Origin of the sequence: uncultured Enterovirga sp. (assembly GCF_964242715.1) — a bacterium.
Classification (GTDB): Bacteria; Pseudomonadota; Alphaproteobacteria; order Rhizobiales; family Beijerinckiaceae; genus Enterovirga.
Window position 1 is genome coordinate 1 of sequence record NZ_CAXTAZ010000002.1, and the last position, 55,816, is coordinate 55,816.

Sequence of the window (55,816 nt, forward strand, 5' to 3'; positions counted from 1 at the left end):
ACTCCTATATCGGCCGCTCCGTCCCGCGCCCGAACCTCGCCCGGCTGACGCAGGGGAGGGGGCAATATGTGAGCGACATGGTGCTGCCCCGCATGGGCCATGTCGTCTTCCTGCGCTCGCCCTACGCCCATGCCCGCATCGTCTCGATCGACGGCGCGGCCGCGAAAGCGGCGCCGGGGGTGATTGCTGTCGTCACGGGCCGGGAACTCGCGGCCGTCTGCACGCCCTGGGTCGGCGTTCTCACGCATCTGAAGGGGCTGAAATCCCCGCCGCAGCATGCGATCGCGATCGCGAAGGCGTCCTGGCAGGGCGAGGCCGTCGCGGCCATCGTCGCCCAGACGCGCGCGCAGGCTGAGGACGCGGCCGAACTGGTCGTGGTCGAGTATGACGAATTGCCGGTCGTGGCCGACATGGAGACGGCGCTCGATCCCGCGACGCCCGTCATCCACCCGGAACTCGGCGACAATCTCGCCTGGGAGCGCCTGCATGTCGCGGGCGACGTGGACGGCGCCTTCGCGGCCTCCGACCATGTGGTCGAGGCGACCTTCGGCTTCGGGCGCCACACCGGCGTGACGCTGGAGCCGCGCGCCTGCCTCGCGGATTACAATCCCGGCGACGGACGCCTCACGGTGTACCAGGGCACCCAGGCGCCGCACATGATCCAGAACATCCTGGCGAAACACCTGGACCTGCCGGAAAGCCAGGTTCGCCTCGTCTGCAAGGATGTCGGCGGCTCCTTCGGCATCAAGGTTCACGTCTATTCCGACGAGGTCGCAACCGCCGCCCTGTCGAAGCTGTTGCGCCGGCCGGTGAAATTCGTGGCCGACCGGATCGAGAGCTTCGTCACCGACATCCACGCCCGCGACCATCGCGTGCGGGGCCGGATCGGCGTGATGAATGACGGCTCCATCACGGCCTTCGAGATCGACGACCTGACCGGCATCGGCCCCTATTCGATGTATCCGCGCACGAGCGCGATCGAGGCGAACCAGGTCGTGAATTTCACCGGCGGCCAATACACCTGTCCGAATTACCGGGCCCAGGCCCGGGTCGTATTCCAGAACAAGACGATGACCTGCCAGTACCGGGCGGTCGGGCATCCGATCGCCTGTTCGGTCACGGAGGGGCTGGTCGATCTCGCCGCGCAGCGGATCGGCATAGACCCGGTCGAAATCCGCCGCCGCAACATCATCCGGGACGACGCCTATCCCTGCCAATCCTCGGCCGGCATGCGGTTCGAAAAGCTGTCGCACGAAGCCGCGATGGCCAAGCTTCTCAACATGATGGATTACGACGCGCTCAGAGCCGAGCAGGCGGAATATCGCCGCCGCGGAATTCATCGCGGCATCGGGCTCGCGAGCTTCATCGAGGTGACCAATCCGAGCGCCGCCTTTTACGGTGTCGGCGGAGCCAAGATCTCCTCGCAGGACGGCGTCACCGTGCGGATGGACGCGCAGGGTTCCGTGCACGTGGCGTCCAGCGTTACCGAGCAGGGGCAGGGCGCGGAAGCGGTGACCGCCCAGGTGGTCGCGACTGCCTTCGGCATCTCGATCGAGCGGGTCCGCGTCGTCACCGGTGACACGGACAACACGCCCTATGGCGGCGGCACCTGGGCGTCGCGCGCTGCCGGGATCGGCGGCGAGGCGGCTTGGCAGGCCGGGAAGGCTTTGCGCGAGAACGTCCTCGCGGTCGCGGCCGCGATTCTTCAGGCCCAGCCGGAGACGCTCGACGTGCGGGACGGGCTCGTGGTCGACGCGGAAAACGGGCGCGAGCGCATGCCGCTCGAAGAGGTGGCGCGCATCGCTTATTTCCGGCCCGATACGCTCCCGCCGGGCGTGCAGCCGGAATTCGTGGCGACCCGGCATTACGTTCCGAAGCAATATCCCTTCGCCTTCACGAACGGCATCCAGGGCTCCTATGTCGAGGTCGACACGGACACCGGCTTCATCCGGCTCCTGAAACATTGGTGCGTGGAGGATTGCGGCACGATCCTGAACCCGCAACTCGTCGACGAGCAGGTGCGGGGCGGCATCGTGCAGGGGCTCGGCCCGGCGCTCTACGAGCATTGCCTGTATGACGAGCACGGCCAGATGTTGAACGGCAATATGGCCGATTATCTCGTGCCGATGTCGGTCGAGATGCCGGATATCGAGGTCGGCCATGTCTCGACGCCGACAGCGGAATCGGAACTCGGCGCCAAGGGCGCGGGCGAGGCGGGGACGGCCGGCGCAGCAGCCGCCGTGATGAACGCCGTGAACGATGCGCTCGTCCCGTTCGGGGCCGTCCTCACCTCGATCCCGATGACGCCGGAGCGCGTGCTCAGGGCGCTGGGGCGGGTCTGAGCGACGACGCCGTATCACAAAGCATGATAGCCAAGAGCAGGTCTTATCGTTTCACATCGGCCGGCGGAATTCGTACCCGCTAGCCGATTTCGGGAGGTCCCTCGACGGATCCCCAGCACCACAAGGGGAGGAACGCATGACACAGGATCTCGTCCAGTCCGGCCTCAACCGCCGCCGGGTGCTCGCGACAGGCGCTGCCGGCCTCGCGCTCGCTGCCTCGCCCTTCCGCATCAATATCCTCCAGGCGCAGGAAGGGCCGATCAAGATCGGCTTTCCCTGTCCGCTGACCGGTCCCTACGGCGCCGAGGCGCAGAACCAGGTCATGGCCGCGCAACTCGCGGTCGCGGAGTTCAACGACGCCGGCGGCCTCAACGGCCGCAAGGCGGAGCTCCTCGCCCGCGACGACAAGCTGAACCCCGGCGAGGCCGCGACGCGCACCCTCGAGCTGATCGAGAATGACAAGGTCAATTTCATCGTCGGCAGCCTGTCCGCCTCGGTGCAGCTCGCCATCAACAACATCACCAAAGAGCGGAAGGTCATCTTCAACTCGATCAGTCAGTCCGACACGATCAACGAGATCTCGGATTTCAGCCGCTACACCTTCCACGAGGCCATGAACCCGCACATGACGGCGGGCGCGGTCGGCCGCTACGCCTTCGGCAAGTTCGGTAAGAAGGTCGTCTATCTGACGGCGGACTACGCCTACGGCTACGAGATGGTTCGCGGCTTCCAGCGGGCCGGCAAGGACATAGGCGTCGAGACACTGGCCGACATCCGGCACCCGCTCGGCACGACCGATTTCTCGACCCTGCTGCCCCGTATCCAGGCGCTGAAGCCCGACATCCTCTGCATCATCAATTTCGGCCGCGACCAGCAGATCGCGATCAAGCAGGCGACCGATTTCGGCGTGAAGCGCAACACCAAGATCATCGTGCCGATCCTGCTCTACACCGCGCGCGTCGCGGGCGGCGCGCAGGCCTTCGACGGCGTGATCGGCGGCAGCTCTTATTACTGGGGCATCGAGGACAAGGTCGCCTCCGCGAAGTCGTTCAACGACAAGTTCCGCAAGATGCACAAGGGCGCGGTCCCGACGGATTACGGCGCCATGGGCTATGGCGGCGTCCGCACCGTGCTCGAGGCCGCGAAGGCGGCCGGCACGACGGAGACCGAGAAGGTCGTCGCGGCGATGGAGGCCCTGAAATACGATTATTACAAGGGCCCGGAATATTACCGCGCCTGCGACCACCAGGCGGTGCAGTCGGTCTTCATCCTGCAGTCGAAGTCGAAGGACATGAAGTCCCCGGAGGACGTGTTCGACATCGTCGCGACCGAGGAGCCGAACGAGGCGACGCTACGCAGCTGCGGCGAGCTCGGCCACAAGGCGTGACGCGTTCATTCCGTCATTGCGAGCGAAGCGAAGCAACCCAGAAGGGCTCGCAGGTTCCTCTGGGTTGCTTCGTCGCTGCGCTCCTCGCAATGACGAACCATTGAGAAGACCCGTATGTTTGCGGCCCTAACCCCGGACCTGATCGCGCTCCAGCTCTTCACCGGGCTGGCGCTCGGAGCGGTCTACGTCCTTCTCTCCATCGGCCTGTCGCTCATTTTCGGCATGCTGACGGTGGTGAATTTCGCGCATGGCGCCTTCTACATGCTGGGCGCCTATATCGGGCTCTACGCGCTCTCGCTCGGCGTGAATTTCTGGGTGGCGCTCGCGGTTGTCCCGCTCGCCGTCGCGGCGGTCGGCCTTGCGGTCGAGCGCGTGCTGATCCGGCCGCTTTATGGCCGCGGCATCGATTATCCGCTGCTGCTCACCTTCGGCCTCGGCTACGTGATGATCGAAGTCGTCCGCATCATTTTCGGCCGGACCGGATACCCGTTCGACACCCCCGAAATCCTGCAGGGCGCCGTCGACATCTGGGTGGGTTATTTTCCGCTTTATCGCCTGTTCGTGATCGCCGCGACCGCGGTCGTTCTCCTCGGCCTTTATCTCTTCCTCGAGAAGACGAGTTTCGGCCTCATCATCCGGGCCGGCGCGCGTGATCCGCAGATCGTGCGCATCCTCGGCGTCGACGTCTCGAAAGTTTGGCTGATCGTGTTCGGCATCGGGACCGGCATCGCGGGCCTGGCGGGCCTCCTCGCGGCGCCGCTCCAGGGTGTTGCGCCCGAAATGGGCTCGACGATCCTGGCGGAGGCCTTCGTCGTGACGGTCGTCGGCGGAATGGGTTCCCTCCTGGGCGCGGTGCTGGCCGGGCTCATGGTCGGCGTGGTCGTGAGCATGACCTCGCTCTTCATGCCTGAGATGGCGAAAGTGTCGATCTTCGCGCTGATGGCCGTCGTGCTGCTCGTACGGCCGCAGGGCTTTTTCGGCCGCGCCGGCCTGATGAGCTGACCCGGATGTCAGCCGAACTCGCCCCAGGCTCCGCCGTCGTGTCCGCCTCGGCGGGCGTGCGGATGCTCGATATTGCCGAGCGCCACCGCGTTCTCCTCGCAGGCCTCTTCCTCCTCGTCTTCCCGCTCGTGATGCCGTTCCACGCGCTCGCGGTCGTGATCCTGACCTACGGGCTCTACGCGCTCGGCTTCAATTTGCTCTTCGGCTATCTCGGACTTCTGTCCTTCGGACATGCGGCACTGTTTGGAGGCGGAGCGTATCTCTGCGGGATGGCGCTCGTGCATCTCGGCGCGCCCTGGTGGGTCGGGGTGGCCGTCGGCACGATCGGTGGCGCGCTGATCGCGCTCATCATCGGCGCGCTCGCGATCCGCACGCGCGGCATCTACTTCGCGATGGTGACGCTCGCCCTCGCGCAATGCGTCTATTACGTCTTCTACCAGGCCGTGGACCTGACCGGGGGCGAGAATGGGCTCCGCCTCCCGTCGATGGCGCCGATCGACCTGTTCGGCTTCCGGCTGAGCTTCGTCGACCCGATCACGCGTTATTACGTCGTCGCGGCCTTCGTATTGGCGAGCCTCTTCGTCCTGTCCCGCATCCTCGCATCGCCCTTCGGCGCCGTGATCGAGGGCATCCGCGAGAACGAGGCGCGGGCGCGGGCCTGCGGCTACGACGTGACACGCTCGCGTCTCCTCGCCTTCGTCCTGTCCGGCGCCTTCTGCGGCCTCGCGGGCGCGCTCCAGGCGCTGCATCTCGCCATCGTGCCGATCGAGACCCTGTCGATCGAGACCTCGGGCCTCGCGGTCATGATGTGCCTGCTCGGCGGCATGGGGACCTTCTTCGGTCCCTTCATCGGGGCGGCCGTGTTCCTGATCCTGGAGAATGTCGTCTCCGTCTACACGGTGCATTGGCAGCTTGTGGTCGGAATCGTGTTCGTCGTCTGCGTGCTGTTCTTCCCGCGAGGCATCTGGGGCTCGATCCTGCATTGGTGCGGCCGATGACCGGCTCCGACGTCATTCTCCGGACAGAGAACGTCGGCCGCACCTTCGGCAAGTTCGTGGCGCTGAAGGACGTTTCGGCCGAGTTCCGACGCGGCGCGCTGACCTCGATCATCGGCCCGAACGGGGCCGGCAAGAGCACCTATTTCAACCTCCTCTCCGGTTCGCTGTCGCCAAGTTCGGGCAAGGTCACCTTCGAGGGCCGGGACGTCACCGGCCTTCCGCAGCATCGCTTCGCGCATCTCGGCGTCGCGAAATCCTTCCAGATCACGAACGTGTTTCCGCAGCTCACCGTGCGGGAGAATGTTCGCATCGCCGCGCAGGCGCTGAAGACCCGCTTCGACATCTGGCGCCCGCGCGCCGCCATGGCCGAGTTCATCGAGGCCGCCGACGAGCTCCTGAAGACGGTCGGGCTGTCGCACCGGCGCATGGAGCCGGCCTCGGCCCTGGCGCATGGCGAGCAGCGCGCGCTCGAGATCGGGATGGCGCTCGCCTCCCGGCCGCGCCTGCTCCTCCTCGACGAGCCGACCGCCGGGATGAGCCCGGAAGAGACGCGCAGCATGATGGATCTCATCCTGCGCCTCGCCGCCGAGCGCACCGTCATCCTGGTCGAGCACAAGATGAAGCTCGTGATGGGGATCTGCGACCGGCTGCTCGTGCTCCATCACGGCGAGCTGCTGGCCGAAGGCACGCCGGACGAGATCCGCCGGAACGAGACGGTGAAACGCGTCTATCTCGGCAAGCGGGAGCATTGACGATGCTTCGCGTCGAAGGACTGAACGCCTGGTACGGGCCGAGCCACGTGCTCCAGGGGATCGACCTCGAAATTCGGCGAGGCGAGATCGTCTGCCTCATCGGCCGGAACGGCGCCGGCAAGACGACCACGCTGAAATCGATCATGGGCCTTCTCCCGAAGACCACGGGCCGGATCACCTTCGAGGACAAGGAGATGCGCGGGAGGCCGGCGCATGTGCGGTACGGCGCCGGCCTCGCCTATGTCCCCGAGGAGCGCCGCATCGTGCCCGGCCTGACCGTGCGCGAAAATCTCAGCCTCGGCCTCGTCGCGTCTCCGATGAAGAAGCAGGAGGCGGAGCTGATCGAGCGCACGAAGCGCATCTTTCCGCGCCTGGCCGAGCGGCTGGACCAGGCCGCGATCACCATGTCGGGCGGCGAGCAGCAGATGCTCGCCATCGCCCGTGCCATGATCTCCGAGCCAAAACTCATCATGATGGACGAGCCGTCGGAGGGGATCATGCCGGTCCTGGTCGACGAGATGTTCGAGCTGTTCAAGACCATGAAGGCGGAGGGCCAGACGCTCCTCCTCGTCGAGCAGAATGTCGAACTGGCGCTCGGCATCGCCGATCGGGCCTACGTGCTCGACCAGGGAGCGATCGTGCATCATGCCTCTGGCGAAGCCTTGCGGGCGGACGTGGAGATCCAGGAACGCTACTGCTCGGTCTGAGACCCGTGCCGCCTCTGGCGGCAAGGCGGTCCGGACGGCAGATCGGAGGACGACATGGCTCAGGTGCTGAAGCGCGGCCGCGATGCGGACCAGAAGGCCGAGGACGATGCGAAGACGCGTGCCATCGTCGAAGGCATTCTCAAGGACATCGCCGACCGGGGCGACGCCGCCGTGCGCGAAATGTCGGTCAAGTTCGACGGCTGGGATCGCGAGGATTACCGGCTGACGGATGCCGAGATCCGCGCCTGCCTCGGCGAGCTGTCCGCGCGTGACATCGAGGACATCAGGTTCGCGCAGGCGCAGGTCCGGAACTTCGCCGAGCACCAGCGCGCGTCGATGCGTGACATCGAGGTCGAGACGCTGCCCGGCATCGTCCTCGGTCACAAGAACATCCCGGTGAATTCCGTCGGCTGCTACGTGCCGGGCGGCAAATACCCGCTGCTCGCCTCGGCCCACATGTCGGTCGTGACCGCCAAGGTCGCCGGCGTGCCCTCGATCGTGACCTGCGCGCCGCCCTTCGGCGGCCGCCCGGCCCCGGCCATCGTCGCCGCCCAGCATCTCGCCGGCGCCGACGTCATCTATTGCCTGGGTGGCGTCCAGGCTGTCGGCGCCATGGCGCTCGGCACGGAAACGATCGCGTCCGTCGACATGCTGGTCGGGCCCGGCAACGCCTATGTGGCCGAGGCCAAGCGCCAGCTCTTCGGCCGCGTCGGCATCGACCTCTTCGCCGGTCCGACCGAGACCCTCGTCATCGCCGACGACAGCGTCGATGGGGAGCTCTGCGCGACCGATCTCCTCGGACAGGCCGAGCACGGGCCGAACTCGCCGGCGATCCTCCTCACGACCTCGGCGAAGCTCGCCCGCGACACGATGGCCGAGATCGAGCGCCTGCTCGAGATTCTGCCCACGGGGCAGGTCGCGCGGCAGGCCTGGGAGGATTACGGCGAGGTGATCCTTTGCGCGGACGAAGACGAGATGGTCCTGGAGGCCGACCGGATCGCGTCCGAGCATGTTCAGGTGATGACGCGCGATCCGGACTTCTTCCTGCGCAACATGCGGAATTACGGCGCGCTGTTCCTCGGGCCGCGCACCAACGTCGCCTATGGCGACAAGGTCATCGGCACGAACCACACGCTGCCGACCAAGAAGGCGGCCCGCTACACGGGCGGGCTCTGGGTCGGCAAGTTCCTCAAGACCGTGACCTACCAGAGGGTCCTGACCGACGAGGCCTCCACCATGATCGGCGAATATTGCTCCCGCCTCTGCATGCTGGAGGGTTTCGCGGGCCACGCCGAACAGGCGAATATCAGGGTGCGCCGGTATGGCGGGCGCAACATCCCCTACGCGACGGCCGCGGAGTGAGCGCGGCGGCGACATCGGTGCTGCCGTCCTTCCGGCTGGACGGCCGGCGCGCGCTCGTAACCGGCGCGGGGCGCGGCATCGGGCTCGCCGCCGCGCAGGCGCTGGCGGAGGCGGGTGCCGACGTCACGCTCGCCGCACGCTCGGCCGGCGAGATCGAGGCCGCCGCGGCGAATATTCGTGCTGGGGGAGGGCGCGCCCAGGCGCTCGCGGTCGACGTGACGGACATCGCGGGCTTCGGCGCTGCGGTCGGGGCGGCCGAGCCCTTCGACGTGTTCGTCAACAATGCCGGCACGAACCGCCCGAAGCCTTTCGTCGAGGTGACGGAAGAGGATTTCGACACCGTCATGGACCTGAATGTCCGGGCGGCCTTCTTCGCTGCCCAGGCCGTGGTGCGGCGCCTCCTCGATGCCGGCCGGCCGGGCTCGATCATCAACATGTCGTCGCAAATGGGCCATGTCGGCGGAGCCCGCCGAACGATCTACTGCGCGTCGAAACACGCGCTGGAGGGGCTGACCAAGGCCATGGCGGTCGAGCTCGGGCCGCACGGCATCCGGGTCAACACGCTCTGCCCGACCTTCATCGAGACCCCGATGACGAAGCCCTTCTTTGCAGATCCCGCCTTCCGGGACAGCGTCGTCTCGAAGATCAAGCTCGGCCGCCTCGGACAGGTGCAGGACCTGACCGGCGCGATCGTGTTCCTGGCCTCCGACGCCTCGGCGCTGATGACCGGCTCGGCGCTCCTCGTCGACGGAGGCTGGACGGCGGATTAGCGCGGCGTTGCTCCGTCCTCAGGGGATCAGCAGGATCTTCCCGAAATGCCCGTTCGCCTTCATGTGGTCGAGCGCGCCCGCCACCTCGTCGAGAGAAAAGGAGCGATCCACCGGGATGTGCAGCGTCCCGTTCGTCACCGCGTCCCAGAGTTCGTCCCGCATGCGGCGGTTGATCTCGCGGACCTCGTCCACCGACCGCGTCCGGAAGGTCACGCCGACGTAGCTGATGCGTTTCAGCGCATGCAGGTCGTAATCGAATTCGCCCTTGGTGCCCCCGAGACGGCCGACATTGACGATGCGGCCGAGGACCGAGGCGGCCCGCATGTTGCCGTTGGCGACCGAAGCCGAGACCTGGTCGATGATGACGTTCACGCCCTCGCCGCCGGTCGCCTCCCGCACCTGGTCCGGCCAGGCCGGATCGCCGGCGTCGATCGCATGCGTGGCGCCGAACTCGGCGAGGCGCGCGCGTCGCTCCGGGTTGGTCGATGTGCCGATGACGACGGCCGCTCCCCGGAGGCGCGCGATCTGCAGCGCCATCAGGCCGACGCCGGTGCTGGCGCCCTGGATCATGATGCTCTCGCCCGGCTGCAGCCGACCCTGCGTGACGATCGCGTCATGCATGGTCTGCAGCGCGATCGGCAGGGTCGTCGCGGTCTCGAAGGACATGCCGGCCGGGATCGGATTGGTCCGGCCGTGATCGGCCACGGCGTATTCGGCATAGCCGCCGGAGCCCGAACACATCACGCGGTCGCCGACCGCGAAGCCGCCCGCCTTCGGACCCGCCTCGGCGACCTCGCCCGCCCATTCGAGACCAGGGATGGTGCCTGGACCACCGATGACTCCATGGGCGTGGCCGGCCGCGACGGAGAGATCGGCGCGGTTGAGCGAGGCCGCCCTGACCCGGACCAGGACCTCGTTCGGCTTCGGCTTGGGAGGAGAAACGTCCCGCAGGACGAGACCGGATTCCGTGACAACGGCCGCTTTCAAGCGATCCTCCTTGGCGCATGGCCGGCTAAGACGGGCATCGGGCCCGGTCGACCGCCACCGGCGTCGTTCTAGCCGGATCGAGGCCGCCTGCAATCCGCGCCCTTCAGGCCATCACAAAACACGATCCCCCGACCAAGTTCTTATCATTTCACGGTGCGAGATGGCGCCCTTAATTCCCGGTCATCACGACCTCGACGGGACACTCATGAAGCTCGGCTTCTTCACCATGCCGATCCATCCCCTGGCGAAGGACTGGCGGCAGAGCCTGCGCGAGGACCAGGAGGCCTTCATCCTGGCCGACGAACTCGGTTTCACGGAAGCCTATGTCGGCGAGCACGCGACCGACCAGGCCGAGAACATCACCTCCTGCATGCTGTTTCTCGCCACCCTCATCGACAAGACCCGATCGATGAAGCTCGGCACCGGAACGGTGAACCTGCCCAATTCGCATCCCGTGGCGGTCGCCTCGCATATCGCGATGCTGGACCACCTGCTCGATGGCCGCTTTATCTTCGGGATCAGTCCGGGCGGGCTGATCTCGGATGCCGAGGTGTTCGGCAACCTCGACGCCGACCGGCCGGCGATGTTCCTCGAATGCATCGACACGATCCTGGAGATCTGGCGGCGCGAACCGCCCTACCGGATCGAGGGCAAGTTCTGGACAGTCACGACCGAGCGCACGCTGCTCGCCGATATCGGGCAGGGGGTCCTGCCGAAGCCGCTGCAGCGCCCACATCCCCCGATCGTGGTCACGGCCGTCGCGCCCTTCTCGAAGGGCGTCACCGAGGCCGCCGCGCGCGGCTGGGACCCGATCTCGGCGAACTTCCTCATGCCGGGCTGGGTAAGGAGCCATTGGCCGAAATATGTCGAGGGCTGCGAGCGGGGAGGGCGGCGGGCCGACCCGGCGAATTGGCGCGTCGCCCGCAGCGTGTTCGTGGCGGACGACCTCGCGACGGCGCGGGACTATGCGATGGATCCCGACAGCCCCTACCGCTTCTATTACAGCCAGATGCTGACCAAGATGAAGCGCGCCGGGCGGCTCGAGCTGTTCAAGACGAGCCGCGACATGCCGGACGAGGAGGTCACGCTGGATTTCGTCTGCGACAAGCTCGTCACCTGGGGCACGCCGGACAAGGTGGCGGACGAGCTGCTCGCCTTCCGGGACGAGGTCGGCCCGTTCGGCACCATGCTCTATGCTGGCCATGACTGGGTCGATCGCGACCTCGGCCGACGCTCGATGGTGCTTCTCGCGGAGGAAGTGCTGCCGCAGGTCGATACAGGCCGCAGGGCGGCAGTGGAGGCGGCCGAATGACCATGATCGATATTCCGGGCGGCCGCCTCTTCAGCCGTGTCGACGGCGATGCCGACAAGCCCTGGCTCGTCCTCTCGAACAGCCTCGCCTCCGACCACACGATGTGGGACCCGCAGATGGCGGCGCTGACGGCGCGCTACCGCGTGCTCCGCTACGATACGCGCGGCCATGGCCGGAGCGATGCGCCGCCGTCGCCCTACGGCTTCCCTGACCTCGTCTCCGATGTCGTGACGGTCATGGACGCGCATGGGATCCGACGCGCAGCCCATATGGGCCTGTCGCTCGGCGGCATGACGGGACTGGGGCTCGCGCTGGAACACCCGGATCGCGTCGAACGTCTGGTGTGCTGCGACGCGCGGGCCGATGCGCCCGAAGGTTTCGTGAGAAGCTGGGACGACCGCATCGCAGCCGTGGAGCGCGGCGGCATGGCGGCTCTGGTCGACGGCACGCTCGATCGGTGGCTGACGCCCGCCTTCCGGGCCGCGCATCCCGAGGAGGTGGCGAAGCTCGCTGCCCAGATCCGGGCCACGCAGCCCGAGGGCTACAAGGGCTGCGCGGCAGCGCTGAAGACACTCGACTACCTGAAGGACCTCGGCCGCCTCGCGCTGCCGGTCCTCTACGTGGTCGGAGCCGAGGATAGCGGCGCGCCCGTGCCGGCCATGCAGGCCATGGCCGATGCGACGCCAGGCGCCCGGTTCGAGATCGTGCCCAACGCAGCCCACATCGCCAATGTCGACAACCCGAAGGGTTTCGGACGGGCGCTCGAGGGATTCCTGCTTTAGAGTTGCGGCGAGGCAGGGGCCGGAATCGCGCCCCCTGGCTCGCGCCAAAAAGCCGGGCTGATAGAATGTGGGCAGGTAGGCTGGCCGAGAGGCCAGTCCCAAAAAACTTGCCAGATCGCCGCAAGATCCGATGCCGCGGATTTTACTGCCTCGACACTGTGGCTCCGCGGGTAGGATTCGAACCTACGACCAGCCGGTTAACAGCCGGCTGCTCTACCACTGAGCTACCGCGGATCACGAGGGGGTGAATACAGAAGCGGGCGGGGCTGCGCAAGCCTCGGGTCAGTCGCGATGGCGCGAGGGCTGCGGCTGAGCGATTCTGGCCATGCCGCCGAGGTTGCCCTTTGCCGACGCCGTCGATATGAACCCGGACCGCCGACCCAGCGACTGGCCTCGTGGCGGAGTGGTTACGCAGAGGACTGCAAATCCTTGTACCCCGGTTCAATTCCGGGCGAGGCCTCCACTCCTCCCTTCTGCAGCTCGGCGTCGACACGACAAGGCCGTCGACGGTCTCCCGACGACGGCCCTTGTTCGACCAAACGGGCGTTAGCCCCGCTTCGTCACATTCTCTTCATCATCCGGCGGCGCATCATGCGCTGGCGCATCGGCTTCGCGCGCATCATGCGCGGCCGGCCCATCATGCGGCGCTCGACCACTCCGGGGCGTGCGCCCGGGACGCCGCCGCCGATCTGGCCGGGCGTTCCGACCCGAGCCGGACCGCCGGAGCTCTGGCCGGTCGCGCTCTGCTGCGCGAGGGCGGGGAAGCTCAGAGCAGCAAAAGCTGCTGCGAATACGAGGGCCTTCTTCATTATTCTTATCTCCCAGTCGTCCGTGATAGTGACGGGTGCAGCTTTCCGCCGACGGAGCGCGCCCTGGATCAGGGTTCTGCGGCACGCAAACTCGGGCCTAGCGCCGGAGTTCCGCCGGGGACGTCCCTCTCACGACGCCGTGATGCTCGCCTTGCCTTCGGGGTCCCGATCCCGGACAAGCGCGCCATCCCGAGCCCATCGCACCTCCCGGAGTTGGAGATGATCCCGTTCGCCGCGGCCCGCCGCAACATGGTCGACTGCCAGATCCGCACCTTCGACGTCCATGACAGGGCGATCCTCGCCGCCATGGACGAGGTGCCGCGCGAAGCCTTCGTGCCGGAAGGGCTGGAAGACCTGGCCTATGGCGATGCGGCCCTGAGCTTCGAGGCCGATCAAAGCGGGGCGGACCATCGTGCGATGCTGTCACCGATGGTGCTCGCCCGCCTCCTCCAGGCACTCCGGATCGGCCAGGGCATGCGTGTGCTCGACGTCGCGGGCGCGCGCGGCTATTCGGCCGCGATCCTTTCGCGTCTCGGCGCCAACGTGACGGCGGTCGAGTCTCGCTCCGACCTCGCGCCTCCGACGGCCGGCATGGCCGGCGAGCTTCTCGAGCCCGTGACGTGGCGACAAGGGGATCTCGCGGCAGGCTGCGCGGGTGATGGGCCTTTCCAGGCGATCCTGATCAACGGCGCCGTGCAGGTCGAGCCGACCGCGCTCCTGGACCAGCTCGCCGATGGCGGGCAGCTTGCCTGCCTCAGGGCCAACGGGCAGCCCGGGAGGGCCATGCTCTATGTCCGGTCTGGCACCGGCATCGGGTCGCGCGCGCTGTTCGATGCCGCGGCGCCGGTCCTCGACGCCTTCCGGACCGTTCCCGCCTTCGCCTTTTGATCGCCGCCGCCCAGGTGTGTCGCCTTTATGTGGCACCTGCGAGACAACATGGCCGGCGGGCCCGGACCCCGTTTCGCGGCCGGTGCGGCTGGATTAGAATGCGGGCCGGCACCAGGACGGTGCGGCGGTAGGCGGGCACTCGCCCGAAAGCTGCGTGAACCGGCGGACGGATATCTTCGTGGAGCGATCGCTGAGCTTGACGTCCCGGGGAGCATGGCATCGCGCTCTCCTTGCGTCCGCGATCTGCATGAATCCCATGGTGGCCTCGGCGGAGACGATGAGTTCCGCCCTCGCTCGGGCCTATAGCGGCAACCCGACGCTCGACGCGCAACGGGCCTCCGTCCGGGCGGTCGACGAGAACGTGCCCCGCGCCCTCTCGGGCTTCAGGCCCTCCATCACGGGGCTCGCGAATACCGGCTTCAGCCGCACCGAGGGCGTGCTCCAAGGCCAGAATATCAGCCGCTCCACGAACCCATCGAGCGTCGGTCTCCAGATCAGCCAGAACCTGTTCAACGGGTTCAGGACCGAGAACTCGACGCGGCAGGCCGAGACCCAGGTGTTCGGCGCCCGCGAAGGTCTCCGGAACGTCGAGCAGAACACGCTCTTCTCCGGCGCGCAGGCCTATATGAACGTGCTGCGCGACACGGCCATCCTCAACCTGCAGCGCAACAACGTCGAGGTGCTCGAGGAGCAGTTGTCGCAGACCAGGACCCGGTTCCAGGTCGGCGAAGTGACCCGGACCGACGTGGCCCAGGCCGAATCCCGCCTCGCCGCCGCGCGGTCCCAGGTCAGCACGGCCGAGTCCAACCTGCAGACCTCGATCGCGACCTATCGTCAGATCATCGGCGTCGAGCCGCGCCAGCTTGCCCAGGGCAGCCCGGTGGATCGGCTGGTGCCCCGCACGGTCACGGCGGCGGTGCAGATCGGGCTCGAGGAGCACCCGGCGATCATCTCCGCGCTCCACGCGGTCGATGCCGCTGAATTGCAGGTCAAGATCGTGGAAGGGGAGCTCGCACCGAGCGTCGGCCTCACCGGCAGCCTCGCGCAAGGGTTCAACTCCACCATCCAGAACGACTCGTCTCTGTCCGCCTCCGTGGTCGCCCAGATCACCGTGCCGATCTACCAGGGCGGCGAGGTCTACGCTCGCGTCCGCCAGTCGAAGGAGACCGCGGGTCAGCGCCGCATCGAGGCGGAGGCGACGCGCGATCAGGTCCGCGCGGCCGTGATCTCGGCCTGGGGCAGCCTCGAGGCGTCGAAGGCCACCGTCCGGGCCGCGCAGGCCCAGGTGCAGGCGGCCGAGATCGCGCTGACCGGCGTCCGCGAGGAATCGCGGGTGGGTCAGCGTACGACGCTCGACATCCTGAACCAGCAGCAGGAATTGCTCACGGCCCGGGTGAACCTGATCACGGCGCAGCGCGACCGCGTGGTCGCCTCCTACGCCGTCGTCCAGGCGATCGGGCGGCTCACGGCGAAGTCGCTCGGCCTCGGCGTCGAGATCTACAGCGCCAAGCTCCATTTCGATCAGGTCAAGGATCTGCCCTGGGGCGTGCGCACGCCGGACGGCCGCTAAAGGCGAAAGTCCCTGTGCGCCACCCTCTCTGCTGCTTGATCCTGCGACTCGCCCTGGATTACTCCTGAGTAAGCCTGATTCCCCGGCTGCCGCGCGAGATCCTGTCCCGATGAGTGCCGCGAGCACCAAGACGCAAGATCCGTCGATGGACGAGATCCTGGCCTCCATCCGACGCATCATCGCCGACGATCAGGATGCCCCGAGAGGGCCGGACAACGGCGCCCGACAACATGAGATCGAGCACGACGACGACGTGCTCGATCTGGCCGAGATGCCGGACGCGCGCGTCCGGGCCCCGGCGGATCTCGAGGTCGACGTCCCGGACCTCTCCTTCCAGAGCGTGACGGAGCCGGAACCGCCGGGCCGGGAACCCGCGCCGGAGCCGGCTCCCCGACCTGAGCCGGTTCCCCGGCCTGAGCCCCAGTCCGTGGCCGAGAAGCCGGTCCCGGCCATCGCCCCACCCGAGCCGGCCCCGGCGCCGCGCCAGCCCGAAACCATCGTGTCGAACGAGACGACGGCCTCGGTCAGCCACGCCTTCAACCTCCTGTCGCATACGATCCTGACGCAGAATGCCCGCACCCTCGAAGATCTCGTGGGCGAGATGCTGAAGCCGATGCTGAAGATGTGGCTCGACGATAACCTGCCGCCGCTCGTGGAACGTCTGGTCCGGGCGGAGATCGAACGGGTCGCGCGCGGCAGCCGCTGACGCAGGAGGAGAGGACACGGCGGTTGACGCCGCCGTCTCGCCCCGGTTCAAGAGCGCGGCCCCCTGAATGCCGCGGATTCAAGAAAGCTGATGATCGACAAGCTCTTCGACCATGCCTCCGTCGAGGCGCGCATGGCGGCGCGCTGGGACGAGGCAGGCGCCTTCCGGGCCGGCCGGCCGGACCGCGCGGAAGCCGAGCCTTATTGCATCGTCATCCCGCCGCCGAACGTGACCGGCTCGCTCCATATGGGGCACGCGCTCAACAACACGATCCAGGACATCCTCTGCCGCTTCGAGCGCATGCGGGGGCGTGACGTGCTCTGGCAGCCCGGCATGGACCATGCCGGCATCGCGACCCAGATGGTGGTCGAGCGGCGCCTCGCCGAGCAGGGCATCCAGCGCCGCGACCTCGAGCGCGAGGACTTCGTCCGCCACGTCTGGGCCTGGAAGGAGGAATCGGGCGGCCAGATCACGAGCCAGCTGCAGCGGCTCGGCGCCTCCTGCGACTGGACGCGCGAGCGCTTCACCATGGACGAGGGCCTGTCCCGGGCCGTGCTGAAGGTCTTCGTCGACCTATACCGCGACGGGCTGATCTACCGCGACAAGCGGCTCGTGAACTGGGACCCCAAATTCTCGACCGCGATCTCGGATCTCGAGGTGCAGCAGGTCGAGACCAAGGGGAATCTCTGGTTCATCCGCTATCCGCTCGAGGGCGAGCCGGACCGCTATATCGAGGTCGCGACGACGCGCCCCGAGACGATGCTGGGCGACGTCGCCGTGGCCGTCCATCCCGAGGACGAGCGTTTCAACGGCCTGATCGGCCGGAACGCGATCCTGCCGCTCGTCGGCCGCGCCATCCCGATCGTCGCCGACACCTATTCCGACCCCGAGAAGGGGACGGGCGCGGTGAAGATCACGCCGGCCCACGATTTCAACGACTTCGAGGTCGGCCGCCGGCACGGGCTGACGCTGATCAACATCTTCGGGCCGGAGGCGCAGCTCCGCATTGCCGGCAACGACGCCTTTCTGGACGGCCTCTCCGACGGGCCGGCCCTCGATTCGGTGCTGGCCCTCGAAGGCCTGGACCGGGCCGAGGCCCGCAAGCGCATCGTCGCGATGCTGGACGAAGCGGGCTACCTCGCCGCGGTCGAGCCGCATAACCACGCGGTGCCGCATGGCGACCGCTCGGGCGTGCCGGTCGAGCCCTATCTGACCGACCAATGGTTCGTGGACGTGAAGCCGCTGGCCGAGCGGGCGCTCGCCGCCGTCCGGTCCGGCGAGACGCGCTTCGTGCCCGAAAATTGGGAGAAGACCTATTTCCAGTGGCTCGAGAACATTCAGCCCTGGACGATCTCCCGCCAGCTCTGGTGGGGTCACCGCATCCCGGCCTGGTACGGGCCGGATGGGCGCGTCTACGTGGCGGAGAGCGAGGAGGAGGCCCTCGCCGAGGCCCTCGCGCATGACGTCGTCAACGGCACCCTCACGGAGGAGGAGGGGACAGCGATCGCCTCCGATCCGGACCGCGCCGCCGCCTTCCTGACCCGCGAGGAGGATGTCCTCGACACTTGGTTCTCCTCGGCGCTCTGGCCCTTCTCGACCATGGGCTGGCCGGACGAGACGCCGGACCTCGTCCGCTATTACCCGACGAACACGCTCGTCACCGGCTTCGACATCATCTTCTTCTGGGTCGCCCGGATGATGATGATGGGGCTCTACTGCACAGACCGGGTGCCCTTCGACACGGTCTACATCCACGCCCTCGTCCGCGACGAGCGCGGGGCCAAGATGTCGAAGTCGAAGGGCAACGTCATCGACCCGATCCAGCTAATCGACAGCTACGGCGCCGACGCACTCCGCTTCACCCTCGCCGCGATGGCCGCGCAGGGGCGCGACATCAAGCTGTCGCTGCAGCGGGTCGAGGGCTACCGCAACTTCGCGACGAAGATCTGGAACGCGGCCCGCTTCGCCGAGATGAACGGTTGTGTCTCACCAGCCGGCGCGACCGGCGCCCCACCGCCCGCGACCGACACCTTGAACCGCTGGATCCTGGCCGAATGTTCGCGGGCGCTGGCGGACTGCACGACCGCCATCGAGGAATATCGCTTCAACGATGCGGCGGGCGCGGCCTACCGTTTCGTCTGGAACACCTTCTGCGATTGGCATATCGAGCTCGCCAAGCCGGTGCTGCTTGGGCCGGACAGCCCGGCCAAGGACGAGGCCCGGGCGGTTACGGCCTATGTCTTCGACACGGTCCTGAAGCTGCTGCACCCCTTCATGCCCTTCGTGACCGAGGAACTCTGGGCGTTGCGGAACGGGGGCGGAGCAGGGCTCCTGACGCTCGCCGCCTGGCCCGCCATCGGCGACCTTTCCCATCCGGAATCCGAGGCGGAGATCGGCTGGGTCATCGACCTCATCTCCGAGATCCGCTCGGTGCGGTCCGAGCTCGGCGTGCCGCCGGCCGCGCAGGTGCCCCTCGTCCTGGTCTCGCCCTCGGCCGAGACGCGCGCCCGGGCCGGACGCTGGAATGAGACGCTCCGCCGCCAAGCCCGTCTGTCCGCCATCGAAGAAGCCACCACGCCTCCTGGCCAGTCCGTCCAGGTGGTGGTGCAGGGCGAGGTGGCCGCCCTGCCGCTCGCCGGCATCGTCGATCTCGAGGCCGAACTCGACAGGCTCGGTCGAGAGGCCGCGAAGCTCGATGGCGAGATCGTCAAGATCGATGCGAAGCTCGGCAACGAGAGCTTTGTCTCGCGCGCTCCGGAAGAGGTCGTCGAGGAGCAGCGTGAGCGTCGGGCCGAAGCGGTCGCCCGGCGGGCGCGAATCGACGAGGCTCTCGCCCGGCTGAAGGCACTCTGAGAATTTCCTTCCTGCGAGGTCGCTTCCGCGCCCTCGCCGGAGCCATCGTCGCGGTGCTCGCCGCCGCGGCGGTCGTGTTCGGTATCCGCTGGGGGGATCCGGCCCTCTTTCCGGCGAAGCCCGGGACGGGCATCCCGATCTATCTCGTCAGCAACGGCTTCCATTCGGGCCTCGTGCTTCCGCGCCCGGAACTGGCCAAGGTCGGCGGGCGGGATGGGCGGGCCGCGGTGATCTCCGTGGCTGCCCGGTTCGGGCATTACGACTGGCTCGAATTTGGCTGGGGAGACGCCCGCTTCTACCGCGACGGCTCCACGCCCGACTCGATCGACTTGGGTCTCGGCCTCCGCGCCCTCTTCGTGCCCGGCAATGCCTCGGTGGCGCATGTGGTCGGCGTCGAGGGCGACCCCCGCATCCCGTTCCAGGGCGCCGACCTCGTCCCCATCACCCTGTCCGAGGAGGGGTTCGCCCGGCTACTCGCCCGACTCGACGAGACCTTCGACGTCGAGGACGGCGGCCGCCCCGAAGTCTTGGGGCAAGGGCTGTACGGTCCGAGCCTCTTCTACCGCGCCCGAGGCACGTTCAGCTTCCGCAACGTCTGCAATCACTGGACGGCCCGTATGCTCGATTCGGCAGGCGTGCCGGTCTCGCCGCTCCTCGCGACGCTGCCCTCGGGGCTTGTCCTCGACCTTCGGCTCCGGTCGGGCCTCCGCCCTGCGACGGACGCACTTCCCCTGTCCGCCGGGACGCACTAAGCGCACGGCATGACGGCCAGCACCCAAGACACCATCGTCCAAGACACCATCGTCGAGATCGGGACGGTCCGGTTCGGCAATGCCTTGCCGTTGACCCTCATCGCGGGTCCCTGCGCGATGGAAAGCCGCGACCACGCGCTCGAGACCGCGGAAGCCATCAAGGCGATGGCCGACCGGCTCGGGATGGGGCTCGTCTACAAATCCTCCTTCGACAAGGCGAACCGCACATCGGCGGCGAGCGCGCGCGGGATCGGGCTCGGGCCCGCCATGGACATCTTCGCCGAGGTGAAGGCCCGCTTCGGCCTCGCGCTGACGACGGACGTGCACGAGGTCTCGCAATGCGCGGCCGTGGGCGAGGTCGTCGACATCCTGCAGATCCCGGCCTTCCTGTGCCGGCAGACCGACCTCCTGGTCGCGGCGGCCGAGACGGGCCGCGTCGTGAACGTGAAGAAGGGCCAGTTCCTGGCGCCCTGGGACATGCGCAACGTCGCGGCCAAGGTCCGCGAGGCCGGCAACCGTCGCGTGATGGTGACCGAGCGCGGCGCCTCCTTCGGCTACAACACGCTCGTCTCCGACATGCGCTCGCTCCCGATCATGGCCGAGACGACCGGCGCCCCGGTGATCTTCGACGCGACCCATTCCGTGCAGCAGCCGGGCGGCCGCGGCACCACCTCCGGCGGCGAGCGCCGCTTCGTGCCGGTTCTCGCCCGGGCGGCCGTCGCGGTCGGCGTCGCGGGCGTGTTCATCGAGACGCATCGCGACCCGGACCACGCGCCGTCGGACGGTCCGAACATGGTGCCGCTCGCCGAACTGCCGGCTCTGCTCGAGGAACTCCAGGCTTTCGACGCAGTCGCCAAACGGCGGCGGGTCTCGTGAGCAGACCGTTCCGCCCGTGAGCGAATCCGTGTCGCCCGGTGAGGCGGAGCGCACGCGCCGGACCATCCTGATCCTGTCCGTCTGCGGCTTCGCCTCGGCCCTCTCGACACGTTTCGTCGACCCGATGATCGGCGTCATCGCCCGCGACCTCGCGGCCGACCCGCTCACCGTCGCGCTCCTCTCCACCGCCTACGCCTTGCCCTATGCCCTGATCCAGCCGGTGCTGGGCCCGTTCGGAGACGCGGTCGGCAAGGAACTCGTCGTCAAGGTTCTCCTGATCGCGCTCGCGATCGTGCTGCTCGCGGCGAGCCTGACGACGGACCTCACGGCGCTCTTCGTGCTCCGCGTCCTCTCCGGCGCGGCGGCGGGCGGGATCATCCCGATCGCGCTCGCGACCATCGGCGACCGCGTCGCCGCCATGGGCGAGCGCCAGGTCGCGATCGGCCGCTTCCTCACCGCGACGATCTCGGGACAGCTGCTCGGCGGCGTCGGCTCGGGGGCGCTCGCCGGCGTGATCTCCTGGCGCGGCGTCTTCGCCGTGGCGGCCGGCATCTCGGCCGTCGCGGCCGTCGCGGTGCTGCTCGGCTTCCGGAGCGCGAACGCCGCGCGCGGCGAGTTCAGCCTCAGGATAGCCCTCGACCGCTACCGCCGCATTCTCGGGATACCGCGGGCGCTCGCGCTGATGGCGTTCGTGTTCGCGGAAGGCGTGCTCGTCTTCGGCGTGCAGCCTTATATCGCGCCGCTTCTCGAGCGCGACGGGCTCGGCGGCGCGACGGAGGCCGGGCTGATCATCGGCGGTTTTGCGATCGGCGGCATCATCTACACGCTGATCGTCCGCTGGCTGCTCGCCACCCTCGGCCTGCCCCGCATGCTGCGGACCGCCGGACTCATCGCCGCGCTCGCGTTCGGCGCCCTCGCGCCCGGGCTGCCCTGGGGATTTCAGGCTGCCGCGATGGTGGTGGTGGGCGCGGGCTTCTACATGCTCCACAACTCCTTTCAGACCCAGATCACCGAGGTGGTGCCGGACGCCCGCGCCTCCGCGGTGTCGATGCACGCCTTCTCGTTCTTCATCGGGCAGGCGCTCGGCCCCGTGACCTACGGGCTCCTCCTCGGCACGATCGACCGGGGCGGGGCGATGCTCGTCTGTGGCGCGGGCCTCCTCGTCCTCGGCCTTGTCGCCGCGACCGTGCTCCGCGAGGCCTATCCCCGCGCCCGGTAGGGCGCGACGCCCTGGTCGGGCAGCCACAGGCCGGAGGGCGGCGCGCCCGTCTGCCAGAACACGTCGATCGGGATCCCGCCGCGCGGATTCCAGTAGCCGCCGATCCGCAGCCAGCGCGGCACGAGCAGCCCGGCGAGCCGCTTTCCGATCGCGACCGTGCAATCCTCATGGAAGGCGCCGTGATCGCGGAAGCTGTGCAGGTAGAGCTTCAGCGACTTCGATTCGACGAGCCAGGCATCGGGCACGTAGTCGATCACGAGCAGCGCGAAATCCGGCTGGCCCGTCACCGGACAGAGCGAGGTGAATTCTGGCGCCGTGAAGCGCGCGACGTAATCCGCGTCGGGATGCGGGTTCGGTACGCGATCGAGCTGCGCCTCGTCGGGCGAGCGGGGCAGGGCGGCGGGACGGCCGAGTTGGGGATCTGACATCGCTGGGAGGTAGCGCGGATCGTGCAGCGGTCAAGGCCGCCGGCGCCCGGGGGCGTGTTCAGGAGTCGATCGTCTCGTCGCCCGCGAGCGCCCGCCGGATCGCGGGCATCAGCCGACCCTCGATCGACCTCTCGTCGATCGCGCCCCGCACGGCGGTCAGAACCCGGCCAGAGCGGGCCACCACGTAGGTTCCCGGAACCCCGCGCTGCCCGACGGCGCGCGAAAGCTGCCCGTCGTCCCTCGCCACCGCCGCGAAGGGGTTGCCGGTGCGGCGGAGATAGGCGGCCGCTTTCGCCTCGCTGTCCCGGTAGACGAGGCCGAGCAGGCGAAAGCGGCTGTCGCGCGAGAGCCGGAGGAGGTGATCGTGCTCGGCCTGACAATACGGGCACCAAGACGCCCAGACGTTGAGGAGGGCGACGCCCCTCCGGAACTCGCCCGAGGCGAATCCCGGCACGGCCCAGCCATTCGGTCCGGTCAGCCCGGAGATCGCGGGCAGGACGACGTCCGGCAGCACGGATCCCTCGACACGGCCGCAGCCAGCGAGACCGGACAAGGCCGCACCGGCAGCGGCCACCAGAACCTTCCGGCGCGCAAAAAGCTTCGTCATGCCGCTCCTCCGCCCGCAGCGCAGCACGTGATCGGTTTCGATTCCGTTGCCTCGATCCTCGGACGTCCGTCCCTTGCACAGGCGAACCGGCCGGCTTACCGCCTCGGGCTCCAACAGGAGGGGCCGAATGACCACCATCATCGACATCGCCGCGCGCGAAATCCTCGACAGCCGCGGCAACCCGACGGTGGAGGTCGACGTGATCCTCGAGGACGGATCGATGGGCCGCGCCGCCGTCCCGTCGGGCGCCTCGACCGGCGCGCACGAGGCCGTCGAACTCCGCGACGGCGACAAGAGCCGCTACGGCGGCAAGGGCGTGCTCAAGGCCGTCGAGGCCGTCAACGGCGAACTCGCGGGCGAACTCGCCGGCATGGAGGCCGAGGACCAGGTCGAGATCGACGAGGCCATGATCGAACTCGACGGCACGCCGAACAAGGCTCGGCTCGGGGCGAACGCGATCCTGGGCATCTCGCTCGCGGTCGCCAAGGCCGCCTCGGAAGCCTCCGGCCTGCCGCTCTATCGCTATGTCGGCGGCACCCAGGCCCGGCTGCTGCCGGTGCCGATGATGAACATCATCAATGGCGGGGCGCATGCCGACAACCCGATCGACTTCCAGGAATTCATGATCATGCCGGTCGGGGCGGAGAGCTTCGCCGAGGCGGTCCGGATCGGCTCCGAGGTCTTCCACACGCTCCGGTCCGGGCTGAAGAAGGCCGGTCACAACACGAATGTCGGCGACGAGGGCGGTTTTGCACCGAACCTCTCCTCAGCCGAGGCGGCGCTCGACTTCGTGATGGGTTCGATCGAGCAGGCCGGCTTCAAGCCCGGCAAGGACGTGGTGCTCGCGCTCGATTGCGCCGCGACGGAATTCTTCCGCGACGGCAGCTACGCCTACGAGGGCGAGGGCCTGACCCGGAGCGGACGGGAGCAGGCCGAATATCTGGCGAAGCTCGTCGCGGCCTACCCGATCGTCTCGATCGAGGACGGCATGTCCGAGGACGATTGGGAGGGCTGGAAGGCGCTGACCGACCTCGTCGGCGCCAAGTGCCAGCTCGTCGGCGACGACCTTTTCGTCACCAACACGACCCGGCTCTCCGACGGCATCCGGCGCGGCGTCGCGAATTCGATCCTGGTCAAGGTGAACCAGATCGGCACCCTCACCGAGACCCTCTCGACGGTCGAGATGGCCCACAAGGCCGGCTACACCGCGGTCATGTCGCATCGCTCCGGCGAGACGGAGGACGCCACCATCGCCGACCTCGCGGTCGCGACAAATTGCGGGCAGATCAAGACGGGCTCGCTGTCCCGGTCCGACCGGCTCGCGAAATACAACCAGCTCATCCGCATCGAGGAGGAACTCGGGGCGGCGGCGAAATATGCGGGCCGGGCGGCGCTGAAGACCCTCGCGTGATCGCGGCCGGCCAAAGCGATCGTGCCTAGCTCACGAAAGGGAGGCAGCCCGCAACCCGCATCAGCGGTGGCCTGACCGGCGCGGCCGTGCATGGCCATCCGGAGCCGGGCCGCTATGGTCCGGCCGTGCTCGTCTCCCGACCGGGTCTTCGCTGGACTCCCCATCTCGCCGTCGCGTCCATGCTGGTCGCGATGCTGATCTTCGGCGCCAATTTCGCGATCAGCCGCTACGCCGTGCAGCATGGACTGACGGCCTACGACCTCGTCTTCCTGCGGTTCGGCATCTCCGGCCCGATCCTGCTGCCCTTCCTCGTCAGTCGCGGGCTCCGCGATTGCGCCGGGGTGGGCTGGGGCAGGGGGGTGGTGCTGGCCCTCACCTGCGGTGCAACGATCACGCTCCTGATGAGCCTCGGCGTGACCTATGCGCCGGCCGCGCATGGCGCGGCGCTCGGGCCCGGGACGGTGACGGTCGTGGGCGTCGTCTACGTGATGGTCATGGCGGGCCGGCTGCCGCCCTGGCTCGCGCGGATCGGCCTCGCGCTCGCGCTGTCGGGACTCGTCCTGATGGCGATCGCGGGCACGACGAGTGGATCCAGCTCGATCCTGCTCGGCGATTTCTGCTTCTTCCTCACCGGCCTCCTGTGGGGCTTCTACCCGGTGCTTCTCCATCGCTGGCGGGTCGGAGCCATGACGGGCGCTGCCATCGCCGCGGTGCTGTCCCTCGCCTACGTGCCGATCTATTTCGCGTTCCTGGAACCCAGGCTGCTCCAGGTCCCCGTCGCCCTCGTCCTGTTTCAGGCGGCCTATCAGGGCGTGCTGAACTCGATCATCGCCCTGTGGCTCTGGGGCCACGGCGTAAAGGTGCTCGGGGCCTCCGGAACGCAGCTTTTCCCGCCCTTGATCCCGGTCATCGGGACGGTTTCGGCCATCCCGATCCTTGGCGAATGGCCGGGCCCCCTGCAGGCCCTCGCCATCGCTTTGATCGTCGTTGGCCTCGCGCTCTCCGCGTATGGCAATCGGTCGACGGCCACGCCGCCCGCCCCGCGAGACCCTACGGCGTGAATTTGTCGAACGTGCCGAGGTAGTTCTCGAAGGACAAGATAGTTGTCTTCAGGAAATCGTTCGTCACGCCGCCGTCCAGGTCGATGTCCCACTCGAAATTGAGGTCGCCGTCGTTGTCGAGATAGGCCTTGGCGTAGCGCCTCGCCTTGTTCCAGGCATTCACGAAGTCCAGCGTGTATTTCGGATTCTTGACGAAGATGGCGGAGAACTGGAAGGAGCCGCAGGCTTCCTCCTTGCAATCGTACATGTAGATCGCGATCCGGCGACCGCTCAGCCCGCTCCGGATGTAGCGGTTCCGCGTGCCCTGCACGATCTCGGCGCGATAGCCTGAATCCTGCAAGAGCTTTGCGACCTGTTCCACGGTGACCCGCTCCACGGGCTCGCCCGACGCGGTCGGAGCCGGCCGCTGTCCCTGGCCCAGTTGATTGACCTGCGCCTGCGTCGTGGCCGTCCCGATCGCGAGAAGAAGGCAGGCGGTCAGATGAGGAAGAGCTTTCATACGATGACCCTCGGCGCTCCCATCTGCGCCGTCGTCGCTGTCGGCGAGCGCAGGCGAGAGCGCAAGCACGAACGGAGACTGAGCGCGAGGGCCTCGCCGTAACCCGCCCTTAACCACGAGGCGGCATCGTCCCGCCATGGTCGTTCGTCGGCGCCTCAGAGCCGTTCTGATCCCTCTCGTCGCCTATGGGCTGGCGGCGGGGCTCGTCTGGTATTTCCTGCACAATGCCCGGACGGGCAATCGCGGCTTCGACGCGAAACAGGTGCTGAAAATCCAGATCTTCGAGGTCAACAAGGAACTCGAGGCGGCCCGGACCGAGCGCGGCGATTGGGAACGACGCCTGGCCTTGCTGCGGGCGGGTCAGATCGACCGCGACCTTCTCGAGGAGAGGGGACGCATCCTGCTGGGCCGGGTGCACAAGAACGACGTCGTCATCGTCACGCCCTGAGCCTCGGCCGGCGAGCCGCCTCTCGCTTTCGCCGCGCGACTGGTCTAGCAATCCGGGAAGTCAGGTCGGAGGAGCCAGGATGGCGGCGGTTGCAGGGCGCGTGTCGAGCGGCGCTCCGGAAGGTGAGACGAGCCTGCCCGCGAACGCACCTCCACCCTTCTCGCGCGAGGAGGATCTGTCCGCCTATCGGTCCATGCTGTTGATCCGCCGCTTCGAGGAGAAGGCGGGCCAGATGTACGGCATGGGGCTGATCGGCGGCTTCTGCCACCTCTATATCGGCCAGGAGGCGGTCGTCGTCGGCATGCAGATGGCCGCGAAGGACGGCGACCAAGTCATCACCGGCTACCGCGACCATGGCCACATGCTCGCCTGCGGCATGGACCCGCGCGGGGTCATGGCGGAACTGACCGGCCGCCGAGGGGGCTATTCCCACGGCAAGGGCGGCTCCATGCATATGTTTTCCAAGGAGAAGGCCTTCTACGGTGGGCACGGCATCGTCGGCGCCCAGGTCTCTCTCGGGACGGGGCTCGGCCTCGCCAATTGGTACCGTGAGGACGGCAAGGTCTCGATGACCTATTTCGGCGACGGCGCCGCGAACCAGGGTCAGGTCTACGAGAGCTTCAACATGGCCGAGCTGTGGAAGCTGCCGGTCGTCTACGTGATCGAGAATAACCGCTACGCGATGGGGACCTCCGTTGCCCGCGCCTCGGCCCAGACCGATTTCTCGAAGCGCGGCACCTCCTTCAACATTCCGGGCGAGCAGGTCGACGGGATGGACGTGCGGTCGGTCCGCGAAGCCGCCGGCCGCGCGATCGAGTTCGCCCGCAACGGCAACGGGCCCTACATCCTCGAGATGCAGACCTATCGCTACCGCGGCCACTCGATGTCCGATCCAGCGAAATACCGCTCGAAGGACGAGGTCACCAAAATGCGCGAGGAGCGTGACCCGATCGAGATGATCCGGAAGCGTCTGCTCGAGACGCACAAGGTCGGCGAGGACGAGATCAAGAGCCTCGACGGCAAGGTGCGCGAGATCGTCAACGATGCGGCCGAGTTCGCGACCCATGATCGCGAGCCGGATCCGTCGGAATTGTGGACCGACATCCTGCTCGAGGCATAGGCCACAACAGTTATGCGTCCCGACGCCCGTCATGCTGAGGTGCCGAGCCTGACAAGGCTCGATGTCCAAGCATGGGGGACGGTTCGGTGCGTCCTTCGAGGCTCGCTGCGCTCGCACCTCAGGATGAGGGGCGGGGAGCAGGCAGCCGCCAAAACCTGACACGAGCGTTCGATGCCGACCGACATCCTGATGCCCGCCCTTTCGCCCACGATGGAGCAGGGCAAGCTCGCGAAATGGCTGAAGAAGGAGGGCGACCCGGTCAAGGCGGGCGACGTCCTGGCCGAGATCGAGACCGACAAGGCTACGATGGAGGTCGAGGCGGTCGACGAGGGCGTATTGGCGAAGATCCTGGTCGGCGACGGCACCGAGAATGTCGCCGTGAACACCCCGATCGGCGTGATCGCGGCCGAGGGCGAGGACGTCTCGGCCGCAGCCGCTCCGAAGACGAACGGCGCCTCGGAGCCGCCGAATGCGGGCGGCCCGGCTCAGGCCCAGGCCCAGGCCCAGGATTCGAAGGCGGCCGAGCAGCCCGCGGCCGAGATGAAGGCCCGGGAATCGCAGCCGGCGGCCGCGCCCGGCGCGATCCCGGCCACCGCGAAGGCGCCCTCCGCCGTAGCCGCTCCGCCGCAGCCGCAGCAGATCGCGAGGCCCGAGGTACCGGACGGGACCGAGATGGTTCAGATGACGGTGCGCGAGGCGCTCCGCGACGCGATGGCCGAGGAGATGCGCCGCTCGGGCGACGTGTTCGTGATCGGCGAGGAGGTCGCCGAATATCAGGGCGCCTACAAGGTGACCCAGGGCCTCCTGCAGGAATTCGGCCCGAAACGCGTCATCGACACGCCGATCACCGAACACGGCTTCGCCGGCCTCGGCGTCGGCGCGGCGCTTGCGGGGCTCCGGCCCATCGTCGAGTTCATGACCTTCAATTTCGCCATGCAGGCAATCGACCAGATCATCAATTCGGCCGCGAAGACGCTCTACATGTCCGGTGGGCAGATGGGCTGCCCGATCGTGTTCCGCGGCCCGAACGGGGCCGCCGCCCGCGTCGGCGCCCAGCACAGCCACGATTACAGCGCCTGGTATTCGAACGTGCCCGGCCTCAAGGTGATCGCACCCTATACGGCGGCGGACGCGAAGGGCCTCCTCAAGGCCGCGATCCGGGATCCGAATCCGATCATCTTCCTCGAAAACGAGATCCTCTACGGCCAGTCGATGCCGGTGCCGAAGCTCGACGATTTCGTCCTGCCGATCGGCAAGGCCCGCATCCACCGGACCGGCAAGGACGTCACCATCGTGTCCTTCTCGATCGGCATGACCTACGCGCTGAAGGCGGCCGAGGAACTCGCCAAGGAGGGGATCGAGGCTGAGGTCATCGATCTCCGCACCATCCGGCCGATGGACATCGCGACGATCATCGAATCGGTGAAGAAGACCAACCGCTGCGTCGCCGTCGAGGAAGGCTTCCCGCAATCGGGCGTCACGGCCGAGATCGGCATGAAGATCATGGAAGAGGCGTTCGACTATCTCGACGCCCCGGTGGCCCGGGTCACCGGCAAGGACGTGCCGATGCCGTATGCGGCCAATCTCGAGAAGCTCGCGTTGCCGAATGTCGGCGAGGTCGTCCGGGCGGCGAAGGCCGTCTGCTACCGGTAGGATCGTTCGGTGACCCGAGATGTTGGCTGAATCGTCGCAACCCCTCGTGTCGCACGACCTCCTGCCGGCCGGCTCTTGCCATTGCGGCGCCGTCCAGGTCGATCTCAAGCTCTCGCGGCCGCCGGCCTCGCTGCTGTTGCGCGCCTGCCAATGCGAGTTCTGCGGCCGGAGGGGCGCCCGCACCATCTCCGACCCGGACGGTCAGGCCATCATCCGGGTCGAGGGTCCGGACAGCCTGCTCCGCTACCGCTTCGGGCTTCGCACCGCCGACTACCTCCTCTGCGCCGCCTGCGGCAGCTATGTCGCGGCGATCCAGCCGGATGATCCGCCGGTCGCCGTCGTCAATGTCGGCGGCCTCGGTGTGCCGGAGTTCGACGGCCGCGCGCCGGAGCCGGTGAGCTATGCCGGCGAGACGGTGGAGGCGCGGCTCGCGCGGCGGCGCGGCTATTGGATGCCGGTCGCGATCGCCTTCACGTCTGCCTCGGCGGCCCGGGCCGAACCGTCTCCGGTACGCCTGCCGTGAGTAGCGCCCGCGCCATGCCATTGCCGGCGACCTACGCCGATATCGAGGCTTTGCCTGAGCATCTCGTCGGCGAGATCATCGACGGCATGCTCGAGACCTATCCGCGCCCCCGTCCTCGTCACGGGGCGGCCGCGTCGGCGTTGAGTTATGAGCTGACCGGGCCATTCCAGCGCGGCCGCGGCGGCCCGGGAGGCTGGGTCTTCATCGTCGAGCCGGAACTGCATCTCGGCCATCAGGTCGTGGTACCCGATCTCGCGGGCTGGCGGCGCGAGCGCCTGACCGAGCTTCCCGACACCGCCTATCTCGAGACGGCTCCGGATTGGGTTTGTGAGGTCCTGTCTCCCTCGACCGCCCGGGTCGATCGCGGCGCCAAGCGGCGGATCTATGCCGGAGGCCGGGATCGGCCATCTCTGGCTGCTCGACCCGGTCGCGGGCGAGCTCGAGGCTTTCGAACTGACCGGCTCGCAGTGGCTGCTACCCGCCACCATCCAGCGCGGCGACGAGGTCCGGGTCGCGCCCTTCGACGCGATCGGTTTCCCGATCGACGACCTCTTCCCTTCGATACGCCCTCGACCGAGGCCTGACCCATGCCGACCAACATCCTCATGCCCGCCCTCTCGCCGACGATGGAGAAGGGCAACCTCGCCAAGTGGCTGAAGAAGGAGGGCGATTCCATCAAGTCGGGCGACGTGATCGCCGAGATCGAGACCGACAAGGCCACGATGGAGGTCGAGGCCGTGGACGAGGGAATCCTGGCGAAGATCACGGTGCCCGAGGGCACGGCCGACGTGCCGGTGAACCAGGTCATCGGCGTGATCGCCGGTGAGGGCGAGGACCCGAAGACCGTCGAGGCAGGCGACGCGGCCCCGAAGGCCGCGACCGCGGCGGAGCCGGCCAAGCAGGAGGCGCGTGCCTCTGCGCCGACGGCCGAACCGGCGGCGACCTCGGATGCCGACGCCCAGAAATCCTATGCCCGGGTCGACCAGGCCCCGCAGGGCCCGGCGACCGCCGCCGCCCCCGCTGCACCGAAGACCAACGGCGCCGGGCCTTCGCATGAGGGCGGCCGGGTCTTCGCCTCGCCGCTCGCGCGTCGGATCGCGAAAGACGGCGGCATCGACCTCGCGGCGGTCGCCGGCTCCGGCCCGCATGGCCGCGTCGTCCAGGCCGACGTCCAGGCTGCCATCGCTGGCGGCGGCGCGAAGGCCGCCGCACCCGAAACGGCCAAGCCCGCCGCGCCGGCCCCCGCTGCGGCCCCGGCTCCGGCCCCCGGGGCCGCCGCTCCGGCAGCAGCGCCGTCCATGTCGGACACGCAGATCAAGAAATTCTTCGAGCCGGGCTCCTTCGAGGAGATCCCGCACGACAACATGCGCAAGACCATCGCGCGCCGCCTCGCGGCCTCGATGCAGACGACGCCGCATTTTTATCTCACCGTCGATTGCGACCTCGACGCTCTGCTCGCGCTCCGCGAGCAGCTGAACGGTGCCGCGCCCAAGGACAAGGACGGCAAGCCCGCCTACAAGCTTTCCGTCAACGATTTCATGATCAAGGCGCACGCGCTCGCGCTGATGCGGGTGCCGGCCGCGAACGTGTCCTGGACCGAGGGCTCGATGCTCCGGCACAAGCATGTCGATGTGGGCGTCGCGGTCGCGATCCCCGAGGGCCTGATCACGCCGATCATCCGCAAGGCCGACACGATGAGCCTCTCGGCCATCTCGAACGCCATGAAGGACTTTGGCGCACGCGCGAAGACCCGGAAGCTGAAGCCCGCCGAATACGAGGGCGGCTCGACCGCGCTCTCCAATCTCGGCATGTTCGGCATCAAGCAGTTCACGGCCATCATCAACCCGCCGCACTCGACCATCCTGGCGGTCGGCGCGGGCGAGAAGCGGGTCGTCGCGAAGGGCGGTCAGCCGGCGGTCGCGACCGTGATGTCGGCGACCCTCTCCTGCGACCACCGCGCCATCGACGGCGCGCTCGGCGCCGAGGTGATCGCCGCCTTCCGGCAGCTCGTCGAGAACCCGATGGCGATGCTGGTGTGAGCCCGTTCCTTTGCGCCGTGTCACGAACGCCTCTCGCCCTTCGGAACGGCGGACCTGGCCATGGGCCGAACCCAGACTGCATCGGACGGTCTTGATCGTGGTCCGACATGCTCGCGGGGGGCGGCCGAGGCGAACTTACCCGTGAATGCCAGCGAAGAGCGCCTCGTCGCCATCCTCGACGGCATCGGCGAGTGTTTCTACGCGGTCGATCGGGACTGGCGCCTCACCGTCTTCAATCGCGGCTCGGAAGATTTCTTCGGCTTCCCGCGGAGCGAGGTTCTCGGACGGCTCCTCTGGGAGGTCATCCCGGTTCTCAGCATCGCGGGGGTCGAGCCCCTCCTGCGGGCCGCGATGGAGGGCCGGGCCGGAGAGATCACGGCTCGCTCCGCGATCCGACCGGATCGGTGGCTCGAGGGGCGTTTCTATCCCATTCCGGACGGCGTCGGGATCTCCTTCCGCGACGTGACCGAGCGCCGGGCGGACGAAACCGCGCTCAGGCAGCGCGAGGCCGAGCTCGCCCATGTCCAGCGCATCGTCGGCATCGGTAGTCTTCAGGTCGAACTCACGGCAGGGTTCCGGAACCGCCGCTCGCCGGAATATCTGAAGCTGCACGGCCTCCCGCCCGAAGCCGCCGACGAGCCGCACGAGGATTGGGTGGCCCGTATCCACCCGGAGGACCGGGAGAAGGTCGACGGCGATTTCCGGCGCGCCGTCGAGGGACATGCGGTGCAATACGAGGCGGAGTATCGGATCGTCCGCCCGTCGGATGGGGAGACGCGCTGGATCGCGGCTTCGGCCGAGATCGAGCGAGGCCTCGACGGCCGGGCGGTTCGGCTGATCGGCGCCCACCGTGACGTGACCGACCGCAAGCGCGCCGAACTGCACCAGAAGCTGCTGATCAACGAGCTGAACCACCGCGTGAAAAACACGCTCGCGACGGTCCAGTCAATCGCGGTCCAGAGCCTTCGCCGTGAGGCGACGACGGAAGAGGCCCGGCACGCCTTCGAGTCGCGCCTTCTCGCCTTGTCCCGGGCCCATGATGTCCTGACACGCGAGAGCTGGGACGGGGCGGAGCTGAGGGAGATCGTCGATCAGGCCCTCGACCCATACCGAGCCGGAGTGGGCGAGCGCTTCACCGTCGAGGGTCAGAGCCTGCGACTCTCGCCGCGCTCGGCTCTCGCGCTCGCCATGGCGCTGCAGGAACTCGCCACCAACGCGCTGAAATACGGCGCGCTGTCGATCTCCTCGGGCCGTGTCTCGATCGCCTGGGGTCTGGACGTCGCAGCCTCACCCGATCGGCCGCTGCATCTGAGCTGGGTCGAATCCGGAGGACCGCCTGTCACGCCGCCGACCCGACTGGGCTTCGGGCGAAAGCTGATCGAGCGAAACCTCGCTCAGGATCTCGAAGGCGACGTCGTCATGGACTTCGCGCCGGGCGGCCTGGTCTGCCGGCTGCAGGCGCGCCTGCCGTCGCGGTCGTGATGGCCGTGGCGGACCGTCCGACCGCCGACCTCGGCAGCAGTCAGTGATAGGCGATCAGCCATCCGACGCTGATCACCGGGACAACCGCCCCGAGAACGACGCACAAAATCCTGGTTGGCATCGCCGTTCTCGGCTGAAGCGATGACGATGTCCTGGCCGAACCACCGTTACCGCTGCAAGGTTCCTGCTCCAGGCGGGCGGCTTGCCGCCTTGTGGCAGCACGAGAACAAAGATAGAACGAAAAGCGTGAGGACGGAAGCGGGCTCGCACTTGCCGATGGGAGTTCCTGTCGCCAAGGTGCCGGGTCTGCGCGGCAAGTGGAGTGTGTCATGGCCGGAAGCGTGAACAAGGTGATCCTGGTCGGCAATCTCGGGCGCGATCCGGAGGTCCGTCGCACGGGCTCGGGCGACCCGATCGTCAACCTGAGACTCGCTACGTCCGAGAGCTGGAAGGACAAGCAGACCGGCGAGCGCAAGGAGAAGACGGAGTGGCACTCCGTCGTCATCTTCAACGAAAACCTCGGACGGATCGCGGAGCAGTACCTGAAGAAGGGTTCGACCGTTTACATCGAGGGTCAGCTGCAGACGCGGAAATGGCAGGACCAGTCCGGCCAGGAGAAGTACACGACCGAGATCGTCCTCCAGCGCTTCCGCGGCGAGCTGACCTTGCTTGGCGGGCGCAGCGGCGGCGGCTCCTCCGATTTCGGTGAGGATACGGGCGGCGGCCAAGTCAGCCGGGGCGGCGATTTCGGCCGCTCGGGCCCGATGGAGCGCAAGCCCGCGATGGCCGGCGGCGAGAGAAGTGGCGGCGGCGGGGGCGGCTACGCCAAGGACCTCGACGACGACATCCCGTTCTAGGGCTGGACCCTGATGCGTCCGTCCTTCGACGAGGCGGACCTCGTCCGCGGCATCTCGGCTTGGACCGCGGTGGAATCACCGACCTCGGACCCGGCAGGTGTGAACCGCGTCATGGACCTCGCGTTCGACGAGGCCTCGACCTCGAGTGTGGCCGTGGAGCGCGTCGCGGGGCGCGACGGGCTCGGCGACAGCGTGATCCTGCGGGCCGGCCCTGGATCCGGTGATCCCGGGATCCTGGTCCTGTCACATTTGGACACGGTGCATCCGCTCGGCACGCTGGCGCGCGACCTGCCGATCCGGCGCGACGGCGACCGGCTTTACGGGCCCGGCATTTACGACATGAAAGGCGGCGCCTATCTGGCCTTCCGGGCCTTCCTCGCGGTCGCGAAGTCCGGCGCAGCGCCGCGTCCCATGACCTTCCTGTTTACGTCGGACGAGGAGATCGGATCGCCCACGACGCGCGGGATCATCGAGGATCTCGGTCGCAGGGCTTCCGCCGTGCTCGTGACCGAGCCCGCCCGCGACGGCGGCAAATGCGTGACGTCGCGCAAGGGCGTCGGCCGGTTCGAGTTCGAGGTCGAGGGGCGGCCCGCCCATTCCGGCTCGCGCCATCCCGACGGCCGCAGCGCCATCCGGGAAGCCGCCATGCACATCACTTCGATCGAGGGCATGACGGATTACGACCGCGGCATCACGACGACGGTCGGGCTGGTCTCGGGCGGCACGGCCCAGAACGTGATCCCGCAGCATTGCCGCTTCTCGGTCGACCTCAGGGTCGTGACGGCATCCGATGGCGAAGCCCTGGAAGAGAAGCTGCTCGCGTTGCAGCCGCGCGGCCCGGACATCAAGCTCCGGATCACGGGCGGCATGAACCGACCGCCCTACGAGCGGACCGAGGCGATTGCAGCTCTCTACGAGCAGGCCCGAGCGCTCGCGGCCGAGATCGGCCTGGATCTGGGCGAGGTGCCGCGGACCGGCGGCGGCTCGGACGGAAACTTCACGGCCGCCCTCGGCATCCCGACGCTCGACGGCCTCGGGGTCGACGGGGACGGTGCTCACACCCTCTCGGAACATGCCCTGGTTTCGAGCTTCGTGCCGCGGGCGCGGCTGATGGCGAGCCTCCTGCAGAACCTGCGCTGAGCGAAACGGGTGTGGAGACCGCGCCGGTTGCGGTGCGGCTCCTCGCGCGCCATATCAAGATGGTGCTCGCAAGCGCCTCAATCGGCTTGCGTTTTCCCTATCGCGCGCCGGTTCCCCCAAGGCGCCGCCCGGTTGGCCGAACGCGGCTGAATCGGATAGACGATGCGGGTGTAGTTCAGGTGACAGACTTTGGCTGACAGCGACAACGACCCGCCGGACGAGGGTCGCCCACCCCAGGACCCTGCCTCGGACATCAGGTCGGTCTCGATCGTCGACGAGATGAAGCGGTCCTATCTCGATTACGCGATGAGCGTGATCGTGAGCCGGGCGCTGCCCGATGCCCGCGACGGCCTCAAGCCCGTCCACCGCCGCATCCTGTTCTCGATGCACGAGAACAACCAGACCCCGGACCGGCCCTACAGCAAATGCGCCCGCATCGTCGGCGACACGATGGGCAAGTACCATCCGCACGGCAATCTCGCGATCTACGACGCCCTCGTCCGGATGGCGCAGCCCTTCTCCATGCGGCTGCCGCTGATCGACGGGCAGGGCAATTTCGGCTCGGTCGACGGCGACCCTCCGGCGGCCGAACGCTACACCGAGGCGCGGCTCGACCGGGCCGCGATGCCGCTCCTCGACGATCTCGACAAGAACACCGTCGACTTCCAGCCGAACTATGACGGGCGCGAACGCGAGCCCGTCGTTCTTCCGGCCAAGTATCCGAATTTGCTGGTGAATGGCGCCGGCGGCATCGCCGTCGGCATGGCCACCAACATCCCGCCGCACAATCTCCGCGAGGTCGTCCAGGCCTGCATCGCCTATATCGACGATCCCACGATCTCGATCGACGAGTTGATCGAGATCGTCCCCGGACCCGACTTCCCGACCGGCGGATCGATCCTCGGCCGCGCAGGCGCGCGCTCGGCCTACACCACCGGCCGCGGCTCGATCGTGATGCGGGCCAAGACGAAGCCCGAGACGATCCGTGATCGCGAGGCGATCATCGTCACCGAGATCCCCTACCAGGTGAACAAGGTCACGCTGATCGAGAAGATGGCCGAGCTTGTCCGCGAGAAGCGGATCGAGGGTATCGCGGCGCTCCGCGACGAATCCGACCGGGACGGCATGCGGATCGTGGTCGAGATCAAGCGCGACGCCCTGCCGGACGTCGTGCTGAACCAGCTCTACCGCTACACCCCGATGCAGACGAGCTTCGGCGCCAACATGGTGGCGCTGAATGGCGGCCGGCCGGAGACGCTGACGCTGCGCGACTTCATCCGGGCCTTCGTCGAGTTCCGCGAGGAGGTGGTCAGCCGACGGACCAAGTTCCTGCTCGGCAAGGCTCGCGACCGGGCTCACGTCCTTTGCGGCCTCACCATCGCGGTCGCCAATATCGACGAGGTCATCCGGCTGATCCGGACCGCGCCCGACCCGAACACCGCCCGCGAGCAGTTGATGGACCGGGACTGGCCGGCCGCCGATATCGCGTCACTGATCCTGCTGGTCGACGACCCCCGCCATCGGATCGCGGACGACGAAACCTACCGGCTCTCCGACATCCAGGCCCGCGCCATCCTGGAGCTGCGCCTGGCCCGCCTCACCGCCCTCGGGCGGGACGAGGTTGGCGATGAGTTGCAAGGACTTGCAGGCGAAATCTCAAGCTATCTCGAAATCCTGCGCTCGCGTACCCGCATCATGGACATGATCAAGGACGAGCTGAATGCGGCAAGCTCCGCCTTCGGCACGCCGCGCCGGACCGAGATCCTGGACTGGGCTTCCGACGTCGACGACGAGGACCTGATCCAGCGCGAGGACATGGTCGTGACCGTGTCCCATGCGGGCTACATCAAGCGGGTCCCGCTCTCGACCTACCGGGCCCAGCGCCGCGGCGGGAAGGGCCGTTCGGGCATGCAGACCCGGGACGAGGATTTCGTCACACGGCTCTTCGTCGCGAACACCCACACGCCGATCCTGTTCTTCTCCTCGCGCGGCCAGGCCTACAAGGAGAAGGTGTGGCGGCTCCCGCTCGCCGCGCCGAACGCGCGCGGCAAGGCGCTCGTCAACATGCTGCCCCTGCAGCAGGACGAGCGCATCACGACCATCCTGCCCCTGCCCGAGGACGAGGAGACCTGGGACACGCTCGACGTCATGTTCGCGACCGCCTCGGGCGGCGTGCGGCGGAACAAGCTCTCCGATTTCGTCCAGGTGAACCGCAACGGCAAGATCGCGATGAAGCTCGACGAGGGCGACCACATTGTCGGCGTTGCGATCTGCACCGTGGACAACGACGTGCTGCTGACCACCGCCGGCGGCCAATGCATCCGCTTTGCCGTGCCGGAAGTCCGGGTCTTCAAGGGACGCGATTCGACCGGCGTCCGGGGCGTCGCGCTGGGCAAGGATGACGCTGTCATCTCGATGGCGATCCTCCGCCACGTTAAAGCGACGCCCGAGGAACGTGCCACCTATCTGAAACGGTCGCTCGCGATGCGTCGTGCCACGGGCAGCGAGCCGGTCGAGGAGACGGCCCAGGAAGCGGCCGCGGCCGTCGTCGCCGACGGCGAGGAGCCGCCGACCCAGGAGATCGAGCTCGGCGCGAAATACGCCGAGATGGATGCGGCCGAGCAATTCGTGCTCACGCTCTCGGAGCGCGGCTTCGGCAAGCGCACGTCATCCTATGAGTACAGGATCACGGGACGGGGCGGGAAGGGCATCGTCGCCATGGCGACGGGCGGGCGGAACGGCCGGCTCGTCGCCTCCTTCCCGGTCGGGCATGACGACCAGATCATGCTGGTCACCGATGGCGGCCAGCTGATCCGGGTGCCGGTCCACGACATCCGAATCGCCGGCCGCCCGTCGCAGGGCGTCACCGTCTTCCGGGCGCATGCGAGCGAGAAGGTCGTCTCGGTCGAGCATCTCGAGGGCGAGGACGACGAGACCCCGCCGCCCGAGGCCGACGAGATCGCCGAAGGCGGGACGCCGCCGGACGGGTCGGTCTAGGGCCGCCGAACCGGGCTCATACGCAGAGCGGGTTCGGCACGACGTCGAGGTAGATCGCGGCGAGCGGGAGCGATCCCGCGATGACCGGGAGGGCAAGGGAGTCCTCGCGCTGGACCAGAACCTGATGGGGGGCGGGGAGCCACTCCCCGTCCTGCCGAAGCCAGGATTCGACCCGGACGCTGTCCTGGTAGACGAAGACGAGCTGCTGCAGGCTCGGGATCGCCCGGTAGCGGCGTGCCTTCTCGCTCCGGTCGAAATGCATCGTCGACGGCGAGAGCACCTCGAAGACGATGACCGGCGTCTCGGTCGTCCGGTCTTGCGGCCGCCCCGGCGAACACTCGACCAGGAGGTCGGGCTCGAAGGCCGATCCGCTGGGCGTCTCGACGAGGAGACCAGCCAGCGCATCGCATCGGCGTGCCCGCGCCTGGGGCCGGACGGCCTCGAGGAGATTGCCGGCGATCCGGGCGTGGGCGCGGGTCCCGCCGACCATCAGGACCGGCTGGCCGTCGAGCAGCTCCCATCTTTCGCCCGCCCGGCTGTCGAGGAAGCGGAGGAAGGCACCGACCTCCAGGTGCGTCTCGGATCGAAGCGCGGCTGTGCTCATGTCGGTCCCCTGAGTGCAGGATAGCATAACGACCGCTGCGCCGCCCGCTCCCTTGCTCCGCTTGCCGTCAGCGGCTAACGCCACCGGATGTCCCGCACGGCGCTCTATACCGGCAGCTTCGACCCCGTCACGAACGGCCATGTCGACGTGATCCGGCATGCCGTCAGGCTCGTGGACCGGCTCGTCGTGGCGATCGGCGTGCATCCGGCAAAGGCGCCGCTCTTCACGGTCGAGGACCGGACGGAGATGCTGCATGAGGTGTGCCGGCCCTTCGCGGACGAGGCCGGGACGGCGCTCGAGGTCACGACCTTCGGCGGCCTCGCGGTCGAGGCTGCGCGCGCACACGGCGCGACCGTCATCATCCGGGGCCTGCGGGACGGCACGGATCTCGATTACGAGATCCAGATGTCCTCCATGAACGAGACGATGGCGCCGGCGATCCAGACCGTCTTTCTGCCGGCCTCGCCGCCGGTCCGCCCCATCACGGCCACGCTCGTCCGGCAGATCGCCGCGATGGGCGGCGACGCTTCGCCTTTCGTGCCGCCCGCCGTCGCCGCGCGGCTTCGGGCGCGCTTCGCCCCGACACCCGCCTGAGCCCTGGATCAGGGCGTCACAGGATCGCCGGATCCGAGGATCACGGCTTCACGACATCGAAGGATCGCAGGATGACACACTCGACCACGACGCGCCGCTTGGCTCTCGCAGCTCTAGGCGCGACCGCCGCTCTTCCGGCTCTCGCCCAGTCTGACAAGGCCGATCTCGTCTATCTCGACACCAAGGGCGGGCGGGTCACGATCCGGCTCCGGCCCGACCTCGCGCCGAAGCACGTGGCGCAGATCAAGGCGCTCGTGAAGCGCGGCTTCTATGACGGCCTCGTGTTCCACCGCGTGATCCCTGGCTTCATGGCCCAGACGGGCGACCCGAAGGGCAACGGCACCGGCGGCAGCGACCTGCCGAACGTGCCGGCCGAGTTCACGGCGACCCCGTTCCGGCGCGGCACGGTCGGGATGGCCCGTTCGCAGGACCCGAACTCCGCCAATTCCCAATTCTTCATCTGCCTCGCGGAATCGAGCTTCCTGAACAACCAATACACCGTCGTCGGCGAGGTCACGTCCGGCATGGAGCAGATCGACAAGGTCAAGAAGGGGACGCAGGCGAATAACGGTGCCGTCTCCAGCCCCGACAAGATCGTGAAGATGGTGCTGGCGGACGCCGGTTGATCGGCGCTCGCGCGGCCGCCGTCGCGCTCGCGGGCGCCGCGGCGGCGGGCCTGCCGGCTCCCGGCCTCGCGGACGAGATGCGGCCCGCCCTTCGGACTTTGCGCGACGTGTCGGCGGCGGTGCGGGCCTGCTGGACGGTTCCGGACGGGCTCCGCCGCTTCGAGTGGCTCGACGCCACGGTCCGGTTCAGCCTCAGGGTGGATGGCAGCCTCCAGGGCGAGCAGCGGGTGAGTTTCGTGGGGCTGCCGCCGGACAGCCGGGCGCGCGACCTGTTGGCCCGGTCGGCCGTCGCGGCCGTCCAGGCGTGCCAGCCCTTCAACATTGCCGCGAGTCTCGGCCAGGCCATCGCCGGCCGGGTCTTCGCGGTTCGTTTGGTCTACAGAAGTCCCCAGGGACGAGGAGCCTGAGATGTCCGATACCGAGAATACGCTGATCCTGGAGACCACCAAGGGCGATGTGACGATCCGGCTTCGGCCCGATCTCGCGCCCGGCCACGTGGAGCGGATCAAGACGCTGGCCCGCGAGGGCTTCTACGACGGGGTGGTCTTCCACCGCGTCATCGACGGCTTCATGGCGCAGGGCGGCGACCCGACCGGCACCGGCACGGGCGGCTCCAAATACCCGGATCTGAAGGCGGAATTCAGCGCCGAGCCGCACAAGCGCGGCGTCTGCTCGATGGCCCGGTCCTCGAACCCGAACTCGGCCAATTCGCAGTTCTTCATCTGCTTTGCGGATTCCAGCTTCCTGGACCGCCAATACACGGTCTGGGGCGAGGTCACCGAAGGGATGGAGTTCGTGGACGCCTTCAAGCGCGGCGAGCCCGTTCGCGACCCCGACCGGATCGTGAAGGCCCGCATCGCCGCCGACGCGGCGTGATCGGCGAGGAGCGCGACGCGCCGCCACGGCGCGCTCGCCTCCTCCCCGAACCATCCGGGACACCGTGAACGTCGAGCTCTTCGATTTCGAGCTGCCCGACCACCTGATCGCGCTCCGGCCGGCGGTGCCGCGCGATTCCGCGCGGCTGCTCCACGTGCAGGCTTCGGGCGAGGTGGCCGACCGGACCGTCCCCGACCTGGCCGGCCTGCTCCGGCCGGGCGACGCCCTCGTCCTGAACGACACACGCGTGGTGCCGGCGCGGCTCCGCGGCGTGCGGGCCCGCGGCGACGTGGTCGCCCGGGTTGAGGTGATGCTGCATCGCCGGACCGGCCCCGATTCCTGGCTCGCCTTCGCGCGCCCGGCGAAGCGGCTCGCGGTTGGCGACCACATCCGCTTCGGCGACGAGCGCGAGAGCCAGGCCTGCCTCCTCGCGAGTCTCGACGCCGAGGTCACGAGCAAGGGCGAAGAGGGCGAGATCGGTCTCCGCTTCGCGTTCCAGGGTCCGGCGCTCGACGAGGCCATCATGGCGTTCGGAGAGGTGCCGCTGCCGCCTTATATCGCCAGCAAGCGGCCGGCGGACGACCGCGACCGCGTCGACTACCAGACGATCTACGGGCGCGAGCCGGGCGCCGTCGCGGCCCCGACCGCCGGCCTGCACGTCACCGAGGACCTGCTCGCGTCGCTCGCCGCGCGCGGCGTTAGCCATCACCGCGTGACGCTGCATGTGGGGGCGGGCACCTTCCTGCCGGTCAAGGCTGAGGATACGGCGGACCACCGCATGCATCCCGAATGGGGCCGGGTCGACGAAGTCACCGCTGCTGCCCTGAACGCGGCGCGGGAGAGTGGTGGCCGCATCGTCGCGCTCGGCACGACGGCGCTCCGGCTCCTCGAGAGCGCGACCGACCGGGACGGGCAGGTCCGGCCCTTCGAGGGTACGACGGACATCTTCATCACGCCGGGCTACCGGTTCCGGGCCGTCGACATGCTGCTCACCAATTTCCACCTGCCGCGCTCGACCTTGTTCATGCTGGTCTCGGCCTTTGCCGGGCTCGACCGCATGCAGGAGGCCTATGCGGCCGCCATCGCGCGCGGCTACCGCTTCTACTCCTATGGGGACGCCAGCCTTATCGAACGGGGCGGGGCTCGGTGAGCGGGACCTTCTCCTTCGCGGTCGGGGCGCGTGACGGCGAGGCCCGGACGGGGGCCATCCGAACGCCGCGCGGCGCGATCCGGACGCCGGCCTTCATGCCGGTCGGCACGGCCGGAACCGTGAAGGCGATGCTGCCCGAGCAGGTGAGGGCGACCGGCGCCGACATCGTCCTCGGCAACACCTACCACCTCATGCTCCGGCCCGGGGCGGAGCGGGTCGCCCGCCTCGGCGGTCTGCACGCCATGATGAACTGGCCTCACCCGATCCTCACCGATTCCGGCGGCTTTCAGGTCATGTCCTTGTCGGCGCTGCGGAAAATCGACGAGCGCGGCGTCACCTTCCGGTCGCATATCGACGGCTCGCCGCACGAGCTGACCCCGGAACGTTCGATCGAGATCCAGGGACTGCTGGGCGCCGACATCCAGATGCAGCTCGACGAATGCGTGCGGCTGCCGGTGCCGCCCGAGGCGGTCGAGAAGGCGATGCGGCTCTCGCTTCGGTGGGCCGAGCGCAGCCTCGCAGCCTTCGGGACCCAGCCCGGCCGGGCTCTGTTCGGGATCGTGCAGGGCGGCGACGACGACGCGCTCCGGACCGAGAGTGCCCGCGCGCTGGTCGAACTCGACCTCGGCGGCTACGCGGTCGGCGGCCTCGCGGTCGGCGAGCCGCAGGCAACGATGCTGCGGGTGCTGGAAACGGTGGTCCCACATCTGCCGGGGTCTAAGCCGCGCTACCTGATGGGGGTCGGCACGCCGGACGACATCGTGGAATCGGTGCTGCGCGGAATCGACATGTTCGACTGCGTCATGCCGACCCGGGCCGGCAGGCACGGGCTCGCCTATACCCGCCACGGCCGCCTCAACCTCCGCAACGCCCGTTTCGCCGACGACCCGCGGCCGCTCGATCGGGCCTCCTCATGCCCGGCCTCGTCGACCTATTCCCGGGCCTACCTGCACCACCTCGTGCGCTCGGGAGAGATCCTCGGCATGATGCTCCTGACCTGGAATAATCTGAGCTATTACAATGACTTGATGGTAGGCCTTCGTGCATCGATTGAAGGCGAGCGGCTGCAGGATCATGCTGCGACCATCCGCGAAGGTTGGGCCACGGGCCAACGCAAGGCGGCAGAGCCGGACTCCGTTTGACGTGACGCCGCCGAGCGGCCGCCAAGCCACCGCGGCCCGCCTTCGGGTGACCCACGCGGACCCGGAATGTGGCTCGTCGATGATGCCGAACCCGGCATCGCCTGGTCCGCGTTTGACCGGCCCCGTCCTTCCTCCTATCTGACGCGTTCCGTGGGGCGCGTAGCTCAGCCGGTTAGAGCAACTGACTTTTAATCAGTAGGTCCTGGGTTCGAGTCCCAGCGCGCTCACCATGGAATGCCGGTGCTGTCTACGATCGCCGCTTCACACGAGGGTCGGGAGGAAAACGGGCCCACCGAAGCTGGCCGCGTCCAGCCGCAACTCGGACGCATCGAACGGTGGCCGTTCCTCGACGCAGTTCGTCTCGTGGCGGCGCTCCTCGTCGTGCTGGGGCATCTCCGCAGCCTCTTCTTCCGCAGCATCACCGAGGTCGCGGATCCGGGCCTCGCGACGAAGCTTTTCTATCTCGTCACGGGCGTTCATCGCGAGGCGATGATCCTGTTCTTCGTCGTGAGCGGGTTCCTGATCGGTGGACGCGCGTGGCAGCTTCTCGCGAGGGGCGACTTCGCGATCGGCCGGTATGTCGTGGCTCGGTTCAGCCGAATCTACGTCGTGCTGGTGCCGGCGCTCGGCGTCACGATCCTCATCGAGGCGATCGGGACGGGATACCTCGACCAGACCCGCCTCTTCGGCCTGCGGCCTCTCGAGCTGATCCCCGTGACGGGCGGCTGGGGCTGGACACAGCTGGCCTGCCATCTCGCCAGCCTGCAGGCCCTTGCCTGCCCGGTCCTGGGGCTGAACCCGCCGCTCTGGTCGCTCGCCTATGAATGGGTCTTCTAGGGCCTCGGCCCCTTGCTGCTGGCTGTCTGGGTCATCCGCCTGCCGGTCGCGATACGGCTGGTGACGACGGCGTCGGTCGTGGCCGGCATCGTGTTCCTGCTGCCGGCGGATTTCCTGGTCCTGTTCGCGACCTGGGCATCGGGGCTGCCGCGGCCCGCCTCGCCGCGCGAGGTGGCGTCTCATGGCCGATCGGGGCCGTTGGCCTCGCGCTCGTCGCAGCCTGGATGATGGTCGCTCGCCTTCGAGCCGTGCCGATCGCCCTCACGGATATTGGCATCGCCGTGGGGCTGGGCCTGGCGGTCGCCTGCCCGCGCATCCTGGCTCTCGATTGCGGGCGGCTGGTCCGCCGCGGCGCCGAATTCTCATTCTCGCTCTACGCCCTGCACGTTCCGGTCGCGATCATGACAGGCGCATTGCTCGAATCCGTCCTGGGGCGGCACGGGATCGAGATTCCCGGACCGTGGGCCTATTCGGCCTTCGCGCTCGCGCTCGCCGTCGTCCTCCTCGTCTCGGATCTTTTCGCCCGTCTGACCGAGGACCGGACGGAGGCATTCAGGTCCTGGCTCTCGCGATTGGTCCCGACAGGCAGGCGGGCGCGGCGCGCCTCCTGACAAGGCAGACGCGCTGCCGCTCTGCCCTTCTCAGGTGTCGCCGCCGCCGACGGACAGGATGATCTTGCCCTGGGCCTGGCCGTCGCGCAGCGCCGCCAGTGCTTCGTGGAAGCGCTGGAGCGGGACGACGCGGCTGACATAGGGGTCGAGCCGGCCCTGGCTGAAAAGGTCGAAGATCTCGGTCTGAGCCTCGCGCACCCGCTCCGGGGTCCGATCTCGGTAATCCGACCATTGCAGGCCCGAGACAGCGATGTTCTTCACCAGCAGATAATTCGCCTTGATGCTCGGGATCTCGCCGCTGGCGAAGCCGATGATGACCATGCGGCCGCACCAGGCCATGGCCCGGAGCGCGGCCGCGTTCGCCTCGCCCCCGACCGGGTCGATGACGATGTCGGCGCCATGCCCGTCGGTCGCGGCCGAGATCTCCGCCCGGAGCCGGTCGCGCAGGTCCTCGCCCGAGAGTTCGACGACGTGATCCGCCCCGGCGCGCCGCGCGACCTCCGCGTTCGGCGCGCCGAGAACGCCCGCGATCACGGTCTTCGCGCCGAGCGCCTTCGCAAGCTGGAGAGCGGCGACGCCGATGCCGCCCGAGGCGCCGAGGACGAGCACGACCTCGCCGGGCTTGAAGCCGGCCCGATCCTTCAGCGCGAACCAGGCGGTCTGGTAGACGAGGCCGAGCGCCGCTCCCTTCTCGAAGGGCATGCCGTCCGGCATCGCGAAGCAGCTCTCGGCCCGGACCCGCACCTTCTCGGCATAGGCGCCGTATTCGACCTGCACGGCGACGCGGTCGCCGATCCGAATGCCGTCAACTTCGGGCCCTATCGCGGAGACCCGGCCGGCTGCCGCCTTGCCGGGCGAGAAGGGCAGGGGCGGCTTGATCTGGTACTTGCCCTCGATGACGAGAATGTCCGGGTAATTGGCCTCGGCCGCGCTCACGTCGACGACGACCTCGCCCGGCCCGGGCGAGGGGTCGGGCATCTCAGTGACCTCGACCTCCGCGAAGGGTCGGAACTCCCGAACGAGCACGCCCTTCATCGGAGGTAATCCTGGTTATGGGCGCCGAGACCGGGCGTCTCACGCGAGACGCTCGCGTCCTCGCGGAAGGCGGGGGCGATCGGGACGGGGAGGGCCGGGAGGCTCTGCCCGTCGAAATTCGTGACCCGGCGGTCGAACAGGCCGCGCGCCTGGAAATGCGGGTCGTCCATCGCCTCCCGGATGGTCGCGACGACCGAGCAGCAGCAATCCTTGCCGGCGAAGAGGGCGCGCCAATGCTCGCCCGTTTCGCGCGCGATCAGCGCCGCGACGCCGGTCCGGGTCGCGTCCGGATCGCGGCTGTCGTCGCGGAGTGCCGGATCGAGCCCGATCAACTCGCAGAACGTGACCCAGAATTTCTGCTCGAGCGGGGCGGCCGCGACCACGCGTCCGTCGGCCGTACCGTAGAGCTGGTAGCGGGGTGAGCCGCCGGTCACGAGGTCAGTGCCGTTGCCGGGCCACTCTCCGGCGGCGAGGCCGTTGCCCATGGCCCAATAGGTGAAGGGGAAGAGGTTGTCGGTCATGGCGATGTCGAGATGGCAGCCCACCCCGGTCCGGTCGCGCTCCCGGAGCGCGAGCAGGATGTTGATCACGGCCGGATAGGCGCCGCCCGCGATGTCGGCGATCAGCGCCGGCGGCACAATGCCCCGCGAAGGCTCGCCCATCGACAGCGCGAGTAGACCGGAATCGCCGATGTAATTCAGGTCGTGGCCGGCCGCGTTCAGCTTCGGGCCGGTCTGGCCGTAGCCGGTGATCGAGCAGTAGATCAGCCGCGGATTGATGCCCGACAGCGTCGCGTAGTCGAGGCCGAGCCGCGCCATCGCGCCGGGCCGGAACTGCTCGAGCAGGATGTCGGCCTTCTCGACGAGCGGCAGCAATTTCGCCCGCGCCGCCTCGTCTTTCAGGTTGAGGGCGATGCTCTTCTTGCCGCGGTTGAGCAGCGCGAAATTGACGCCGTCGCCGCCCCAAAGCGGCGCGTAGCCCCGCATCTCCTCGCCGCTGCCCTCGCGCTCGACCTTCACGACCTCGGCGCCCGCCTCGGCCAGGAGGAGCCCAGCCATCGGGCCGGGCAGGAGCGTCGAGAAATCGAGGACGAAGAGGCCTTCGAGCGGCCTCACGATCCCTCTCCCGCCCGGGCCGCCGCGACGACGGCGCGGCGTGCGGGCGCATAGCCCGGGGTGCCATAGGTCTCGAAGAGGGCGCGCGTCACGTCGTGGTGGTGTGCGAGACCGCCCGACATGACGCGCTCGATCGGGCCGGTCGGGTAGCCGAGGCCGAGCCGGCAGGTCAGGTCCATGTCCTTCTGGGTCGCGAGGCCCTCGTCGAGGAAGCGCAGGGCCGCGTTGTATTTCGGGCGGACGAGGCGATCGAGGATGCGGCCGGCCTGGTCGGTGCAGAGGGCAACGGCGAGCCCGGCTCCTTCCAGCATCGCGCGGGCGGCCGCGATGGCGCTCTCCGGCGTGTTCCGCTGCCGGACGAGTTCGACGAGGCGCGACGGCGCATCCGCGCCATTGCGGTAGCGGGCGAAGCCGAGGACGTTCGAGCCCTCCTCGCCCGCGTTCTCGCCGGTATGGGCGCCGAGGCTCTCGGTCCCGAGTTCGACCAGGATGGCGGCCCGGTCCGGATCGGGAACAAGCGGCGCGCCGAGATAGAGAACGACGTCGGCCCCTTCGATCGGGCCGGCCCCGGCCAGGACGGGGTCGCCCTCGGGGAAGGAGCGGCGGAGGTCGCCGACGATGGCGTAGCGCATCCGATCAGCCTCCGAACATCGCGTTGGTCTCGTAGGAGAAGAAGCCGCGTCCCGACTTCCGGCCGAGCAGACCGGCCGCGACCATGCGGCGGAGCAGCGGCGGGGCCGCGGCCCGCGGATCCAGGGTCACCGGATAGAAGGCCTCGGAGAGCCGGATCTGGGTGTCGAGCCCGATCAGGTCGATCAGCTCGAGCGGCCCCATCTTGTAGCCGAGCCCCGCCTTGATCGCGCCGTCGATATCGGCCGGCTCGGCCACCCCGGCCTCGACCGCCCGGATGGCGTCGTTGTTGAACGGCACGAGGAGCGCGTTCAGGATGAAGCCGGGCTTGTCCTGCGTTTTAACCGGGATCTGGCCGCAGATTTCGGTCCAGGCCCAGGCCGTCGCGAAGGTCGCCTCCGAGGTCAGGATGCCGGGCGACATCTCGACGAGCTTCATCAGCTGCGCGGGCAGGCAGAAATGCATGCCGACGACCCGGTCCGGCCGGCTGCAGCCGGCCGCGATCTCGGTGATCGAGAGCGTCGAGGTGTTCGAGCCGAAGATGGTCTCGGGCGGGCAGATCCGGTCGAGCTGGCCGAGAAGGTCGCGCTTGGTCGTCAGGTCCTCGAAGACGGCCTCGATCACGAGGTCGCAGGCGGCGAGCGCCTCGATGTCGGTCGTCGTCTCCATGGCGGCCAGGATGCGATCGCGGTCGCCCGCCTCCATCTTGCCCCGCTCGACCGACTTGCCGAAGAAGCCGGCCGTCTGCTTGTGCGACCGCTGCAGGGCGTCGTCGGACCGGTCGTAGGAGATCGTCCGGAAGCCGGAGCGGGCCGCCACGATAGCGATGCCGGCGCCCATGGTACCGCCGGCGCCGCAGATCCCGACCGTGCGAATGGGATGGCTCATTTCGCTGCGAAGCTCCGGCCGATCAGCTGGCGATGGACCTGGTTCGTGCCCTCCCAGATCTGGGTGATCTTGGCGTCGCGCATCAGCCGCTCGACGCGGTAGTCGGTGCAATAGCCGTAGCCGCCATACATCTGCACGGCCTCGGTCGCGATCCGCATGGCGAGGTCGGAGCCCCGCATCTTGGCCATGGAGGCCTCGATGCCGAAATCGGTCGAGCCGGAATCGATCAGCCCGGCGACATAGTCGAGCCAGGCATCCGCCATGGCGAGGTCGGTCGCGAGGTCGGCGAGCGTGAACTGGTTGCCCTGGAAGTCGATCACCCGCCGGCCGCCCTGGCGGCGCTCGTTCATGTAGCCGACCGCGTCCTTGAAGGCGGCGTGGGCGATGCCGAGCGCGTGGGCGGCGACGCTCGGGCGCGACTTGTTGAGCGAGGAGAGGAGGATGCGGAGGCCGTCGCCGGGCTCGCCGATCAGGTTGGCACGCGGCACGCGGCAATCCGTGAAGCTGAGGGCCGCCGTGGAGGAGGCGCGGTGGCCCATCTTCTCCTCAAGCCGCACCACCTCGAAGCCGGGCGTGCCCTTCTCGAGGACCATGACCGAGATCGCGGCCTTGGCGTCGTCGATCTCGCTCCACTTGCCGAAGAGCAGGATCAGGTCGGCGACGTCGCCGCTCGTGATGAAGGTCTTGCCGCCGTCGATGACGATCTCGTCCCCGTCCGGCCGGAATGACGTCCGCATCCCGGTCGCGTCCGAGCCGGCACCGGGCTCCGTGATGGCGAGCGAACCGAGGCCGCCCTCCGCGATGCGGGGCAGGAGGCGCGCCTTCTGCTCCTCCGAGCCGACATCGATCAGCGGCTTCATGCCGTGATAGGTCGTGGCGTAGATGATGCCGGTCGAGGCGCAGGCCTCGGAGATGATCTTCACCACCGCCGCGTAGAGCCGGAAGGGCATCGGCGACCCGCCATAGGGCTCCGGCACGAAGAGGGCGTTCAGGCCGAGCTCGTTGATGGCCCGGACATTGTCCCAGGGGAATTCGCCGGACCGGTCATAGGCAGCCGCGTTCGGGGCGATCACGGTCTCGGCGAGGCGCCGCACCTGATCGAGGATGAGCTGCTCCGTATCGTCCCAGCCGCGCCGGCGCTCGAGTTGGTCGAAGATCTTCATCAGTGGTTCATGCCTTGGCCGCCGTCGACATAGATCGTCTCGCCGGTGAGATAGGCGATGTCCTCCTGGAAGAGGACACCGACCAGCCGGGCGATCTCGTCGGCACGGGCAGCGCGCTTCGCGGGGATGCGGCGCTCCATCCAGGCCTTCGTCTTGTCGCGGGCCAGGAAGTCGCGGTTCAAGTCGGTCTCGACATAGCCGGGCGCGATGTCGAGGACGCGGATGTCGTCCTTGGCCCATTCCACCGCAAGGCAGCGCGTCATCGCGCCGACGGCTGCCTTCGAGGCGCAATAGGCGAGGTTCTCGGCGACGCCGAGCTTGTCGAAGAAGGAGCCGATATTGACGATCATGCCGCCGCCCGCGCGGGCGAGATGCGGGTGGGCGATGCGGCTCGCGACGAAGACCGCGGTCGCGTTCAGCTGCATCACCTTCTCGAAATCGGCGGTCGCGAGGAGCGCGCTCGGCGCGGCGGTGTGCTGGCCGGCATTGTTGACGAGCCCGACGATGGGGCCCTCCTCGGCGAGGCTCGCGAAGGCGGCGGTGAGCGCCGCCTCGTCCGAGACGTCGCAGGCGATGGCGCGCCCCGCGCCGCCCGCGCCGGAGCGCGACAGGCCGGCGACGCGCGCGCCGCGGCGTTCGAGGTCGGTCGCGATCGCGGCGCCGATGCCGCGGCTCGCGCCGGTGACGACGATCCAGCCCTCACGCATCGCGGAACTCCGGTTTCCGCTTCTCGCTGAAGGCCGCCATGCCCTCCTCGGCATCCGCGGTCCGGTAGGCAAGGGTGGAGAGCTCCGCCTCGGCCTTGAGGCCCTCGGAGAGGGACAGGCTCGCGGCCCGCCGCACGGCATCGCGGGCGAAGCCCAGCACGGGCAGGCTGTAGGGCGTGAAGAGGCGCGCGAAGGCGATCGCCTCCTCGACCGGACCGCCGGTGACGACGCGGCTGACGAGCCCGATCCGCTCCGCCTCGTCGGCCGCGACGTTGCGGCCGCTCATGATCAGCTCGAGCGCCCGCGCCTCGCCGATCACGCGCGGCAGCCTCTGCGTGCCGCCATAGCCCGGGATCAGGCCGAGCTTGATCTCGGGAAGGCCCATCCTGGCATTCGGTGTCGCGATCCGGAAGGTGCAGGCGAGGGCGAGTTCGAGTCCGCCGCCGAAGGCGAAGCCGTTGATCGCGGCGACCGACGGGATCGGCAGCGCGTCGAGTTTCGCGAAGACGGCCTGGCCGAGTTCAGCGCCGCGCTTCTGTGCGACCAGGTCGCGCCCACGCAATTCCTTGATGTCGGCGCCGGCGCAGAAGGCCTTCGGACCCGCGCCCGTGACGACGAGCGCTCGGGCGTCGGATCGAGCGACCTCGTCGAGGGCGGCGCCGATCTCATCCAGGATCGCGAAGGAGAGGGCGTTCAGCGCCTCCTGCCGGTCGAGCGTGAGGAGCGCGATCTCGTCGCGGCGCTCCAGTCGGACGAAGCCCGTCATGCGGTCACCTTGGCGGCCGCCTGGAAGCGGACCGGTTCGGGCGCGAGTTCGCCGGACCGCACCTGGTCCATCAGCACGCGTTTCAGGATCTTGCCGCTCGCGGTGAGCGGGAAGGCTTCGACCTGCAGCCAGTATTCCGGCATGTCGTATTTCGACAGGCCTTCGTCGTGAAGGTGCGCCAGCGCCTCGTCGGACGAGACGGCGCCGATGATCGCGAGGCAGACACGCTCGCCGAGGCGCTCGTCCGGGACCGAGAAGGCGGCAGCCTTGACGATCGCTGGATGGCGAAGGGCGAGCGCCTCGATCTGCGCCGGGTAGATGTTGTGACCGCCCCGGATGATCAGGTCCTTGATGCGTCCCTCGATCCGAAGATTGCCGGCCTCGTCCAGGATGCCGAGGTCGCCCGACAGGAACCAGCCCTCGCGGTTGAAGCTGCCCTCGGTCGCGGCCTGGTTGCCGAGATAGCCGAGCATCAGCGCCGCACCCTTGCCGCCGATATGGCCGACCTCGCCCGCGCCGACCTCCCGGTCCGGATCGCCGGGGTCGAACAGCTTGACCTCATAGGCCCGCCCGCCGCGGCCACAGGTGGAAACGACGGTCGCGGTCTCGTCGCCCGGGTGGGTGTATTGATGCGACGAGTTTTCGGTCATGCCGTAGACGTTCTGCGGCCGGATACCCTGACGGACGAAGGCTTCGGCGACCGAGGGCGGGATCGGTGCCCCGGCCATGTAGAAGACCTCGACGGCGCCGAGCCGGGTAAGGCCGCGCTCGCGCTGGGCGGCCAGAATGTCCATCGCGTGCGTCGGCACGCCCATGACGTAGGTCGCGCCGGTCTCCAGGATCCAGTCGAGACGCCCGGTCCCGGGCGGCGGATCGTCGGTGATCAGCTCGCAGCCGGCGACCAGCCATTGCGCCACCGCCACCCAGGCGATGTGGTGAGAGAGCGGCGAGAGGGTCAGGAGCTTCGTATGCTGGCCGTGGCCCCAGTCGCGGACGAGGTCGCGGGCATTGGCGAGGAGCGAATTGTCGGAATGCATCACGCATTTCGGCGCGCCGGTCGTGCCCGACGTGAAGGCCAGATAGGCGATCTTGTCCGGATCGGCGACATGAGGGGAGGGTGGCGCCCCCGCCTCGCCCGGCAGCGTTCCGTCGGGATAAGTCACGGCGAGGCCCGGCAGATCGGCGAGGAGGCCGTCGAGATCGCTCGTGGTCCGGTCCGCGCCCCAGCCCGGCTCCGTCACGAAGGCCTTGCTGCCGAGCGTACGGAGCAGCCCCACGATCTCGGAGGAGCGATAGGTGCGATGAAGAGACGGGTTGCAGGCGATCCCTTCGCGCGACGCGGCCAGGAAGGAGACCACGACCTCGACCCGGTTCGAAGCCCAGATCGAAAGGCGGTCGCCGGCGGAAAGGCCGCGAAGACGCAGGTCCGCCGCGAACCCGTCAACCCATGTGAGGAGCTCACGCCAGGTGAGAATCCGCCGTCCGTCCCGCAGAGCCGCCGCGTCCGGGCGGGCCGCCGCCGCGTCAGTGAGGAGCGTGTAGAACGTGTCAGCGCGCCACGTACCGTCCTCGTAGAAGCGCCGCGCTTGGGCCGGATGGTGCAGGGTGAGGAAGGGCCGCATGCCGCTCAGTGACCGAACCGGCTCGGATCGGGCTTCCGTTTCTCTCGGAACGAGGCCGACAATTCGTGACTCTCGTCGGTCTCGAGATAGGTTCGCAGGAGGAGGTCGTGCGCCACCCGGGCGAGGCCGCTCACGCCGCCGTGGCGGGCGTTGAAGGCGCCCTTGATCGAGGCGAGCGCGAAGGGACCGCGATCGGCCGCTTCGAGCGCGAAGGCGCGCGTCGCCGCCTTCAGCTGGTCGTCCGGCACGACCCGGTTGATCATCCCCATCTCCAGCGCCTCGCGCGCGGAGATCTTGGGGTTGCAGAACCAGATCTCCTTCGCCTTCTTCTTGCCGACGAGGTCTTCCAGGTACCAGGTGCCGTAGCCGGCATCGAAGGAGCCCATCATCGGGCCGACCTGGCGGAAGACGGCGCTCTCCTTGGCGATCGTCATGTCGCAGACGACCTGGAGCACGTTGCCGCCGCCGACCGCGAAGCCGTTCACGCTCGCGATGACGGGTTTTTGGAGCCGATCGATCGCCTCGTACATTTCGAGCGTCGGCAGGACGCCCGCATAGAGGGTCGTGTCCTCCATGCCGTCCTTCCGGCCGCCGATGCAGAAGAAGCGGTCGCCCGCGCCCGTGATCACGATCACCCGGGTCCGCGTCTCGCGCCGGATCTCGTTGATGCAGTCGCGGATCTCGTGACACATGTCGACCGTGAACATGTTGCCGTCGTCTGGACGGTTCAGCGTGATCGTCCCGATCGGGCCGTCTTCTTCGTAGAGAATGGTCTGGAAGGTCATGACGAAATCCGTGAGGGGCAGCTAGAGCGGCGGAATCGAAGCCCGGCCGTTCGGAATGGGTCCCGGCGCAGCGGGGCGTGAGGCGTCTGGCTTTCGACCGAGCCACTCGGCGAGAACCTCGTCGGTATGCGCGCCGAGAAGCGGCGGCATCCGGCGCGGCCGGTTTGGGGCGCCGTCGACCGTGAACCCCGTGCCGACCTGCGGCACGATCCGGCCGGGCTCCTCAAGCCGGAAGAACATGCCGCGCGCGATCAGTTCCTCGTCCGCCGCGACCTCGTCGACCCGGTTGATCGGACCGGCCGGGATCCGGGCGGCCTGGAACAGGTCAAGCCAATGCGCGCGCGGTTTCCGGAGCAGACGCTCCTGGATGTCGGCCACGATCTCGGCGCGCCGGGCACGACGGTCGGCGTTCGAGGCCGTGCCGGCAGCTGAGGCGCGTTCGGGTTCGCCCAGGGCTTCCCAGAAGCGGCGCCAGAGATTGTCGCTGCCGAGCCCGAGGGTGATCGGCAGGTCGGCCGTATCGAAGGCCTGGTAGACCGCGATGACGCTGTCCGTGCCGCCGCTGCGGGAGGGCACCTCGCCGGAGCCGAGATAAGGCACGATGCGGCAGGAGAGAAAGCGCGTCATGCTCTCCACCAGGGAGACCCCGATCACGGCGCCCTTGCCCGTCTGCATCCGGCCGAACAGAGCCGCGATGGCGGCCATCGCGGCGTCATGGCCGGCCAGCATGTCGGCGGCCGGGGCACCGACCTTCTGCGCCGCCCCGTCGGGCGAGCCCGTGACGTCCATCACGCCCGAATAGCCTTCCGCGATGAGGTCGTAGCAGGTCCAGTCCGCGCGCGTGCCGTCGAGCCCGAAACCCGTGATCGAGACGTAGACGACGTCCTCGCGCAGGACCTTGACCTGGTCCGGGCCGATCCCGAGCTTGCGGGCGACGCGCGGAGGCTGGTTCACCAGCACCACGTCGGCCTGCGCGATCAGCTCGCGCAAAGCGGCCGCGCCCGGGCCATCCGCGTAGTCCAGCGCGACGCTGCGCTTGTTCCGGTTCACGGCCAGGAACCAGAGCGATTCACCATCGAGGAACGGCGGGCCCCAGCCGCGCGCGTCGTCGCCCTGCTTGCGCTCGATCTTCACGACATCCGCGCCGAAATCGCCGAGCAGCATCGCGGCGTACGGACCGGCGATCGATGTCGTGAGGTCGAGAACCTTCACGCCAGCCAGGAACCCGAAGGGCTGGCCCGCCGGAAGGGGCAGCCGATGGCCGGGGGGGCCGGCGCGCTCAGCCCGATCTTCCGCCTCTCGTCCCGTCACGCCCCACTCCCGTTTGCCCGGAGGCAGCAACCGTTATGCCAAGGGCGTTGCCCCCTGAACGACGGCCCACGATGTCGGCCTCGCGGACACGGATTGCGGTTCTGACCGTGGGAGGGACACGCGAGAGACGGGCGGCGCCCTCTCACACCGTGACGCGAGGTGGCATGGCCTCTGCTCACGGGTGCGGACGGGATTCGGTGGCCGTACGCAACGGGAAAGCGCGCCACCACGGCGTGTCCCGAACGACAGGGAGGATGTGACGTGAAGAGAGGAGCAATCGCGACGGCGCTCGCCGTAGTGCTCGCCAGTTTCGGCCCGCCGGCGGCGGCGCAGGTCTCGGACGACGTCGTCCGGGTCGGCGTCCTGGACGACATGTCGGGTCCCTATGCCGACCTGCAGGGTCCGGGCGACGTCGTCGCCGTGAAGATGGCGGTCGAGGATTTCGGCGGCATGGTGCTCGGCAAGAAGATCGAGGTTCTCGACGCCGACCTGCAGAACAAGGCCGACGTCGGGGCCGCGATCGCACGGCGCTGGTACGACATCGACAAGGTCGATGCGATCCTGGGCCTCGGCAATTCGGCGGTCGCCATCGCCGTGCAGGGAATCACGCGCGAGAAGAACAAGATCAACATCACGACGTCGGCCGGCACGACCGAGCTCACCGGCAAGGCCTGTTCGCCGAACGCGATCCACTGGACCTACGACACCTACGCGCTGGCAAACGGCACGGCGAGCGCCATCATGAGCCGCGGGGGCGGCGACCGCTGGTTCTTCATCACGGCCGACTACGCCTTCGGCCACTCGCTCGAGCGGGATGCGATCGGGGTGCTGAAGAAGGCCGGCAAGGAGGTGGTCGGAGCCGTCCGGGCGCCGCTCAACAGCCCCGATTTCTCGTCCTATCTCCTCCAGGCGCAGGCTTCGAAGGCCCAGGTCATCGGCCTCGCCAATGCCGGCGCGGACACGATCAACGCGATCAAGCAGGCCGCGGAATTCGGCATCGTGGCCTCCGGACAGA

At 68.4% G+C, this 55,816-nt stretch carries 55 protein-coding genes and 3 tRNA genes (1 of these 58 cut by a window edge); 41 read left to right on the plus strand and 17 right to left on the minus strand.

Annotated features, from left to right (window positions below):
* The 8 genes from ACFE87_RS01435 to ACFE87_RS01470 form a co-directional block, all read left to right on the plus strand.
* A partial coding sequence (locus tag ACFE87_RS01435; protein WP_375457827.1) for a xanthine dehydrogenase family protein molybdopterin-binding subunit occupies positions 1-2,342 on the plus strand: 2,342 nt, incomplete at its 5' end.
* A gap of 136 nt (positions 2,343-2,478) precedes the next feature.
* Positions 2,479-3,729 (plus strand): ABC transporter substrate-binding protein, encoded by a 1,251-nt coding sequence (locus ACFE87_RS01440; protein WP_375457828.1) that lies wholly within the window; start codon positions 2,479-2,481, stop codon positions 3,727-3,729.
* Positions 3,730-3,843: 114 nt separating this feature from the next.
* The gene (locus tag ACFE87_RS01445) at positions 3,844-4,731 is read left to right on the plus strand and encodes a branched-chain amino acid ABC transporter permease (protein WP_375457829.1); all 888 of its coding nucleotides are present in this window, start codon (positions 3,844-3,846) and stop codon (positions 4,729-4,731) included.
* 5 nt (positions 4,732-4,736) lie between these two features.
* Positions 4,737-5,729, plus strand: a complete 993-nt coding sequence (locus ACFE87_RS01450) for a branched-chain amino acid ABC transporter permease (protein WP_375457830.1) — start codon at positions 4,737-4,739, stop codon at positions 5,727-5,729.
* On the plus strand, positions 5,726-6,481 hold the full coding sequence (locus tag ACFE87_RS01455) for an ABC transporter ATP-binding protein (protein ID WP_375457831.1): 756 nt from the start codon (positions 5,726-5,728) through the stop codon (positions 6,479-6,481). Before ACFE87_RS01450 ends, ACFE87_RS01455 begins: the two co-directional genes overlap by 4 nt.
* Positions 6,482-6,483: 2 nt before the next feature.
* A complete protein-coding gene (locus ACFE87_RS01460; RefSeq protein ID WP_375457832.1) occupies positions 6,484-7,188 on the plus strand; it encodes an ABC transporter ATP-binding protein in 705 nt (234 codons plus the stop codon).
* Positions 7,189-7,242: 54 nt separating this feature from the next.
* Positions 7,243-8,550: a histidinol dehydrogenase gene (gene hisD, locus ACFE87_RS01465; protein ID WP_375457833.1), complete on the plus strand. Its 1,308-nt coding sequence runs from the start codon at positions 7,243-7,245 to the stop codon at positions 8,548-8,550.
* 17 nt (positions 8,551-8,567) lie between these two features.
* Positions 8,568-9,320: an SDR family NAD(P)-dependent oxidoreductase gene (locus tag ACFE87_RS01470; RefSeq protein ID WP_375457834.1), complete on the plus strand. Its 753-nt coding sequence runs from the start codon at positions 8,568-8,570 to the stop codon at positions 9,318-9,320.
* A gap of 18 nt (positions 9,321-9,338) precedes the next feature.
* Here the strand turns inward: ACFE87_RS01470 and ACFE87_RS01475 are convergent, their stop codons facing one another.
* Positions 9,339-10,307 carry a zinc-binding dehydrogenase gene (locus tag ACFE87_RS01475; RefSeq protein WP_375457835.1) on the minus strand — a complete coding sequence of 323 codons (969 nt, stop codon included), beginning with the start codon at positions 10,305-10,307 and terminating at the stop codon, positions 9,339-9,341.
* A 160-nt stretch (positions 10,308-10,467) separates the two neighbouring features.
* Between ACFE87_RS01475 and ACFE87_RS01480 the strand changes: the two genes are divergently transcribed.
* Both ACFE87_RS01480 and pcaD read left to right on the plus strand, forming a co-directional pair.
* A complete protein-coding gene (locus tag ACFE87_RS01480) occupies positions 10,468-11,619 on the plus strand; it encodes an LLM class flavin-dependent oxidoreductase (RefSeq protein ID WP_375457836.1) in 1,152 nt (383 codons plus the stop codon).
* Entirely contained in the window at positions 11,616-12,401 is a 786-nt protein-coding gene (pcaD, locus tag ACFE87_RS01485) for a 3-oxoadipate enol-lactonase (protein ID WP_375457837.1), read from the plus strand. Before ACFE87_RS01480 ends, pcaD begins: the two co-directional genes overlap by 4 nt.
* A gap of 159 nt (positions 12,402-12,560) precedes the next feature.
* Here the strand turns inward: pcaD and ACFE87_RS01490 are convergent.
* Positions 12,561-12,635: transfer RNA gene (locus ACFE87_RS01490), tRNA-Asn, on the minus strand.
* 155 nt (positions 12,636-12,790) lie between these two features.
* Between ACFE87_RS01490 and ACFE87_RS01495 the strand changes: the two genes are divergently transcribed.
* Positions 12,791-12,864, plus strand: a tRNA-Cys gene (locus ACFE87_RS01495).
* Between the two features lie 97 nt (positions 12,865-12,961).
* Here ACFE87_RS01495 and ACFE87_RS01500 read toward each other — a convergent pair.
* Positions 12,962-13,210, minus strand: coding sequence for a hypothetical protein (locus ACFE87_RS01500; protein ID WP_375457838.1), 249 nt, complete (start codon positions 13,208-13,210; stop codon positions 12,962-12,964).
* A 219-nt stretch (positions 13,211-13,429) separates the two neighbouring features.
* Between ACFE87_RS01500 and ACFE87_RS01505 the strand changes: the two genes are divergently transcribed.
* From ACFE87_RS01505 to ACFE87_RS01535, 7 genes are all read left to right on the plus strand, one after another.
* Positions 13,430-14,098: a protein-L-isoaspartate O-methyltransferase gene (locus tag ACFE87_RS01505; protein ID WP_375457839.1), complete on the plus strand. Its 669-nt coding sequence runs from the start codon at positions 13,430-13,432 to the stop codon at positions 14,096-14,098.
* Positions 14,099-14,375: 277 nt separating this feature from the next.
* Positions 14,376-15,668 (plus strand): TolC family outer membrane protein, encoded by a 1,293-nt coding sequence (locus ACFE87_RS01510; protein ID WP_375457840.1) that lies wholly within the window; start codon positions 14,376-14,378, stop codon positions 15,666-15,668.
* A gap of 109 nt (positions 15,669-15,777) precedes the next feature.
* Positions 15,778-16,374 carry a PopZ family protein gene (locus ACFE87_RS01515; RefSeq protein ID WP_375457841.1) on the plus strand — a complete coding sequence of 199 codons (597 nt, stop codon included), beginning with the start codon at positions 15,778-15,780 and terminating at the stop codon, positions 16,372-16,374.
* A gap of 90 nt (positions 16,375-16,464) precedes the next feature.
* The gene (locus ACFE87_RS01520; protein ID WP_375457842.1) at positions 16,465-19,227 is read left to right on the plus strand and encodes a valine--tRNA ligase; all 2,763 of its coding nucleotides are present in this window, start codon (positions 16,465-16,467) and stop codon (positions 19,225-19,227) included.
* A 53-nt stretch (positions 19,228-19,280) separates the two neighbouring features.
* The gene (locus ACFE87_RS01525; protein WP_375457843.1) at positions 19,281-19,979 is read left to right on the plus strand and encodes a DUF2459 domain-containing protein; all 699 of its coding nucleotides are present in this window, start codon (positions 19,281-19,283) and stop codon (positions 19,977-19,979) included.
* A 9-nt stretch (positions 19,980-19,988) separates the two neighbouring features.
* Positions 19,989-20,855, plus strand: coding sequence for a 3-deoxy-8-phosphooctulonate synthase (gene kdsA, locus ACFE87_RS01530; RefSeq protein ID WP_375457844.1), 867 nt, complete (start codon positions 19,989-19,991; stop codon positions 20,853-20,855).
* A gap of 16 nt (positions 20,856-20,871) precedes the next feature.
* Positions 20,872-22,074 carry an MFS transporter gene (locus tag ACFE87_RS01535; RefSeq protein WP_375457845.1) on the plus strand — a complete coding sequence of 401 codons (1,203 nt, stop codon included), beginning with the start codon at positions 20,872-20,874 and terminating at the stop codon, positions 22,072-22,074.
* Here the strand turns inward: ACFE87_RS01535 and queF are convergent.
* Together queF and ACFE87_RS01545 are read right to left on the minus strand one after the other, a co-directional pair.
* The gene (gene queF, locus ACFE87_RS01540; protein ID WP_375457846.1) at positions 22,056-22,502 is read right to left on the minus strand and encodes a preQ(1) synthase; all 447 of its coding nucleotides are present in this window, start codon (positions 22,500-22,502) and stop codon (positions 22,056-22,058) included. The two genes, ACFE87_RS01535 and queF, sit on opposite strands and share 19 nt — an antisense overlap.
* Positions 22,503-22,560: 58 nt before the next feature.
* Positions 22,561-23,109: a redoxin family protein gene (locus ACFE87_RS01545; protein ID WP_375457847.1), complete on the minus strand. Its 549-nt coding sequence runs from the start codon at positions 23,107-23,109 to the stop codon at positions 22,561-22,563.
* A 127-nt stretch (positions 23,110-23,236) separates the two neighbouring features.
* Between ACFE87_RS01545 and eno the strand changes: the two genes are divergently transcribed.
* Both eno and ACFE87_RS01555 read left to right on the plus strand, forming a co-directional pair.
* A complete protein-coding gene (eno, locus tag ACFE87_RS01550) occupies positions 23,237-24,520 on the plus strand; it encodes a phosphopyruvate hydratase (protein ID WP_375457848.1) in 1,284 nt (427 codons plus the stop codon).
* Between the two features lie 86 nt (positions 24,521-24,606).
* A complete protein-coding gene (locus tag ACFE87_RS01555; protein ID WP_375457849.1) occupies positions 24,607-25,581 on the plus strand; it encodes a DMT family transporter in 975 nt (324 codons plus the stop codon).
* Here ACFE87_RS01555 and ACFE87_RS01560 read toward each other — a convergent pair.
* A complete protein-coding gene (locus ACFE87_RS01560) occupies positions 25,571-26,080 on the minus strand; it encodes a YbjN domain-containing protein (protein WP_375457850.1) in 510 nt (169 codons plus the stop codon). The genes ACFE87_RS01555 and ACFE87_RS01560 overlap by 11 nt on opposite strands.
* A gap of 136 nt (positions 26,081-26,216) precedes the next feature.
* Here ACFE87_RS01560 and ACFE87_RS01565 point away from each other — a divergent pair, with 136 nt between their 5' ends.
* The 10 genes from ACFE87_RS01565 to gyrA all read left to right on the plus strand — a co-directional run bounded on the left by ACFE87_RS01565 (position 26,217) and on the right by gyrA (position 38,339).
* The gene (locus ACFE87_RS01565) at positions 26,217-26,528 is read left to right on the plus strand and encodes a septum formation initiator family protein (protein ID WP_375457851.1); all 312 of its coding nucleotides are present in this window, start codon (positions 26,217-26,219) and stop codon (positions 26,526-26,528) included.
* 79 nt (positions 26,529-26,607) lie between these two features.
* Positions 26,608-27,648, plus strand: coding sequence for a pyruvate dehydrogenase (acetyl-transferring) E1 component subunit alpha (pdhA, locus tag ACFE87_RS01570; RefSeq protein ID WP_375457852.1), 1,041 nt, complete (start codon positions 26,608-26,610; stop codon positions 27,646-27,648).
* A 171-nt stretch (positions 27,649-27,819) separates the two neighbouring features.
* Positions 27,820-29,301: a pyruvate dehydrogenase complex E1 component subunit beta gene (locus ACFE87_RS01575; RefSeq protein WP_375457853.1), complete on the plus strand. Its 1,482-nt coding sequence runs from the start codon at positions 27,820-27,822 to the stop codon at positions 29,299-29,301.
* A gap of 19 nt (positions 29,302-29,320) precedes the next feature.
* Positions 29,321-29,824, plus strand: a complete 504-nt coding sequence (locus ACFE87_RS01580) for a GFA family protein (RefSeq protein WP_375457854.1) — start codon at positions 29,321-29,323, stop codon at positions 29,822-29,824.
* On the plus strand, positions 29,821-30,408 hold the full coding sequence (locus ACFE87_RS01585) for a Uma2 family endonuclease (RefSeq protein ID WP_375457855.1): 588 nt from the start codon (positions 29,821-29,823) through the stop codon (positions 30,406-30,408). Before ACFE87_RS01580 ends, ACFE87_RS01585 begins: the two co-directional genes overlap by 4 nt.
* A 3-nt stretch (positions 30,409-30,411) precedes the next feature.
* Complete coding sequence (locus ACFE87_RS01590; protein ID WP_375457856.1) at positions 30,412-31,863, plus strand: pyruvate dehydrogenase complex dihydrolipoamide acetyltransferase; 1,452 nt, start codon at positions 30,412-30,414, stop codon at positions 31,861-31,863.
* A 141-nt stretch (positions 31,864-32,004) separates the two neighbouring features.
* Positions 32,005-33,345, plus strand: a complete 1,341-nt coding sequence (locus ACFE87_RS01595) for a sensor histidine kinase (RefSeq protein WP_375457857.1) — start codon at positions 32,005-32,007, stop codon at positions 33,343-33,345.
* A 329-nt stretch (positions 33,346-33,674) separates the two neighbouring features.
* Positions 33,675-34,202 carry a single-stranded DNA-binding protein gene (locus ACFE87_RS01600; RefSeq protein ID WP_375457858.1) on the plus strand — a complete coding sequence of 176 codons (528 nt, stop codon included), beginning with the start codon at positions 33,675-33,677 and terminating at the stop codon, positions 34,200-34,202.
* Between the two features lie 12 nt (positions 34,203-34,214).
* The gene (locus ACFE87_RS01605; RefSeq protein ID WP_375457859.1) at positions 34,215-35,342 is read left to right on the plus strand and encodes a M20 family metallopeptidase; all 1,128 of its coding nucleotides are present in this window, start codon (positions 34,215-34,217) and stop codon (positions 35,340-35,342) included.
* Positions 35,343-35,531: 189 nt separating this feature from the next.
* Positions 35,532-38,339, plus strand: coding sequence for a DNA gyrase subunit A (gyrA, locus tag ACFE87_RS01610; RefSeq protein WP_375457860.1), 2,808 nt, complete (start codon positions 35,532-35,534; stop codon positions 38,337-38,339).
* Between the two features lie 16 nt (positions 38,340-38,355).
* Here the strand turns inward: gyrA and ACFE87_RS01615 are convergent, their stop codons facing one another.
* On the minus strand, positions 38,356-38,943 hold the full coding sequence (locus tag ACFE87_RS01615) for a Uma2 family endonuclease (protein WP_375457861.1): 588 nt from the start codon (positions 38,941-38,943) through the stop codon (positions 38,356-38,358).
* An 87-nt stretch (positions 38,944-39,030) separates the two neighbouring features.
* On the opposite strand from ACFE87_RS01615, the gene coaD reads away from it, so the two are divergent.
* The 10 genes from coaD to ACFE87_RS01665 all read left to right on the plus strand — a co-directional run bounded on the left by coaD (position 39,031) and on the right by ACFE87_RS01665 (position 44,779).
* A complete protein-coding gene (coaD, locus tag ACFE87_RS01620) occupies positions 39,031-39,537 on the plus strand; it encodes a pantetheine-phosphate adenylyltransferase (RefSeq protein WP_375457862.1) in 507 nt (168 codons plus the stop codon).
* Positions 39,538-39,608: 71 nt separating this feature from the next.
* Positions 39,609-40,163, plus strand: a complete 555-nt coding sequence (locus ACFE87_RS01625) for a peptidylprolyl isomerase (RefSeq protein ID WP_375457863.1) — start codon at positions 39,609-39,611, stop codon at positions 40,161-40,163.
* Positions 40,160-40,570, plus strand: a complete 411-nt coding sequence (locus tag ACFE87_RS01630; protein WP_375457864.1) for a hypothetical protein — start codon at positions 40,160-40,162, stop codon at positions 40,568-40,570. The genes ACFE87_RS01625 and ACFE87_RS01630 overlap by 4 nt, the downstream gene beginning before the upstream one ends.
* Before the next feature lies 1 nt (position 40,571).
* The gene (locus tag ACFE87_RS01635) at positions 40,572-41,039 is read left to right on the plus strand and encodes a peptidylprolyl isomerase (protein ID WP_375457865.1); all 468 of its coding nucleotides are present in this window, start codon (positions 40,572-40,574) and stop codon (positions 41,037-41,039) included.
* Between the two features lie 64 nt (positions 41,040-41,103).
* Entirely contained in the window at positions 41,104-42,189 is a 1,086-nt protein-coding gene (gene queA / locus ACFE87_RS01640) for a tRNA preQ1(34) S-adenosylmethionine ribosyltransferase-isomerase QueA (protein ID WP_375457866.1), read from the plus strand.
* The gene (tgt, locus tag ACFE87_RS01645) at positions 42,186-43,331 is read left to right on the plus strand and encodes a tRNA guanosine(34) transglycosylase Tgt (protein ID WP_375457867.1); all 1,146 of its coding nucleotides are present in this window, start codon (positions 42,186-42,188) and stop codon (positions 43,329-43,331) included. Before queA ends, tgt begins: the two co-directional genes overlap by 4 nt.
* 153 nt (positions 43,332-43,484) lie before the next feature.
* A tRNA-Lys gene (locus tag ACFE87_RS01650) sits at positions 43,485-43,561 on the plus strand.
* Between the two features lie 10 nt (positions 43,562-43,571).
* On the plus strand, positions 43,572-44,168 hold the full coding sequence (locus ACFE87_RS01655; RefSeq protein WP_375457868.1) for an acyltransferase family protein: 597 nt from the start codon (positions 43,572-43,574) through the stop codon (positions 44,166-44,168).
* A gap of 12 nt (positions 44,169-44,180) precedes the next feature.
* Positions 44,181-44,396, plus strand: coding sequence for a hypothetical protein (locus ACFE87_RS01660; protein ID WP_375457869.1), 216 nt, complete (start codon positions 44,181-44,183; stop codon positions 44,394-44,396).
* Entirely contained in the window at positions 44,393-44,779 is a 387-nt protein-coding gene (locus ACFE87_RS01665) for a hypothetical protein (protein WP_375457870.1), read from the plus strand. Before ACFE87_RS01660 ends, ACFE87_RS01665 begins: the two co-directional genes overlap by 4 nt.
* A gap of 30 nt (positions 44,780-44,809) precedes the next feature.
* Here the strand turns inward: ACFE87_RS01665 and ACFE87_RS01670 are convergent, their stop codons facing one another.
* The 10 genes from ACFE87_RS01670 to ACFE87_RS01715 are packed head-to-tail and all read right to left on the minus strand — an operon-like array spanning position 44,810 to position 54,801.
* Positions 44,810-45,814: an NADPH:quinone oxidoreductase family protein gene (locus tag ACFE87_RS01670; RefSeq protein WP_375457871.1), complete on the minus strand. Its 1,005-nt coding sequence runs from the start codon at positions 45,812-45,814 to the stop codon at positions 44,810-44,812.
* Positions 45,811-46,929 (minus strand): CaiB/BaiF CoA transferase family protein, encoded by a 1,119-nt coding sequence (locus ACFE87_RS01675; RefSeq protein WP_375457872.1) that lies wholly within the window; start codon positions 46,927-46,929, stop codon positions 45,811-45,813. The genes ACFE87_RS01670 and ACFE87_RS01675 overlap by 4 nt, the downstream gene beginning before the upstream one ends.
* Positions 46,926-47,561 carry a 3-hydroxyacyl-CoA dehydrogenase family protein gene (locus tag ACFE87_RS01680; RefSeq protein WP_375457873.1) on the minus strand — a complete coding sequence of 212 codons (636 nt, stop codon included), beginning with the start codon at positions 47,559-47,561 and terminating at the stop codon, positions 46,926-46,928. Before ACFE87_RS01680 ends, ACFE87_RS01675 begins: the two co-directional genes overlap by 4 nt.
* Positions 47,562-47,565: 4 nt before the next feature.
* Positions 47,566-48,447 carry a 3-hydroxyacyl-CoA dehydrogenase family protein gene (locus ACFE87_RS01685; RefSeq protein WP_375457874.1) on the minus strand — a complete coding sequence of 294 codons (882 nt, stop codon included), beginning with the start codon at positions 48,445-48,447 and terminating at the stop codon, positions 47,566-47,568.
* Positions 48,444-49,610, minus strand: a complete 1,167-nt coding sequence (locus tag ACFE87_RS01690; protein ID WP_375457875.1) for an acyl-CoA dehydrogenase family protein — start codon at positions 49,608-49,610, stop codon at positions 48,444-48,446. Before ACFE87_RS01690 ends, ACFE87_RS01685 begins: the two co-directional genes overlap by 4 nt.
* Positions 49,610-50,317 (minus strand): SDR family NAD(P)-dependent oxidoreductase, encoded by a 708-nt coding sequence (locus tag ACFE87_RS01695; protein ID WP_375457876.1) that lies wholly within the window; start codon positions 50,315-50,317, stop codon positions 49,610-49,612. The genes ACFE87_RS01690 and ACFE87_RS01695 overlap by 1 nt, the downstream gene beginning before the upstream one ends.
* Complete coding sequence (locus tag ACFE87_RS01700; protein ID WP_375457877.1) at positions 50,310-51,083, minus strand: enoyl-CoA hydratase/isomerase family protein; 774 nt, start codon at positions 51,081-51,083, stop codon at positions 50,310-50,312. The genes ACFE87_RS01695 and ACFE87_RS01700 overlap by 8 nt, the downstream gene beginning before the upstream one ends.
* Entirely contained in the window at positions 51,080-52,705 is a 1,626-nt protein-coding gene (locus tag ACFE87_RS01705) for a class I adenylate-forming enzyme family protein (RefSeq protein WP_375457878.1), read from the minus strand. Before ACFE87_RS01705 ends, ACFE87_RS01700 begins: the two co-directional genes overlap by 4 nt.
* A 5-nt stretch (positions 52,706-52,710) precedes the next feature.
* Positions 52,711-53,490: an enoyl-CoA hydratase-related protein gene (locus ACFE87_RS01710; RefSeq protein WP_375457879.1), complete on the minus strand. Its 780-nt coding sequence runs from the start codon at positions 53,488-53,490 to the stop codon at positions 52,711-52,713.
* Positions 53,491-53,511: 21 nt separating this feature from the next.
* Entirely contained in the window at positions 53,512-54,801 is a 1,290-nt protein-coding gene (locus tag ACFE87_RS01715) for a CaiB/BaiF CoA transferase family protein (RefSeq protein ID WP_375457880.1), read from the minus strand.
* A gap of 261 nt (positions 54,802-55,062) precedes the next feature.
* On the opposite strand from ACFE87_RS01715, the gene ACFE87_RS01720 reads away from it, so the two are divergent.
* Positions 55,063-55,816: the 5' portion of an ABC transporter substrate-binding protein gene (locus ACFE87_RS01720; RefSeq protein ID WP_375457881.1), read on the plus strand. Its footprint extends 464 nt past the window's final position; 754 of the gene's 1,218 nt are visible here — the first part of the coding sequence; its start codon is at positions 55,063-55,065; its stop codon lies beyond the right edge, outside the window.

Excerpts from the sequence above, each read along its gene's own strand:
- ACFE87_RS01710 (WP_375457879.1), bottom strand. The coding sequence starts at position 53,490 with ATGACCTTCCAGACCATTCTCTACGAAGAAGACGGCCCGATCGGGACG.
- ACFE87_RS01625 (WP_375457863.1), top strand. The coding sequence starts at position 39,609 with ATGACACACTCGACCACGACGCGCCGCTTGGCTCTCGCAGCTCTAGGC.
- ACFE87_RS01580 (WP_375457854.1), top strand. The coding sequence starts at position 29,321 with ATGTTGGCTGAATCGTCGCAACCCCTCGTGTCGCACGACCTCCTGCCG.
- ACFE87_RS01515 (WP_375457841.1), top strand. The coding sequence starts at position 15,778 with ATGAGTGCCGCGAGCACCAAGACGCAAGATCCGTCGATGGACGAGATC.
- ACFE87_RS01500 (WP_375457838.1), bottom strand. The coding sequence starts at position 13,210 with ATGAAGAAGGCCCTCGTATTCGCAGCAGCTTTTGCTGCTCTGAGCTTC.
- ACFE87_RS01460 (WP_375457832.1), top strand. The coding sequence starts at position 6,484 with ATGCTTCGCGTCGAAGGACTGAACGCCTGGTACGGGCCGAGCCACGTG.
- ACFE87_RS01705 (WP_375457878.1), bottom strand. The coding sequence starts at position 52,705 with ATGCGGCCCTTCCTCACCCTGCACCATCCGGCCCAAGCGCGGCGCTTC.
- ACFE87_RS01700 (WP_375457877.1), bottom strand. The coding sequence starts at position 51,083 with ATGACGGGCTTCGTCCGACTGGAGCGCCGCGACGAGATCGCGCTCCTC.
- ACFE87_RS01445 (WP_375457829.1), top strand. The coding sequence starts at position 3,844 with ATGTTTGCGGCCCTAACCCCGGACCTGATCGCGCTCCAGCTCTTCACC.
- ACFE87_RS01695 (WP_375457876.1), bottom strand. The coding sequence starts at position 50,317 with ATGCGTGAGGGCTGGATCGTCGTCACCGGCGCGAGCCGCGGCATCGGC.
- ACFE87_RS01615 (WP_375457861.1), bottom strand. The coding sequence starts at position 38,943 with ATGAGCACAGCCGCGCTTCGATCCGAGACGCACCTGGAGGTCGGTGCC.
- pcaD (WP_375457837.1), top strand. The coding sequence starts at position 11,616 with ATGACCATGATCGATATTCCGGGCGGCCGCCTCTTCAGCCGTGTCGAC.
- ACFE87_RS01680 (WP_375457873.1), bottom strand. The coding sequence starts at position 47,561 with ATGCGCTACGCCATCGTCGGCGACCTCCGCCGCTCCTTCCCCGAGGGC.
- ACFE87_RS01670 (WP_375457871.1), bottom strand. The coding sequence starts at position 45,814 with ATGAAGGGCGTGCTCGTTCGGGAGTTCCGACCCTTCGCGGAGGTCGAG.
- kdsA (WP_375457844.1), top strand. The coding sequence starts at position 19,989 with ATGACGGCCAGCACCCAAGACACCATCGTCCAAGACACCATCGTCGAG.
- ACFE87_RS01575 (WP_375457853.1), top strand. The coding sequence starts at position 27,820 with ATGCCGACCGACATCCTGATGCCCGCCCTTTCGCCCACGATGGAGCAG.
- pdhA (WP_375457852.1), top strand. The coding sequence starts at position 26,608 with ATGGCGGCGGTTGCAGGGCGCGTGTCGAGCGGCGCTCCGGAAGGTGAG.
- coaD (WP_375457862.1), top strand. The coding sequence starts at position 39,031 with ATGTCCCGCACGGCGCTCTATACCGGCAGCTTCGACCCCGTCACGAAC.
- ACFE87_RS01510 (WP_375457840.1), top strand. The coding sequence starts at position 14,376 with ATGAGTTCCGCCCTCGCTCGGGCCTATAGCGGCAACCCGACGCTCGAC.
- ACFE87_RS01600 (WP_375457858.1), top strand. The coding sequence starts at position 33,675 with ATGGCCGGAAGCGTGAACAAGGTGATCCTGGTCGGCAATCTCGGGCGC.
- ACFE87_RS01685 (WP_375457874.1), bottom strand. The coding sequence starts at position 48,447 with ATGAGCCATCCCATTCGCACGGTCGGGATCTGCGGCGCCGGCGGTACC.
- ACFE87_RS01665 (WP_375457870.1), top strand. The coding sequence starts at position 44,393 with ATGATGGTCGCTCGCCTTCGAGCCGTGCCGATCGCCCTCACGGATATT.
- ACFE87_RS01635 (WP_375457865.1), top strand. The coding sequence starts at position 40,572 with ATGTCCGATACCGAGAATACGCTGATCCTGGAGACCACCAAGGGCGAT.
- ACFE87_RS01455 (WP_375457831.1), top strand. The coding sequence starts at position 5,726 with ATGACCGGCTCCGACGTCATTCTCCGGACAGAGAACGTCGGCCGCACC.
- ACFE87_RS01560 (WP_375457850.1), bottom strand. The coding sequence starts at position 26,080 with ATGAAAGCTCTTCCTCATCTGACCGCCTGCCTTCTTCTCGCGATCGGG.
- ACFE87_RS01520 (WP_375457842.1), top strand. The coding sequence starts at position 16,465 with ATGATCGACAAGCTCTTCGACCATGCCTCCGTCGAGGCGCGCATGGCG.
- ACFE87_RS01505 (WP_375457839.1), top strand. The coding sequence starts at position 13,430 with ATGATCCCGTTCGCCGCGGCCCGCCGCAACATGGTCGACTGCCAGATC.
- ACFE87_RS01480 (WP_375457836.1), top strand. The coding sequence starts at position 10,468 with ATGGCGCCCTTAATTCCCGGTCATCACGACCTCGACGGGACACTCATG.
- ACFE87_RS01545 (WP_375457847.1), bottom strand. The coding sequence starts at position 23,109 with ATGACGAAGCTTTTTGCGCGCCGGAAGGTTCTGGTGGCCGCTGCCGGT.
- ACFE87_RS01690 (WP_375457875.1), bottom strand. The coding sequence starts at position 49,610 with ATGAAGATCTTCGACCAACTCGAGCGCCGGCGCGGCTGGGACGATACG.
- eno (WP_375457848.1), top strand. The coding sequence starts at position 23,237 with ATGACCACCATCATCGACATCGCCGCGCGCGAAATCCTCGACAGCCGC.
- queF (WP_375457846.1), bottom strand. The coding sequence starts at position 22,502 with ATGTCAGATCCCCAACTCGGCCGTCCCGCCGCCCTGCCCCGCTCGCCC.
- ACFE87_RS01450 (WP_375457830.1), top strand. The coding sequence starts at position 4,737 with ATGTCAGCCGAACTCGCCCCAGGCTCCGCCGTCGTGTCCGCCTCGGCG.
- hisD (WP_375457833.1), top strand. The coding sequence starts at position 7,243 with ATGGCTCAGGTGCTGAAGCGCGGCCGCGATGCGGACCAGAAGGCCGAG.
- ACFE87_RS01565 (WP_375457851.1), top strand. The coding sequence starts at position 26,217 with ATGGTCGTTCGTCGGCGCCTCAGAGCCGTTCTGATCCCTCTCGTCGCC.
- ACFE87_RS01605 (WP_375457859.1), top strand. The coding sequence starts at position 34,215 with ATGCGTCCGTCCTTCGACGAGGCGGACCTCGTCCGCGGCATCTCGGCT.
- ACFE87_RS01440 (WP_375457828.1), top strand. The coding sequence starts at position 2,479 with ATGACACAGGATCTCGTCCAGTCCGGCCTCAACCGCCGCCGGGTGCTC.
- ACFE87_RS01590 (WP_375457856.1), top strand. The coding sequence starts at position 30,412 with ATGCCGACCAACATCCTCATGCCCGCCCTCTCGCCGACGATGGAGAAG.